Origin of the sequence: Pectinatus haikarae, assembly GCF_015732185.1 — a bacterium.
Lineage (GTDB): Bacteria > Bacillota > Negativicutes > Selenomonadales > Selenomonadaceae > Pectinatus > Pectinatus haikarae.
Genome location: NZ_WIQM01000016.1, coordinates 115,344 through 173,014 on the forward strand (window position 1 = coordinate 115,344; position 57,671 = coordinate 173,014).

The 57,671-nt window shown below is 40.4% G+C and carries 48 protein-coding genes, 1 tRNA gene and 1 riboswitch (2 of these 50 cut by a window edge); of the genes, 10 read left to right on the forward strand and 39 right to left on the reverse strand.

The genetic code is table 11. The features are described 5' to 3' along the window. Together I6758_RS11180 and I6758_RS11185 are read left to right on the forward strand one after the other, a co-directional pair. On the forward strand, positions 1-405 hold the 3' portion of the coding sequence (locus tag I6758_RS11180) for a DASS family sodium-coupled anion symporter (RefSeq protein ID WP_196605352.1). It extends 1,020 nt beyond the left edge of the window; only the last 405 of its 1,425 coding nucleotides appear in the window; its start codon lies beyond the left edge, outside the window; its stop codon occupies positions 403-405. A 158-nt stretch (positions 406-563) separates the two neighbouring features. Further along, on the forward strand, positions 564-1,952 hold the full coding sequence (locus tag I6758_RS11185) for an aspartate ammonia-lyase (RefSeq protein ID WP_196605353.1): 1,389 nt from the start codon (positions 564-566) through the stop codon (positions 1,950-1,952). A 295-nt stretch (positions 1,953-2,247) separates the two neighbouring features. Here I6758_RS11185 and rlmN read toward each other — a convergent pair whose 3' ends face one another. The 7 genes from rlmN to I6758_RS11220 form a co-directional block, all read right to left on the reverse strand. Then, positions 2,248-3,318, reverse strand: a complete 1,071-nt coding sequence (rlmN, locus tag I6758_RS11190; protein WP_196605354.1) for a 23S rRNA (adenine(2503)-C(2))-methyltransferase RlmN — start codon at positions 3,316-3,318, stop codon at positions 2,248-2,250. 19 nt (positions 3,319-3,337) lie between these two features. Continuing rightward, positions 3,338-4,669: a 16S rRNA (cytosine(967)-C(5))-methyltransferase RsmB gene (gene rsmB, locus I6758_RS11195; RefSeq protein ID WP_196605355.1), complete on the reverse strand. Its 1,332-nt coding sequence runs from the start codon at positions 4,667-4,669 to the stop codon at positions 3,338-3,340. Further along, positions 4,666-5,439: a DUF116 domain-containing protein gene (locus I6758_RS11200; protein WP_196605356.1), complete on the reverse strand. Its 774-nt coding sequence runs from the start codon at positions 5,437-5,439 to the stop codon at positions 4,666-4,668. Before I6758_RS11200 ends, rsmB begins: the two co-directional genes overlap by 4 nt. Before the next feature lie 25 nt (positions 5,440-5,464). Further along, positions 5,465-7,207, reverse strand: coding sequence for an ABC transporter ATP-binding protein (locus I6758_RS11205; protein WP_196605357.1), 1,743 nt, complete (start codon positions 7,205-7,207; stop codon positions 5,465-5,467). Positions 7,208-7,263: 56 nt separating this feature from the next. Beyond that, the gene (locus I6758_RS11210; protein ID WP_196605358.1) at positions 7,264-7,941 is read right to left on the reverse strand and encodes a 3'-5' exonuclease; all 678 of its coding nucleotides are present in this window, start codon (positions 7,939-7,941) and stop codon (positions 7,264-7,266) included. Positions 7,942-8,238: 297 nt separating this feature from the next. Then, positions 8,239-8,712, reverse strand: coding sequence for an IS200/IS605 family transposase (gene tnpA / locus I6758_RS11215; protein WP_196605359.1), 474 nt, complete (start codon positions 8,710-8,712; stop codon positions 8,239-8,241). 206 nt (positions 8,713-8,918) lie between these two features. Then, positions 8,919-10,670, reverse strand: a complete 1,752-nt coding sequence (locus I6758_RS11220) for a thiamine pyrophosphate-dependent enzyme (protein ID WP_196605360.1) — start codon at positions 10,668-10,670, stop codon at positions 8,919-8,921. A 211-nt stretch (positions 10,671-10,881) separates the two neighbouring features. Between I6758_RS11220 and I6758_RS11225 the strand changes: the two genes are divergently transcribed. Continuing rightward, positions 10,882-11,247 (forward strand): winged helix-turn-helix transcriptional regulator, encoded by a 366-nt coding sequence (locus tag I6758_RS11225; protein WP_196605361.1) that lies wholly within the window; start codon positions 10,882-10,884, stop codon positions 11,245-11,247. A gap of 124 nt (positions 11,248-11,371) precedes the next feature. Here the strand turns inward: I6758_RS11225 and I6758_RS11230 are convergent, their stop codons facing one another. From I6758_RS11230 to I6758_RS11315, 18 genes are all read right to left on the reverse strand, one after another. Beyond that, positions 11,372-12,049 (reverse strand): fructose-6-phosphate aldolase, encoded by a 678-nt coding sequence (locus I6758_RS11230; RefSeq protein ID WP_196605362.1) that lies wholly within the window; start codon positions 12,047-12,049, stop codon positions 11,372-11,374. A 102-nt stretch (positions 12,050-12,151) separates the two neighbouring features. After that, complete coding sequence (locus I6758_RS11235) at positions 12,152-13,051, reverse strand: glycyl-radical enzyme activating protein (RefSeq protein WP_196605363.1); 900 nt, start codon at positions 13,049-13,051, stop codon at positions 12,152-12,154. Beyond that, positions 13,048-15,396: a glycyl radical protein gene (locus I6758_RS11240; protein WP_196605946.1), complete on the reverse strand. Its 2,349-nt coding sequence runs from the start codon at positions 15,394-15,396 to the stop codon at positions 13,048-13,050. The genes I6758_RS11235 and I6758_RS11240 overlap by 4 nt, the downstream gene beginning before the upstream one ends. Positions 15,397-15,510: 114 nt before the next feature. After that, positions 15,511-16,272: a DeoR/GlpR family DNA-binding transcription regulator gene (locus I6758_RS11245; RefSeq protein ID WP_196605364.1), complete on the reverse strand. Its 762-nt coding sequence runs from the start codon at positions 16,270-16,272 to the stop codon at positions 15,511-15,513. Between the two features lie 165 nt (positions 16,273-16,437). Next, positions 16,438-16,998: a peptide-methionine (S)-S-oxide reductase gene (locus I6758_RS11250; RefSeq protein WP_196605365.1), complete on the reverse strand. Its 561-nt coding sequence runs from the start codon at positions 16,996-16,998 to the stop codon at positions 16,438-16,440. Between the two features lie 54 nt (positions 16,999-17,052). Then, on the reverse strand, positions 17,053-18,222 hold the full coding sequence (gene meaB / locus I6758_RS11255; RefSeq protein ID WP_196605366.1) for a methylmalonyl Co-A mutase-associated GTPase MeaB: 1,170 nt from the start codon (positions 18,220-18,222) through the stop codon (positions 17,053-17,055). A gap of 3 nt (positions 18,223-18,225) precedes the next feature. Then, positions 18,226-20,424, reverse strand: coding sequence for a methylmalonyl-CoA mutase (gene scpA / locus I6758_RS11260; RefSeq protein WP_196605367.1), 2,199 nt, complete (start codon positions 20,422-20,424; stop codon positions 18,226-18,228). Then, the gene (locus tag I6758_RS11265) at positions 20,424-22,631 is read right to left on the reverse strand and encodes a methylmalonyl-CoA mutase family protein (RefSeq protein ID WP_196605368.1); all 2,208 of its coding nucleotides are present in this window, start codon (positions 22,629-22,631) and stop codon (positions 20,424-20,426) included. Before I6758_RS11265 ends, scpA begins: the two co-directional genes overlap by 1 nt. A gap of 210 nt (positions 22,632-22,841) precedes the next feature. Then, positions 22,842-23,021, reverse strand: a riboswitch (cobalamin riboswitch). Positions 23,022-23,094: 73 nt separating this feature from the next. Further along, a complete protein-coding gene (locus I6758_RS11270) occupies positions 23,095-23,463 on the reverse strand; it encodes a MerR family transcriptional regulator (protein ID WP_196605369.1) in 369 nt (122 codons plus the stop codon). Positions 23,464-23,667: 204 nt separating this feature from the next. Beyond that, positions 23,668-24,210, reverse strand: coding sequence for a flavodoxin family protein (locus tag I6758_RS11275; protein WP_196605370.1), 543 nt, complete (start codon positions 24,208-24,210; stop codon positions 23,668-23,670). A 79-nt stretch (positions 24,211-24,289) separates the two neighbouring features. Then, complete coding sequence (locus I6758_RS11280; protein WP_196605371.1) at positions 24,290-25,459, reverse strand: MFS transporter; 1,170 nt, start codon at positions 25,457-25,459, stop codon at positions 24,290-24,292. Next, positions 25,444-26,364, reverse strand: coding sequence for a PHP domain-containing protein (locus I6758_RS11285; protein ID WP_196605372.1), 921 nt, complete (start codon positions 26,362-26,364; stop codon positions 25,444-25,446). Before I6758_RS11285 ends, I6758_RS11280 begins: the two co-directional genes overlap by 16 nt. A gap of 14 nt (positions 26,365-26,378) precedes the next feature. Then, entirely contained in the window at positions 26,379-27,401 is a 1,023-nt protein-coding gene (locus I6758_RS11290) for an ROK family protein (RefSeq protein ID WP_196605373.1), read from the reverse strand. Positions 27,402-27,495: 94 nt separating this feature from the next. Then, entirely contained in the window at positions 27,496-27,819 is a 324-nt protein-coding gene (locus tag I6758_RS11295; protein WP_196605374.1) for a hypothetical protein, read from the reverse strand. 3 nt (positions 27,820-27,822) lie between these two features. Beyond that, positions 27,823-28,317, reverse strand: coding sequence for a pyridoxamine 5'-phosphate oxidase family protein (locus I6758_RS11300; protein ID WP_196605375.1), 495 nt, complete (start codon positions 28,315-28,317; stop codon positions 27,823-27,825). 180 nt (positions 28,318-28,497) lie between these two features. Then, on the reverse strand, positions 28,498-29,787 hold the full coding sequence (locus I6758_RS11305) for an O-acetylhomoserine aminocarboxypropyltransferase/cysteine synthase family protein (protein WP_196605376.1): 1,290 nt from the start codon (positions 29,785-29,787) through the stop codon (positions 28,498-28,500). Positions 29,788-30,007: 220 nt separating this feature from the next. Next, positions 30,008-31,603, reverse strand: coding sequence for a nitrite/sulfite reductase (locus I6758_RS11310; RefSeq protein ID WP_196605377.1), 1,596 nt, complete (start codon positions 31,601-31,603; stop codon positions 30,008-30,010). A 25-nt stretch (positions 31,604-31,628) separates the two neighbouring features. Next, a complete protein-coding gene (locus I6758_RS11315; protein WP_196605378.1) occupies positions 31,629-32,834 on the reverse strand; it encodes a trans-sulfuration enzyme family protein in 1,206 nt (401 codons plus the stop codon). A 596-nt stretch (positions 32,835-33,430) separates the two neighbouring features. On the opposite strand from I6758_RS11315, the gene I6758_RS11320 reads away from it, so the two are divergent. Continuing rightward, a tRNA-Ser gene (locus I6758_RS11320) sits at positions 33,431-33,521 on the forward strand. A gap of 278 nt (positions 33,522-33,799) precedes the next feature. Here the strand turns inward: I6758_RS11320 and I6758_RS11325 are convergent. After that, positions 33,800-34,666, reverse strand: coding sequence for an NAD(P)-dependent oxidoreductase (locus I6758_RS11325; protein WP_196605379.1), 867 nt, complete (start codon positions 34,664-34,666; stop codon positions 33,800-33,802). A 180-nt stretch (positions 34,667-34,846) separates the two neighbouring features. Then, complete coding sequence (locus I6758_RS11330; protein WP_196605380.1) at positions 34,847-36,541, reverse strand: methyl-accepting chemotaxis protein; 1,695 nt, start codon at positions 36,539-36,541, stop codon at positions 34,847-34,849. A 437-nt stretch (positions 36,542-36,978) separates the two neighbouring features. On the opposite strand from I6758_RS11330, the gene I6758_RS11335 reads away from it, so the two are divergent. The 3 genes from I6758_RS11335 (at position 36,979) to I6758_RS11345 (ending at position 39,427) form a co-directional block, all read left to right on the forward strand. Then, positions 36,979-37,914, forward strand: coding sequence for an AraC family transcriptional regulator (locus tag I6758_RS11335; protein ID WP_196605381.1), 936 nt, complete (start codon positions 36,979-36,981; stop codon positions 37,912-37,914). Positions 37,915-38,161: 247 nt separating this feature from the next. Next, positions 38,162-38,536, forward strand: coding sequence for a helix-turn-helix transcriptional regulator (locus tag I6758_RS11340; RefSeq protein ID WP_196605382.1), 375 nt, complete (start codon positions 38,162-38,164; stop codon positions 38,534-38,536). A 15-nt stretch (positions 38,537-38,551) separates the two neighbouring features. Then, positions 38,552-39,427 carry a methionyl aminopeptidase gene (locus I6758_RS11345; protein WP_196605383.1) on the forward strand — a complete coding sequence of 292 codons (876 nt, stop codon included), beginning with the start codon at positions 38,552-38,554 and terminating at the stop codon, positions 39,425-39,427. A 33-nt stretch (positions 39,428-39,460) separates the two neighbouring features. Here I6758_RS11345 and I6758_RS11350 read toward each other — a convergent pair whose 3' ends face one another. From I6758_RS11350 to I6758_RS11380, 7 genes are all read right to left on the reverse strand, one after another. Further along, on the reverse strand, positions 39,461-39,805 hold the full coding sequence (locus tag I6758_RS11350) for an RNA polymerase sigma factor (protein WP_196605384.1): 345 nt from the start codon (positions 39,803-39,805) through the stop codon (positions 39,461-39,463). Between the two features lie 553 nt (positions 39,806-40,358). Beyond that, a complete protein-coding gene (locus I6758_RS11355; protein ID WP_196605385.1) occupies positions 40,359-41,576 on the reverse strand; it encodes an MFS transporter in 1,218 nt (405 codons plus the stop codon). Beyond that, positions 41,573-42,115: a GNAT family N-acetyltransferase gene (locus I6758_RS11360; RefSeq protein ID WP_330998050.1), complete on the reverse strand. Its 543-nt coding sequence runs from the start codon at positions 42,113-42,115 to the stop codon at positions 41,573-41,575. The genes I6758_RS11355 and I6758_RS11360 overlap by 4 nt, the downstream gene beginning before the upstream one ends. Before the next feature lie 584 nt (positions 42,116-42,699). Beyond that, complete coding sequence (locus tag I6758_RS11365) at positions 42,700-43,611, reverse strand: stalk domain-containing protein (protein WP_196605386.1); 912 nt, start codon at positions 43,609-43,611, stop codon at positions 42,700-42,702. A 501-nt stretch (positions 43,612-44,112) separates the two neighbouring features. Continuing rightward, positions 44,113-47,175, reverse strand: a complete 3,063-nt coding sequence (locus I6758_RS11370) for an efflux RND transporter permease subunit (RefSeq protein WP_196605387.1) — start codon at positions 47,173-47,175, stop codon at positions 44,113-44,115. Then, on the reverse strand, positions 47,172-48,281 hold the full coding sequence (locus tag I6758_RS11375) for an efflux RND transporter periplasmic adaptor subunit (RefSeq protein ID WP_196605388.1): 1,110 nt from the start codon (positions 48,279-48,281) through the stop codon (positions 47,172-47,174). The genes I6758_RS11370 and I6758_RS11375 overlap by 4 nt, the downstream gene beginning before the upstream one ends. After that, positions 48,268-49,554 carry a TolC family protein gene (locus I6758_RS11380; RefSeq protein ID WP_196605389.1) on the reverse strand — a complete coding sequence of 429 codons (1,287 nt, stop codon included), beginning with the start codon at positions 49,552-49,554 and terminating at the stop codon, positions 48,268-48,270. The genes I6758_RS11375 and I6758_RS11380 overlap by 14 nt, the downstream gene beginning before the upstream one ends. 202 nt (positions 49,555-49,756) lie before the next feature. Here I6758_RS11380 and I6758_RS11385 point away from each other — a divergent pair, with 202 nt between their 5' ends. After that, positions 49,757-50,569 (forward strand): MerR family transcriptional regulator, encoded by an 813-nt coding sequence (locus I6758_RS11385; RefSeq protein WP_091649119.1) that lies wholly within the window; start codon positions 49,757-49,759, stop codon positions 50,567-50,569. 187 nt (positions 50,570-50,756) lie between these two features. Here the strand turns inward: I6758_RS11385 and I6758_RS11390 are convergent, their stop codons facing one another. Further along, positions 50,757-50,903: a hypothetical protein gene (locus I6758_RS11390; RefSeq protein ID WP_196605390.1), complete on the reverse strand. Its 147-nt coding sequence runs from the start codon at positions 50,901-50,903 to the stop codon at positions 50,757-50,759. Between the two features lie 232 nt (positions 50,904-51,135). Here I6758_RS11390 and I6758_RS11395 point away from each other — a divergent pair, with 232 nt between their 5' ends. After that, the gene (locus tag I6758_RS11395) at positions 51,136-52,377 is read left to right on the forward strand and encodes an IS256 family transposase (protein ID WP_196605391.1); all 1,242 of its coding nucleotides are present in this window, start codon (positions 51,136-51,138) and stop codon (positions 52,375-52,377) included. Positions 52,378-52,465: 88 nt separating this feature from the next. Here the strand turns inward: I6758_RS11395 and I6758_RS11400 are convergent, their stop codons facing one another. Then, on the reverse strand, positions 52,466-52,933 hold the full coding sequence (locus I6758_RS11400; protein WP_196605392.1) for a hypothetical protein: 468 nt from the start codon (positions 52,931-52,933) through the stop codon (positions 52,466-52,468). Between the two features lie 12 nt (positions 52,934-52,945). After that, on the reverse strand, positions 52,946-55,096 hold the full coding sequence (locus I6758_RS11405; RefSeq protein ID WP_330998051.1) for a DNA topoisomerase 3: 2,151 nt from the start codon (positions 55,094-55,096) through the stop codon (positions 52,946-52,948). Between the two features lie 77 nt (positions 55,097-55,173). Between I6758_RS11405 and I6758_RS11410 the strand changes: the two genes are divergently transcribed. Then, on the forward strand, positions 55,174-55,752 hold the full coding sequence (locus I6758_RS11410) for a helix-turn-helix domain-containing protein (protein WP_091649126.1): 579 nt from the start codon (positions 55,174-55,176) through the stop codon (positions 55,750-55,752). A gap of 144 nt (positions 55,753-55,896) precedes the next feature. On the opposite strand, the gene I6758_RS11415 is transcribed toward I6758_RS11410, so the two are convergent. Both I6758_RS11415 and I6758_RS11420 read right to left on the reverse strand, forming a co-directional pair. After that, positions 55,897-57,426, reverse strand: coding sequence for a transposase (locus tag I6758_RS11415; protein WP_196603849.1), 1,530 nt, complete (start codon positions 57,424-57,426; stop codon positions 55,897-55,899). A 144-nt stretch (positions 57,427-57,570) separates the two neighbouring features. Then, positions 57,571-57,671, reverse strand: partial view of a hypothetical protein gene (locus I6758_RS11420; protein WP_196605394.1) — the end only. The gene runs 640 nt beyond the window's last position; only the last 101 of its 741 coding nucleotides appear in the window; its start codon lies off the right edge, out of view; it ends in the stop codon at positions 57,571-57,573.

Consider the following 57,671-nt stretch of genomic DNA (forward strand, 5'->3'; position numbering starts at 1 on the left):
TTAGCCAAGCTAGGACTTATGAATTATTTTGCCAAGACCGTTGGTGCCAGTCTTGACGGTATATCATGGATAATAACGCTTATTGTACTTTCTGTTGTCTATGTTTATGCTCATTATGGACTGGCAAGCAACAGTGCTCATATAATGGCTTTATTTGGAACATTCGCATCCATACTCATAGTTGCTGGCGCCCCTGCATTAGGTATACTGATAATTTTTGGTGTTTTAGCCAACAGTTGTTCTTTCCTTACACACTATGGGTGCGGTGTCACACCGATATTTTTCGGTGCGAATTATATAAGTCAGGGCAAATGGTGGAAAATAGGTTTTCTTATTTCAACAATTCATATTGTTGTATGGCTGCTTATAGGCTTACCATGGATGAAATTAGTAGGCTTTTTCTAAAATTTTATTAAAAAATATATCAATTTTTTTAAAGATGATATATAATACACGGGAAGAAGTATAATGTATACAATGTTCAATATGCATTAGTCTTTAATATAACTATACTTTTTTTAAATTAATAACTTATTTTAATTTCCAAAGAAAGGTGTACCATAATGAGAAAAGAACATGATTTTTTAGGTGAACTGGACGTACCTGACGATGTATATTACGGAGTTCAAACAATTCGTGCTAAAGAAAATTTCAATATCACAGGACAGACAATAGACTCTGATTTTATTCAGTCCTTTGCCAAGGTCAAAAAAGCTGCCGCTCTAGCCAACATGCTGACAGGACGTTTGGATAAAAAAATTGGTGATGCTTTGATCAAGGCTGCCGATGAGATAATAGCGGGTGAGCTTCTCGATCAGTTTCCCGTCGATCCTATCCAAGGCGGAGCCGGTACCTCTATAAATATGAACACCAACGAAGTTATCGTTAATCGAGCCTTGGAAATAATAGGCGAAAAAAAAGGTCGTTATGATATAATTTCACCAAACAATCATGCCAATATGGCTCAGTCAACAAATGATTCATTTCCTACCGCGATTAAAGTATGTATCAGTCATAAAAGTAAAAAGCTTATTGCCGCTCTGGAATATCTTGCCGGTGAATTGGATAAAAAAGCAGAAGAATACAAGGATATTTTAAAAATGGGACGCACGCATTTACAGGATGCCGTGCCTATTACGCTCGGTCAGGAAATGGGGTCATATGCTTCTTCTGTGCGCCGCGGTATCAGACGTATCAAGACTGCTGTTGATTCTATTCATATAGTAAATATGGGGGCAACTGCCGTAGGTACCGGCCTGAATGCCGAGCCTAAATATATAAAAGCTGTAGCACATACTCTTTCGGAAGTTACCGGAGAAACTTTCAAAACTGCCGACAATCTCATCGATACTACCAACAATACCGACGGCTTTGCTGATGTGTCAGCATCTTTGAAAGTGACTGCCCTTGTACTCATAAAAATGGCCAATGACTTTCGCCTAATGGCTTCCGGCCCGCGCTGCGGTCTTAATGAACTCAAACTGCCGCCGCGCCAGCCTGGTTCATCCATCATGCCCGGAAAAATAAATCCAGTCATAGCAGAAGTGCTTGACCAGACATGTTACCAAGTCGTGGCAAATGATTTAGCCATTTCGCTCGGCGTAGAAAATGGACAGTTTGAGCTTAATGTAATGGAACCAATAATGGCATTTAATTTATTCAACTCAATGAACTATCTGACAAACGCAGTAAATACCTTTGTGGATAAACTTCTCATCGGCCTGCAGCCAAACAGCAAGCAATGCCACAACTGGCTTGATAAAAGTGTAGGTATTGTCACAGCGCTTTTACCGCATATCGGTTATGAAAATTCGGCAATGCTTGCCAAAGAAGCTTATACAACAGGCGATTCTATCCGTGAAATAGTTTTAAAAAAAGGTCTTCTTCCAAAAGAAAAACTGGAACATATTTTATCACCTGAACAGATGACTCACCCGGGAATTGCCGAATAACACAGATATTCCATATAATCAGCGCCATAAAAAACTCCCTGCTGTAAATACCGATGACTTTAAAAACAGATGTCGTCAATAGGTATTATAGCAGGGAGTTCTTTATATTATAGATTATTTGATCAGGTCAAAATATTAATCAAGATTCCCGATACTTTTTATAAATGGAGACTTAATTCAGACGGCGTTTTGACGCCACCTGAATGGTAGTCAAAATTATCCAAGGACTTAGCCGCTCTTTACTCACCGCTTGCAGAAGCGGGAGTATTAGAGCGGGTTAGTCATCGGATAAAAATCAGCCATTTTTTTGTGTCTTCTCACTGGATGATGCATCCAGATACTCGTTTCGCAATTGACCGCATGCCGCATTTATATCAGTTCCCATTTCTTTTCTTATCGTTGCATTGATATGCTGCTTTTGTAAAATGTCCCAAAAGTTTTTTATTTTTTTTGCTGACGGACGGGTAAAACCTCTTTCCACCACCGGATTAATAGGAATAAGATTTACATTTGCCAGCTTATTTTTAAGAAGCCCGGCTAATGACTTTGCCTGCTCAGGACTATCATTGATATCATTAATAAGTATATATTCGTAGGTCACTCTGCGTTTTGTTTTCTCCGCGTAGTCGTCGGCTGCCTTTACAACATCTATCAAGGGATAACGTTTATTTACAGGCATGAGTTCAGAACGCAATTTGTCTTCTGGTGCATGCAGAGAAAGAGAAAGTGTTATCGGCAGGTTTTCCTGCGCCAATTTCTCCATCATTGGTATTATGCCAGATGTAGATACTGTAATATTACGGTAGCCTATATTCATACAATATTTTTCGTGCACCAATCGTATAAATGCCAACACATTTTCATAGTTCAGCAGAGGCTCACCACTGCCCATTATAACTATATTTCCTATGCGCTCATTATTTTTGCTGACCAGTTCCTGACTTTTCATGGCCTGAGCCAGCATTTCACCCTTAGTCATGTTACGATCCAATCCTTTTACCGTTGATGCGCAGAACGAGCAGCCTACACTGCATCCTGCCTGTGAGGAGATACAAATGCTATTGCCATATTTTTGCCGCATCAATACGGTCTCTACTGCTACTTTATCACTAAAGCGAACCAACATTTTATTTGTTCTTCCATCCTCAGACACTTTGTTATCAACGACTTCTCCACTGTCTGCCACAAGTTTTTGACTCAGCTCCTCACGCAAGGACAGTGGTAAATTAGTCATCTCGGCAAAATTGTAAATATTTTTCTGATATAGCCATTCTAAAATCTGTGCGGCCCTGAAGGAGGGCACTTTCATCGGTTTAAGTTTTTCCCTTAACTCATCCAGAGTTAAGCCAAAGATGTTTTCCTGCAATATTTTCGCCTCTTTCCTTTTAGACTATTCTTCTCATACGTGCAATAAAAAATCCATCTGTTTTATCAATATGAGGCAGTAACTGCAGCATATCGCCTCTGCCTCGCAAACGATCAGGCAGAAATTTATCTATAGATTCAAGTTTAAAATCCTTATGCTCCGCCAAAAATTTATTCACGACATCTCCATTTTCCCGTTTAAGTATCGTACAGGTACTGTAAACTATTATTCCGCCCGTTTTGACTGCCTCAGCAGCACTTTCCAATATTTTATACTGCGTCTGCGGCAATTTCTCTATTTCGTCTTTTGTCTTATTCCAGCGTGCATCAACTTTACGCCGCAATACGCCAAAACCGGAACAGGGCACGTCTGCCAGAACTTTGTCCGCCGTTTTACTGTACAGCGCCCCTATATTGCAGGCATCCTCCACATGTATTTCTATATTATCAAGACCAAGCCGTCTTGCGTTGTCTTCTATAAGCTTCAACTTATGTTCATGTATATCATTAGCGATAACTCTGCCTTTATTTTTCATGAGTGCAGCTATATGTGTTGTTTTACCTCCCGGTGCACTGCAAACATCTATAATCAGATCCGTTGGCATGGGAGCCATAACATGCGCCACAAGCATGGAACTTTCATCCTGTACAATAGCCATCCCATTTTCCAGAAAGTCCATTGATGCCAAAGAAGGGTGTTTGGTGCAGATCACAGCATCTGCACACAGGTGCGATCTTTCGCATATGGTGCCCTTCGCTGCCAAATATTCCATCAGCTGTTCGGCTGTCGTCTTCAACGTGTTGCAGCGCAGGGAAAGCGGCGCATCCTGGTTATTGAAGCTGCACAAAGCTTCCGTCTGTTTCATACCAAATTCAGCCGCAAACAAATTTACCAGCCATTCAGGATGCCAATATTTCAAAGCGGTATAGCTTGTCGAATTTCCTGCTTTAGCAAAATCACATCTGCTGCGATCACGATCAATAGAACGCATTACAGCATTGACAAATTTTACCGTTCCTGCATGTCCATATTTTTTAGCAAGCTTGACTGACTCATTGCATGCTGCCGACACCGGAACCTTATCCATATAAATGAGCTGGTATATCCCCATACGCAATATCGTACGTATAACCGGGTGCACTTTACTTACCGGCATTTTTATATATTGTCTCAATATCCATAAAAGGGTATCTCCTGACTTGACTGTTCCATATACAAGCTGTGTGATGAACCGGCGATCCGTATCTTCCAGACTATTATTCTTAAAATATTTGCTAAGAGCAATATTTGCATAAGCTTTATTCTCATATATATCCAGCAGGATCTTCAAAGCAGCTTTTCTGTCATTCATTTATCGTTATTCCTATTCTTTTTTATTATGTATCGTTCTATTGCGACACGCACTTCTTCTAAATCTACTGTAGTATTATAACATGGACCAAAAGGCCGGCTATTAAGGACACCGACAGCGGGCAGAGGATAGACATCCTGAATGCCGCTTGCCAGATCTCTTTCACAGGCTATGGCCAAAATTAATTTTGGATGGGTGCTTTTTACCAGATTTCTTGCCAATGTACCACCCGTCACCACGTGAAAATGGAATCCCATTTCTTCAGCCATCTTAAGCATAGCGCCGATTGTACAGGCACCGCATTTATGGCAGTTATTCACATCATATGTTATTTTATATTTACATGCTGCCAGCTGGAGACAATGTGGTGAAATAACAAGCAGCTCTTCGGCATGTACCTTGATATTGCTGCGCCCGATAAGCCGGTTATTGACATTGATAAATGACCGCTCTATGCTGCGGCGAGAGACACGCAAAAGTTTCCCCCACAAAAGGATCAGCGGAAACAATAGATTCACTGCTTCATATATATATTTATGTCCGAAGCTGAATCTGGACAATGGGGAAATTATAAGAATTATATTCAATAATGTCAGTAATGACAGACAAGAGATTATTATATATACGCCGAAAAAGAAAGACGGCAGATTTGCGGAAACTTCATGCAGTCCGAGATAGCTGATACGCCCTACTATTCCCACCAGCACCAAGAGTGTCGTTATACTTAAAAACATCAATAAAAGCAGCAATGTATTTTTATTTTTTTTCATAATATACTCCGCTGTGAATAAAAATTTACTTCTCCGCCTGCTTATAAAATTGCATACGATAATAACGTGCATAAAGTCCATTCATTTTTATCAATTCATCATGACTGCCACGCTCTATTATACCATGATGACGAATCACAAGAATTTCATCAGCATTTTGAATAGTACTTAACCTATGTGCTACGACAAGAGTCGTACGATTTTTCGAAAGCAGCTCCAATGATTCTTTTATATATCTTTCACTCTCGTTATCGAGCGCACTGGTTGCCTCATCCAGAATCAGGATATTGGGGTTTTTCAGAAAAACTCTGGCTATGGAAATCCGCTGCTTTTGACCGCCTGACAGACGTGTTCCCCGTTCACCGACAAGACTATCATATCTATCAGGCAGTGTCATTATAAAGTCGTGTATATTTGCCTGCTTCGCAGCAGCTGCAATTTCTTCATCAGATGCATCAGGAGCGCCATAAGCTATATTTGATTTAATTGTTCCATTAAACATATACACATCCTGTTGGACAATGCCTATGTTTCTGCGCAGCGATTCCAATGTGATCTCTCTTATATCCTTGCCATCTATGCATATACTTCCCTCCGTCACATCATAAAATCTTGGTAAAAGAGAGCATATGGTAGTTTTTCCTCCTCCGGAGGGTCCAACTAGTGCAACTGTTTTTCCTGCTTTGACATGAAAATCTATGTTTTCCAATACCTGCTGCGTTTTTTCATAATGGAAGGAAACATGATTATAAGATATATCACCTTTTGCTGTACCGATATCCTGTGCGTTTTCACTATTTTTTATAGAAACATCGGTGTCCATTATCTCTACAAAACGACAAAAACCTGTGTAGCCTTTTTGAAATTGTTCTGTAAAATTCACCAGCATATTTATAGGATTGAGGAAAATTCCTATATAAAGAGCGAAAACTGCCAGATCTGTCGGCTGCAATGTCCTCTGAGCAATAAAATACCCTCCTGCTGACAGTACCGCCATATAGCTGAGTCCGACAAATATACCGCCGCCTGCGACAAAACGTCCCATAGCCAGATAGCTTTCCGTTTTCGAATGGAGAAATTCATCATTACTGCGACTGAATTTTGCATGTTCGAGTTTTTCATTGCCGAAAGATTTTACAACTCTTATACCTGCAAGACTATCCTGCAAGGACGAATTGACATCCGCAATTTTTCTTCTGTTATCCAAGAATACAGCCTTCATTTTTCGATTCTGGCTTATACCAAAAAACAGCATCATGCACATTATAAAAAATAATATCATTGTCAGATGGATATTTATCATACCCATTAAAATAAAAGCTCCTGTTATTTCCAGTACGGCTAAAAAAATATTTTCGGGTCCATGATGGGCGAGTTCTGAGATATCAAATAGATCAGATACCAGTTTACTCATCATTATTCCTGTATTATTCTTATCATAATAGGCAAAAGACAGTTCCTGATACTTTTCAAAAAGCCTCCTCCTCATTTCGCTTTCCATCCGTGCCCCCATTATATGTCCCCATGTAGTTATATAATGCTGGCAGTAATAGCGGATGATATACATCACTATCATAATGCAGGCTATCAGCATACAGCTCCTGAATATATCTTTTTCTCCCTGAACGAAAAGAACATGCGTAGAATAATATAGAAGCTGGGGGAATGATAAATCAACGGCGGCCACCCATGTCGCGCATATTAAATCGAAAAAAAATAACCGCTTATGCGGTTTATAAAATTCAATGAAACGTTTGAAAATATCCATAGAATACTCCTAAAACCAAATTTATATAAATACATTGTTTACCTGTCAAAGAAAATTCACTCTATCTTCAGATCTTTCAATTTATCACCAAATAAATCTCCGAGCGAGTAGGTCATTGGCCGTCTTGGCTGCAAAACTTCCAACACCGGCTTCATTACTTTTTTAAAATTTGTCTTATCTCTCGACAAAATAAAGATCCTTGCCGTATTTTCAGCATCCCAGAGCGCATCATGCATACGTCCCACGAAAGCTTCACCCATGGCGCCCACAGCAGCCTGCAAAGTTATCATACGCTGCAGTCCCAGCATAGTGCAATATTCTTTCTGCAAGTCATACCACGAACAGCGCAGCACAGAATAATCGCCCAGCTTCATCTGTTTGAGCATAAATTCCTGCTCCATCTGCCGTCGATCATTTTCACTCCAGGCATATACTGCTACCTCTTCATCGGCTGAGCAGCAATCCTTCTGCCATTGGCAAAAATTATCCATAGCATGCTTAAAATGGGGTGCATCCTTCACAAGTTCATTGGTCACACCTGTCAATTCCTCATAGCGTCTGCCGATCTCATTGTACTGAGGTTTTACATACTGTCTGTATTGACTTTTCTTTTCATAGTTTTCATCTACTAGAATGGCACCTATTTCAACTATTTCATTTTTGCATATACAGCGTTCTGCTTTAAATTTGTTTATTATTGGATTCATTTCTAAATCTAGTACGATATATTTCATAGAATGACCCTTTCATCCTGTAAGTATCATATTTTTCAGAAACGGCTGACCGCAGTATAAAATATGCCATTTATAAAAATACAACTATATATTCTTTTTCTATTTTACACCAACTTATAAAATATGTACACACAATTTACGCTTACACTATCTGTAAGGGTTTTTATACCGGGAGGACAATATAACTCATAATAATTATCCACCCGCATAGCGGGTGGTTTTTCCTTTTCGGGCATAGCCCTTTTTCACTGGCTGCGCATAAATGCGCCTTTTATTGGCCTGCCAGCCATGCAACTTTTATTTGCTACCCGTAAACGGGTCTCTTGGATCAAATAAACTTAATTGGTCTGCTTCCTTATCTCGTTTTAACTGATTTGCTATATATTCTGTTATAGCTTTTGTGTCTTTTCCAACTGTATCTACATAGTACCCTTTGCACCAAAATTCGCGGTTTCTATACGCAAATTTCATATTCCCAAATTTTTGAAAGATCATTAAGCTGCTTTTCCCTTTTAGATATCCCATAAATCCTGAAACACTTATCTTTGGTGGTATACAAACTAACAAATGTATATGATCTGGACATATTTCTCCCTCAATAATTTCTACATCTTTCCATTCACATAAAGTTCTCATTATATCTCGCAGTTCTTGCCGTTTTTCCTTATAAAATACCTTTCTACGATACTTCGGGGCAAAAACTATGTGATACTTACAATTCCACTTCGTATGTGCTAAACTATGTGTGTCATTATTTTCTTGTTTCGGCATTTAGTGGCATCTCCTAATGTATAATCTGTATTTTAAGCTGGCAGGCTTATTTTCAGGTTAGCACATTAGGACTCACCGCTTAAGCTTTTTTGAACCACGCGACTATCGCGTGGTTTTCTTTTATACAACAAAAGGCGGAACATCACAGCGTTCCGCCTTTTTCCACATATATTCAGCAGTTTCCGAAAGTCTTCTCTGTTTAAAATTTAATCAACATTGTTGAAAATAACAGATAATGCCGGCTGTGTTTTTTCATCCAATTTGTATTGTTCACGATATTCATCAATGGTTTTTTTATCATACAGGACAGGATCAACCGGTACTGTATGCGTATCTATCGGATCAACATTTTTTATTTTCGCATCGAGCAGTATAGGTAGTTTATTGCCTTTTGCCTGCAATTCCTCAATTTTTTTAAGCGCATCTTGGAGTTCATGTAAATTAGCTGCCCTGAATCCTATAGCACCCATGTTTTCAGCCATAGCAGCCCATTCCGCTCCCAATAGATCTATCCCGTATAAAGCTTGTCCTGCCACTATTTTTTCATGCTGGATAAAACCCAAAGATTTATTTTCTAAAACCACATTTATTACAGGTATATTGTATTTTACCTCAGTCAGAAGGTCAGGCATCACCATCGCATAACCGCCGTCTCCGGAAATAGACCATACCTGCCGCTCAGGGAAGCTTAGTTTGCCTGCCAATCCTGCCGGTAATCCGTATCCCATAGTGCCATACCATGAGGACATAGTCATTTTCTGTTTTCCGTTCAAAGGCAGCTGACGTATTGCCCATTCTGTGTTATTTCCCACATCAAGCGCAAAAACAGCATCATCATCAGCTATCGATTTTATTCCTTTTATGACCCCTTCAGCAGATAAACCTTCACTGTCGTCATCTGCCAATTTATCCAGCCATTTATCCCAGTTCTGCTTATTGACTTGTGATGCCTTCAAAAAAACTGATTCCGTCCGCTGTTTTCCTTCTTTAAGCAATGCCGAAAGAAAAGATTTCGCATCAGCAGGAACGGTAATATCCGCGTCATACTGTTTGCCAAAATCGGCTATGTCATTATTTATTTGTATAGATTTTATATTTTTGGGAAGAAATCTGGCAAACGGGTAGTTAGTGCCGACAAATATTATAAGATCTGCCATCTCACTTGTTTCAAAAGCCGGTTTGGTGCCCAGCCGTCCGCGGCAGCCCATATAATTTGGATGATCCGCAGGCATTATTCCCGTAGCAGGCGCAGTAGATAAGACCGGCATACTAAATTTCTCTGAGACAGCTGTTACTTCTTCAGCCGCATCACGTGCTCCCTGTCCTATCCATAATATCGGACGCTCTGCCTTATCAAGGCTATCAATAACGAGCCGGACATCTTCAGGCCTTGCCTGCAAAGGTTGACCGGTTCCGCTTACTTTTCGTGTTTTGAAGGGAACAAAGTCGATGATCTTCCCGGACAGATCATCGGGAATAATGACAACCGATATTGAATTTGAAGCGTACGCTGAACGAATTGCTTCATCAACGACATTTGGTATTTGTTCAGCACTGACTACTTGTTTATGAAATTGCGCTACATCGGCAAAAATAGGATCCTGATTCATTTCCTGAAAAAAATTGGTATTCATCACGCCTGTTGCAGACTGGCCGACTATCGCCAAAACAGGGACTCTATCCTGACGGGCATCATAAAGACCGTTGAGCAAATGCACGGCACCAGGTCCGGCGGATCCAAAACATACACCTATTCTGCCTGTCAATTTTGCATCAGCTGCCGCTGCCAGAGAGCCGATCTCTTCATGGCGGACTTGAATATATTTCAGATTTTTTCTTTCCTGATAGAAACCGTCTACTGTATTGTTTATAGAATCCGCGGTTATTCCGTAAATATGGTCAATCTCCCAACTAATCAACACACGTGCTAATGCCTGACCTGCTGTCATTTTTGCCATTTTTTTAACCCCTTGCCATTAATTATTGAAAAACATATAAGTAATTTACATATATAACATTATAAAATTCAATTTTTATGAAAACAATTACTTACTTTTTTATTACTATATCATTCACGATCATGTTTATTGAGAATATAATATGTTATAATTTACATAATCTCTTTGAAGATAAATATACAATAATTTATTTTGGAGGTAATTTGCAGTAATGATAACTAAAGATGAATTACCAATCTGTCCAGTGACCACAGCAATCGGCCTTATAGGAAATAAGTGGAGGCTTCATATTTTGCGTTTATTGTTCAATGATTCTTATCGGTTCAATGTTTTACTTAAAAGCATACCAGGCATCAGTCCGAAAGTACTGACCGACAATCTTCGTTTTTTAGAAGCCAACAGCCTGGTCAATCGCAAGGTATATTCTGAAATTCCTCTGCACGTTGAATATAGTCTCAGTGACTTTGGTGAGGAATTACGTCCTATTATAGCTGCCGTGCGCAGTTTCGGTATAAAATATTGTACTCTCAAACATAAAAAAATTACTGAACTGCCTTTGCCAAATAAAAAAGCTTAACAGAATAAATCACTCAGCCATATAAACAGCGGATAAAAAAGTATTTTTTCAAAAATGACAATGACAGAAAAGGAGGCAGGGTCACGCGTTCAGCGTGATCCTGCCTCCTTTCCATCTTTTTTGTTCATAAGTCACGGATAGAAGCAGCTCCGAATATTTGTTTCCAATCTGCTGCAAAATCATCGACCGCTTTTTTTATTGATGGCACAGCAAATGCTGCCAGTAAAATATCAGGACCGACAGTAGCCGTCTGCGCTCCACATTTGAAAGCGGTGTTTACCTGTGCTATATTTTTAAAGCTTGCCGCTAAAATTTGAGTATGATAACCATATACGGCTATCATATCAGCAAAAACAGCGATCGTATCCGGTGCGTCAATATCCAGGTTCTCCATACGATTAAAATAGGGTGCTATATAATCTGCGCCGGCTTCCATAGCCATAAGTCCCTGTGTTTTTGTATAAATAGCAGTGGCTGTCACTCCGACATCCTCTTTTTTCAGCAGGCGTATTGCCTTCAAACCTTCGGGGGTCGTCGGTATCTTTATGAATACATTTTTATCCACTTTATCCAATATGGTATGCGCTTCTTTCAATATACCATCGCTGTCTTCAGCCAAAATTTGAATATGGAGTGTTTTGTCTTTGCCTATTATGCTGCGTATTTTTTGAAAATGGGGGAAAAAATTTATTTTCCCTTCTTTTTTTATAATACTGGGATTACTTGTAACACCGCTTATCGGCAGCAGGTCATTGCATTTTTCAATCATTTCAAGATTGGCTGTATCAATCAAATACTTCATAGATATATTCGCTCCTTTATATATTGTTGACTGTATATTTTTATTATAACAGATTTGCAGATGATTCCGTATACTGAAATCTTTCCTGCCATGCGGAAAATTTTAATATCCGATGATCCCTGCTTCTTTTAAGATTCCGTAAAAATAAGCCATTTGCTCTGCAGTGTACATAGGCAGTTTTTCAGAAAAACAATAATCATAATCGACGTGTTTATATTTTGCCGCTGCAAGCGGATTATAATTAAGCAATTCATATTTTACGTGCTCATACCAAGATACAATCTGTTCTGCTATTTTTTGCAAGTTCTCCGGCACAGCCGTATAAAAGGGAATAAGTGGTGTCCTGATAATTACATTATCTCTGTACAGAGATTGCAGAATAAATTTTATATTCTTTTTTATTATATCATTGTCTACTCCCGTACATTTTTTATGCAAATCATTATCATATATTTTAAAATCAGCAAACAGAGTATCTATATACGGCAACGCTTTTTCTATACTGCCGGGCCTTGTATATAAAGAAGTCTCCACTGCTGTATGAATTCCTTCTTCCCTCAGTTTTTGCAAAAGTGCTGTGCTGAATTCATTTTGAAAAAAAGGTTCTCCGCCTGAAAGAGTCACACCTCCTCCATATTTGAAAAAAACCTTATCCCGCTTAAGAATGTGTATCAGTTCATCAAGCTCATACCATCTGCTGTCCATTCTTAAAGCCCCCGCCGGACAGATCGACTCATATTCGTCAGGATTTTTTACTTTATCATTTTCAATGACAACTTGTTTTTTTTCAATGCGCACGGCGTTATCGCCTTTCTGTGCGCATTGTCCGCACAATATGCATGAGCTTGCAAAACAAACTAATTTAGCATTGACGGATATACCTTCAGGATTCTGACACCATATGCAGTGCAGCGGACAGCCTTTTAAAAATACTGTGGTTCTGATCCCTGCCCCATCATTGACAGAAAAACGCTGTATATCAAAAATCAGTCCCTTCTTCATATCGCACTGTATTCCGTTCTGGCTATTATTTCATCCTGCAATTTTCTGTCCAGTTCTGTAAAATAAGCCGTATATCCGGCTACACGGACCGTAAGGCTGCTATATTTTTCCGGTTCTTTCTGCGCTTTCAAAAGATCTTCACGATGTACTACATTAAACTGGATATGCGGTATCTTCAGATCAACAAAAGCTCTCAAAAACATAGAAAATTTTTCTATACCTTCTTCAGTGGCAAAAAATTCCGGCAGAAATTTCATATTGAGCAATCCGCCATTACTGGTCAGGACATTATCCAACCGACTGACAGACTGCAGAACGGCGGTAGGTCCGTTTTTATCGCAACCATACACTGGAGACATGCCGCCATCAGCCAACGGTTTTCCGGCAAGACGTCCGTCTGGGGAAGCTCCCACATTTTCCCCCATTGGCACATGTGCCGATACGGTATACATTCCTGTATGATATATTCCGCCCCGGCAGTTTTTATAATGAGTAAGCTTTTCTCTGAAATAATGCGCCCATTTTGCGGCAATATTATCGACCCATTCTATATCATTGCCATATTTAGGTACTTTGTTTTCCGCCATTGTCCGCACTATTTCGAAACCGTTGAAGTCATTCTGCAGAGCATTGAGCATTTCGGCGCCGCTTACGCGTTTTTCATCATACACCAGTTGTTTGAGTGCCGCCATACTATCCGCAACATTGGCTGCCTGTATTATCTGAATACCCGATAAATTGTACTTTGCTCCGCCGGCTGTGACATCAACGCCATTTGCCAGGCAATTGTCTATCACTGCTGAAAGGAAGGGAGAAGGCAGCAGAGCCATATGCCCTTTTTCTACTTCTTCGCAGGCCATTATCATTTTTTCCAAAAAATAGTCAATCTGAGCAGCAAATGCTTTTTCCAGCTCTTCATACGAGCTGAACCTTTCCAAGCCTCCCATATCCGGTCCCAGCTGTTTACCGGTCAGCAGGCATCTGCCATGATTCATGGCAAGTTCAAGGGCTTTGTTCATATTAAACATTGCCGCGTCGCTCCAGCCAAGATTATTTCCCTGCGTAGTAAGTTCAACACAGCCGACGATCGCATAATCCCATGCATCTTTTTTTTCTATCTTTAAGTCATTCATCATCGTTTCAATAATTGCTTCATCATTGAAGAACTGCGGCATGCCGCTGCCTTTTGACACCACTTTTACAGCATATTGCAGAAGCTTCTGTGCTGTATTCTTATTTAGTCTGACCGACAGATTTGGCTGCGGCAGTCCCAAATCTTCCTGTGCCTTTAAAAACAAATATGACAGGTCATTTTCTGCAGTATTGCCATACTCATCCAACCCGCCTATCGCTATATTGAATCCGATGGGAAATCCAGCAAAATATTTTGCACTGCCCGCGTTGCGCATATAGACAATCTGATTAAATTTCAGCCACAGGCATTCTATTATTTCCAATGCGTCATCCGCACTGATAATACTATTGTCAATATCATTTTTATAAAAAGAATATAGGTATCTATCCATGCGCCCCGGTGAAAAGGATGATGCGTTTGATTCCATCTGTAAAACAACAAATAAAAACCACAGAGATTGTACCGCTTCATGAAAATTTTCAGGTGGCCTTTTTGCTATATTTTCGCAATTATCCGCCATTTTCTCCAGTGAAGACGCAAATTTTCCATTGACACGAGCTGTATCTTTTAAAAGTATGCTGTATCTAAGCATAAAGGTCTGCATTCCATCCATGACTATGACTACCGACTTATAAAATTCTCTCTGTTCTCGCGTTAAAGACTGCCCGCCTGTCAATCGCTGTGCCTGCTCTTTTATTCCGGCAGGTCCTTTTTCCAGCCAGAGTAAACAATCCGGACAAATATGGCCTTGCGAATGATCTGTCTGGTTGATCTTGGCTACTTTACTGATCGCCGCAAGTTCCCTGCCATATCTTTTCTGTAATATGTCTTCCAGTGATTTATCCTGCCAATATGGTTTGATAATTTCCCTGTAGTCGTCAATATCTTTTGCATGGACTTGAAAGGGATCCTGCGGCCTGTTCGGCAGTGTCGTCAGTTCTCCATCTATCCAGGATCCTCCGCTCTCGGGTGAAACTACGCCAAATCTGACACCTCTTGTCCTGTTGCCGACAATCATTTCTTCCGGTTCGACTGCTATCTCGATCTTTTCCAGTGCTGCCTGCAAGGCTAACGCTCTTTTTATTATCACAGGTTTCTCTTCATTTTTTTTATAAACATCAGTTGTAAGAAGAGCCTGTTCAACAGACATGTATCTTTTTTGTGCCAGCATTTTTTTCTTCAGTATCTTTATTCGTTCTGACATTTTCATATTTTGCAATACGATCTCTCCTCTTTTATTATTTTATATTATTATATATTGTTTTTTATTATTTTTCAATAAAAATTATCTCCGCACAAAAACGGTACGGAGACAATAAGAGTTTCATAAATTTTTTATTCTATATTCCTTGATTTTTTTCGCAGCCTGCCGGGAAAGCGGTTTTTCCGTCACAACAGCAATAAAATCATTCAAAGAGGCATATAGAAAATTACCACTTCTCATAAACTTTTCGTTTTCCGCTAATATATACGCTTTATCTGCGGAGTCAACCGCCTTTTTCTTAGTAAGTCCGTCTTCCGGTTTATATGTATATACAGCATTTTTGTGTATATCAATGCCTACCGCCCCCATAAACGCCGCATCAAAATGCAGCTTGTCAATTAAACCATTAGCGAGTCCTCCAATAAACCCGTCTCCTGCAAAATCGAGAGTCCCGCCAATAAATGTCATTTCCGCGTATTTATGGGCTGCCAGCAGATTCATTATATCTATCATATTAGTGATAACATTTACTTTGATTTTCTTGTTCAGTAGCAGCCGGGCCAGTTCCACGTTCACCGTAGAAATATCTAAAAATATCGTATCACCGGTTTTTATAAGCTCCAAGGCTTTTTTTGCGATTATCTTTTTCTGAGCTACATTGGTATCTTTGCGCTGTTCCGCTTTGAGCTGATGTGTATTTATCCTTTCCGTTACCGCTCCGCCGTAGACTCTTTTCAGTAAACTATTTTTTTCCAATGCGGCGAGATCCTTGCGTATACAATCTTCCGTCACACTAAAGCGCATGCTTAAATCTCTTACTAAGACTCTGCCATTTTCTTCTAATAAATCTATAATTTTTTTTTGCCGTTCCTGTACAAACATTTTTGCTCCTTTGACATGGGACAGGTATCATAATTTTCCTTGTTATATATATTTTTTATTGGATTTATTATACCATAATGGCTAAAGCGGACCAAATAAATGCAGAAAACCGCCATACCAAACATTTTCTGCTCAGTACGGCGGTTTTTCATGATGTTGTTATTCTCAGACTGATGTAATTATTTCCAGTTCTCTGAGACGCATAAAATCTATAAAGGTTTTGGTTGAGGGATTCTTTCTTAAATAATATTGATGCATTTCTTCTGCCGGATAAAAGTTTACCAAGGGCAGTGCCTCCATATAACACCTGCGGGTTGCCGTCAGCATACTGTCAAAAGATTTTACGGCAGAAAATGGCGTTATAGGCAACGATCTGTGTCTGCTTTTTATAAAGTTCATGTATAGCTGAACGACTGCCTCATCTTCCCCCTCAGAATAATACACTCCGCTGCGCTGCATATTCTTCTGGCCATTCTTTATATAAGGATCAATAACAGTGCACAAGATATCCAGCAATGTGGAAAGATCTATTTTTTTAGGATCATATTCTGCTTCTATTCCCATTGCCGCTCCGGTTTTCCCTTTCAATATGTCTTTATGACAAGGATAAGCTGCAAGTGAATTTATATATCCCGTTTTTGTGGCTGTGACTCCCTTTACCCGGGAAAAAAGCTCCTGCAGTTCATAAAAGCTTCCGCCGGCAAAATAAATATTTTTAGTATACATTTTCCGTCTCCTTGGTCACCCTTCTGTTTAAATGCGCAGAATCACTGACATACTTTAGAAAATGCCGCTGTGCCTTTTGGCCGCACGTTCAATATCGAACAGATTAATCAATTCCGCAACGGCCTGAGTCGGCGATATCTTTCCCGTCAGCACGGACTGGCGAACTTCCGGCATACGTCCTGTTATTATAGGATCATCAAAAAACAAGTTATGCAAATGTTCATCAATCATGCTGTAAGTCCAGTCAAGAAGTTGATTTTCCCGGCGTTTTTGAAATGAACCTTTTTCTTTTGTCATTTTAGTAAAAATTTCTATGACTTTCCATAATTCTTTCAACCCGGTTTTTTTTATGGCTGAACAAAGATATGCATGTGTCTGCCATCCTTCTGTGGCCGGACGAATATATTCTATCATACGTTCATATTCGCCGCGGGATACTTTTGCCTTCAGCAGGTTGTCACCATCAGCTTTATTAATAACTATTGCATCGGCCAATTCCATTATCCCCTTTTTTATTCCCTGCAGTTCGTCCCCCGCACCCGTCAAAACGACCAGCATAAAAAAATCAACCATGGATCGCACCGTTATTTCTGATTGACCTACACCGACAGTTTCAATGATTATGATGTCATATCCCGCTGCCTCACACATCAGCATCGTTTCACGGCTTTTTCTTGCAACGCCGCCCAAAGTTCCGCCCGCCGGTGATGGTCTGATAAATGCATTCTGATTCCTCGACAATGTTCCCATACGTGTTTTATCGCCGAGGATGGATCCTTTTGTCACAGAGCTTGTCGGGTCGACAGTCAATACAGCGATTTTATGCCCCATATTGCACAGCATATTCCCCAAAGCCTCTATCATTGTACTTTTACCTGCCCCCGGGACTCCCGTTATACCTATCCGTAAAGCCTTTCCTGTGCGGGGCAGCAGCTGCTGCAAAACATTCTGTGCCTTGGCAAAATGGTCCGAATTGTTACTTTCTATCAACGTAATAGCGCGCGAAAGGACCATACGGTTCCCTTGTGCTACTCCATTTACATATTCTTCGACCGGTAAAACTAATTTTCTGATCGGCTTCCTGCGTCCTTTTTCCAGCTGTGGATTGATATTTCCCACTGTAGTATCGGTTATTCCCTCTATGCCGTCCATTACACTGCAGGCAAAAGCTTTATCGTTTTTTTCCGGAGCCCAGTCTGGTTTAAAACTTTTATATTCAGCCATAATTCACACCTCGGCCAGTTCTGCTTTAACCTCTTTGATCAAAAGTGTGAGCAGTTTTATACCTGCTTCAGGAATATTTGTACCCGGAGCGAATATAGCTGCCGCACCATGTTCATATAGGTAATCGTAATCCTGCACAGGTATAACGCCTCCGATAGCCACCATAATATCTTCACGCCCAAGTTTTTTCAATTCTTCCACCAACTGAGGCAATAACGTATTATGTCCTGCGGCCAACGAACTGAAGCCTACCATATGCACATCATTGTCGACTGCATCCTGCGCCGTTTCTGCAGGAGTCTGGAATAAAGGCCCTACATCCACATCCCAGCCCATATCAGCAAATGACGAGGCTATTACCTTCTGTCCTCTGTCATGGCCATCCTGCCCCATCTTGGCGACAAAAATACGCGGTCGGCGGCCTGTCAGCCTTTCAAAGTCATCGGCCATACCGCGGGCTTTTTCCAGTTCAGTCTTGTCCGTAAATTCGGATGAATAAACGCCTGATATTGTATGAATAACCGCATTAAAACGGCCCGATACTTTTTCAACTGCATCCGATATTTCACCAAGAGAAGCATGCGCTCTTGCCGCATTTACGGCAAGCTCAAGCAAATTCCCATTGTCACGGGATTCAGCAGCATTGGTCAATGCCTCAAGACAGCTGCGCACCTCATCGGCATTTCTTTCTGCACGCAGTTTTTTCAGACGTTCTATCTGAGAATTGCGCACTGCCGTATTATCTATTGCCAGAATTTGCAGAGGATCTTCTTTTTCCAGACGATATTTATTGAGGCCCACTATTGTTTCATTGCGTGAATCTATCTGTGCCTGACGGCGTGCAGCAGCTTCTTCAATGCGCATTTTAGGCAGCCCTGTGGAAATAGCTTTCGCCATACCGCCTAATGCTTCTACTTCTTGAATATGCGCCCACGCCCGTCTGATTATTTCATCTGTCAATGCTTCCACATAGTAAGAGCCGCCCCAAGGATCTATAATCTTGCATACACGCGTTTCATCCTGTATATAAAGCTGTGTATTGCGGGCAATACGCGCAGAAAAATCAGTCGGCAGCGCTATTGCTTCATCAAGGGCATTCGTATGCAGTGACTGGGTATGTCCCAGGGCCGCGCCCATAGCTTCCATACATGTACGGGCAATATTATTGAAAGGATCCTGCGCCGTGAGCGACCATCCTGAAGTCTGGCAATGTGTGCGCAATGCCATTGATTTACCGTTTTCGGCACCAAACGATTTGACTATCTTAGCCCAGAGTACGCGTGCCGCACGCATTTTGGCTACTTCCATAAAATAATTTTTTCCTATTGCCCAGAAAAATGATAATCGTTTTGCGAAAGCATCTATCGGCAGGCCGGCCTTCACTCCTGTACGTATATATTCCAATCCGTCGGCCAGCGTATAGCCGAGTTCTATATCAGCCGTGGCCCCCGCTTCCTGCATATGATAACCGGAAATGGAAATACTGTTGAACTTAGGCATATATTTCGTCGTATATTCAAAGATATCACCGATGATGCGCATGGACATTTCCGGCGGATATATATACGTATTGCGTACCATAAATTCTTTCAGTATATCATTTTGAATCGTACCGGCCATAACGCTTTTATCCACGCCCTGTTCTTCGCCGGACAAAATATAAAAGGCCATTATCGGCAGCACTGCACCATTCATTGTCATCGAGACAGACATTTGGTCCAGTGGTATCCCGTTGAACAATATGCGCATATCTAAAATGGAATCAATAGCTACGCCGGCCTTGCCTACATCTCCCAAGACACGCGGATTATCCGAATCGTAACCGCGATGTGTAGGCAGATCAAAGGCTATGGATAGGCCCTTTTGTCCTGCAGCCAAATTGCGGCGATAAAAGGCATTTGACTCTTCCGCTGTTGAAAAACCTGCATATTGACGGACAGTCCACGGCCGAAATACGTACATTGTAGAATAGGGCCCGCGCAGACATGGCGGAATACCGCTGGCAAAATCAAGATGATTCATATGAGCATATTCGTCAAAATTATAAATCGGTTTAATAGGAATATGCTCCATTGTTTTACCGGCAAGAGCATCATAATTCAAACCTATTTCGTCTTTCAGCTTTTTCATCCATGCATCTTTTGAATGGAAAGATGCATCGCCGAGGCCGATTTTACTGAAATCAGGATTCCTAAATGCCATTATCCTACCATCCCTTTCTTTTTTTGCAGGAATTGCAAAATTTTATAGCAGTTTGCTTTCACCGAGATAAAATCGTCAACCCCCGCATTACGATAAGTTTCTTCCAGATCCTTGGGAGCAGCTCCTGCCAGATACACTGTCACATGAGGCAGTGCCTGTTTTAGCTTCGGTGCAAGCTCCGGTACTATCTCCGGATAAGTTTTGTCGGTAGAACATATGACAACAGCATCCGCCCCCGATACCCTTGCTGCCTCGACCGCTTCATCGCTGGATTTAAATCCTTCATTGGCAAGAACATCGAAAGCGCCTACCTGCAGAAAACTGGTAGAAAATTCCGCTCTGGCCTTATGCTGCGGTATAGGCCCCATATTCGCTAAAAATATTTTTACATTTTTTCCTGTATCTTCTTTATAATTTTCCGTCACACTGCGCAAAGCCTCATAACGTTCACTCCAGCGGTGCGGCAATATAGGCGTGATACATTCGCCTGCCCCGCTTTTTCTCTTATCCATCATCCTGCGCAGCTCTGCAATTGAACTCCCTGCTTTAGCAGCTTCAATCGCATCATCTACCAGCCTTTTTTTATCACTTATGCCAAATGCAGCCAAACATTCCTGCTTAAATATTTCATCAACATCCGATAAATAATCACCGATATCGTTCATTCTCTGTTTCTTTAAACTGTCCGCATCTTCGGGGCGTTTATCAATAAGTTTTTCCGTCATATTGGGATACATATTATTACCCACAATACGATCTCTGCGGAACTCTGCATTCTTAAATCTTGCCTGAAGAATATCCGCTATCTGTTTTTGCGGATATTCTGTTTTGAGTGCTTCCAGCATCCCGCCTTTTTCTTCTACGAGCTGAAATTCTGCCCATATTTTCTCTTTTATTTTTTGCGTGAGGCTTTCAACTGCCCATGAACCTCCGGCAGGATCAATAGGTTTCAACAGACCAAATTCTTCCTGGAGGATAATTTGGACATTTCGGGCAATACGCCGTGAAAATTCATCCCCCTTTCTGATAGGTTCGTCAAAAGGTGCATTTTCATAAGAATCTACACCACCTACTACTCCGGAAAAAATTTCTGTCGTATTTCTGAGCATATTTACATACGGATCATAAACCGTTTTGCAAAAGAGTGCCGGGCGGGCATGAATATACATTCTTTGAGCATCCTCACCACCGCCAAACTCTTTTATTATCTTCGCCCATATCGGCCGTACTGCCCGCAGTTTTGCTATTTGCATAAAAAAATTAGCACCCATCGAAAAAGTGAAACTTATCTGTGAAGCTGCGGCATCTATTTCCATACCGCGTTCCAGCAAAGCGCGCAGATAAGAAACAGCCATAGAGAGTGTATATGCTATTTCCTGCACGTCATTTGCTCCGCCGCAGCTGAAAACATCACTGCGCACCATTATAGTTCTGACTTTTGGTGACTTTTCGTATGCCCATGAGGCGCATTCATACATTTCATCATACAGAGAATCAAGACCGGCATAATTTTTTCCATGACTTATCAGTTCGCCCAAAGGGTCTGCACCTATTATTCCGTGCATACCTTTTACAGGACAGCCTGATGCCTGCAATGCAGCTACGGATATGGAAAGGACAGGCAGAGATGATGCACCTGAATAAATATAAAGACCATATTTATTCAGATCCAATCCGCTCAGCAATTGATGCATATCTGCCAAGGTAGTTATGCTGCATCCTCCATCGCCTACTTTTTCAGCATACTGCGCATCCTTATTCTGCAACGTTGCCTGATCAAGCTTTATATTGTAAATTGTTGATCCCCTGTCCACTTCATGTTTCAACAGCTCATTATTCTCTTTTGGCATGCTTTCATCGCAGGCCTGAGCGATTCCCCACGGTTTTTCAATATAGCCATTTATCCTGCTGCCACGCATAAAATCGTCCATACCGGGAAAGGAATTTTTGGGCAGTATATCTTCCGTCATTATTTTCGTATACATAGGTTCAAACGTTATATCTTCATACGTCTTCGTATACATTTTTTTTTCAAATGGTGCACCTTTAAGCAGTGCTATACATGCTTCCTTCCATTCTTCATGCGTAGGCTTTGCAAATTCATCAAAGGGCACTTTAGGAAAGTCTGTCTGCTGGTCCGCCTTCTTCAAAATAGCCTGAAGATCAAGATTATCACTGTCATCTTGATTTTTTACTTCATCTTTCATCAGAAACCTCCTTTTATTGAGAAACAAAAAAATCTACCCGCAGAAAGCAGGTAGATTAAAATAGCAGTTTCAATAAAATCTCTCAGAAAATAAAAATCCGGCCTTAACAACAAAGCCGGAGAATATTACCATGTGATCCATATCCACAGTATCAAATCTCCCTCCCTATCTCTCGCAGGTATAAGTATCGGTAAATGAGCACCAACACTAACGGTGATGTTAAAACAGGCAGTTCTCCTGGCTCAGATTCATCATTTTTTCAAGCCTTCCCAAAGCTTCTGCTTCAGTGGCACAGTTTGAAAAATTCATCTTCACAGTGGCGGGACCGCTCCGGCTTCATACCGGATTCCCTATTAAGTCATTTCTGACACCTGTCTCCAACTATATTCAATTTTCATGTTAATATTAACTTTATTTATCAGGTTTGTCAATTAAATTTTCATATATTACGCTTTTTTGATTCTCACAATGTCTCCGCAACTCTGTTCATATTATCATAATGTGCAATTTTAGAAGCCAATCTTGCTTGTGTAGCCTGCATTTCAGCAATTCGTTTATCCAATCGCTTTTTTTCTTCAATAAGCAAATGTTTTCGTGCTGCCTTTGTTTTTGATCCTTCCTGCCAGAGCCGTACGTATTCAATTAATGTTTCAACCGGCAGTCCTGCACTGCGCATGCACCGAATAAACTCCACCCAGCCGCAGCTATGCTCATCATAATCGCGAACACCGCTTGGTTTACGCGGCACCGACGGAATCAATCCTACACGTTCATAGTAACGTAATGTATCCTGTGTCATACCATATTTTTCACTTACTTCTGATATTGTCATTTTTATTTCTCCCTACTTGAAGACAGACTCTTCCCGCGGCACATTTTTATCCTAAAACGTTTCTGATATACTTTTCAATTTAAATTTTACTACATGGTGTTCACTCAAAGTCAATATTATTTATATAATTTTTTTAATATAAACATATGCTATAGTACGATACATATTGATCAGAAATCTTTTTATTCCCTGTTATCAACAATTTTAAAATGATACCGCCAGACTTTGCAATGGTTTTTCATAATTAATATTTTTTATCGCTCCAATTTCTAGTACTCCTGGCATCATAATTTCTCCGACTGATTCCCATTTCAACAACCCTATCATTTTTTCATAAGAAAATTTTATCCCCGTGAAAGTTTCCATTTGATTCTCCTCACAGCAGGTAATAAGTGCACATTTTTTATTTCCTATTCCCTGCTCTCCTACACAAAAAGAATAAAATTTATCAATGACAGCTTTTAACTTGGCTGGAAAGGTATACCAATAAACGGGTGATACAAAAACAACTATATCAGCAGCGAGTATTGACTCTGCAATATGATTAAAATCATCCGTAAAGGAACAAGCAGTTCCTTTACTAAAACATGTATCACAAACCCGACAACCTTCGATCTTTAAAAAGGCTGTATCAAAACGTTTCACCTCATTCTCTGTTTCTTTTATAGCCGCAATAAGACAATCAGCCATTGTGTTGCTATTACCATTTCTTCGTGAGCTTCCCGTCAAAACCACAATTTTCTTCACATGAATATCTCCCTACTATTTTTTTAGTTTAGTTTCAACATCTTGCAATAATTTTTTCAGCCGCATACAAAATCGATCCTCATAATACTTTTTTATATACATAGCCCGCAATGCACATCTGCAATGCCACAAGTCCTGCCAGCAGCGCAAACGATGTATAAAGACTTGTTTGATGCGCAATAAAACCGATTACTGCCGGTCCCATCAATATTCCCAAATAGCCTAATGTACTTACTGCCGATACTGCCATATTAAGCGGCATGACCTTTTGTTTACCAAGCAATGAAAAGAATACCGGCACGATATTCGCACTGCCGATACCGATAAGGAAGAAGCCCGCATAGAGAAGCGGCTGCCATGATGCCAGAATGACAAACAGGAAACCCATGACAGACAGGAGGCTGCCGCCAAGAATGATAGGCTTGCTGCCGAGTTTTTGCACAAGCCGATCTCCTGTCAGGCGCATTATAAGCATCGCGGCTGAAAATACCGCAAATCCTGTACCAGCCATTGATATGTCAAGACCTCGTACCGATGTGAGAAACACACCGCTCCAATCCATGATAGCTCCTTCAACTAAGAAAGCAATACATGCAATTATTCCTACAAAGGCTACTATTCCGTGTGGAACAGCGAATAGCGAAGTCCCTGACTTCCCGCCCCCATAACTCAACAGGTGACGTCCAAAGAAAGACAATGAAAAAAGCATGATTATTGTCGCGCAAATAGTGGCCATAAATGGTGTGTAGCCGAAATTCAACCATATACCAAAAATACCGGCGCCCGAAAAGCCACCAACACTCCAGAGTGCATGCATTCCCGACATCAAGCGTTTTCCCGAAGCTTTCTCTACGATAACCGCATGAATATTCGCTGCTACATCCACCATACCCATGGAAGCTCCAAATACTAGAAGTGCCGGTACTGCCATCCATAAAGAAGCTACCTGGCTCAAAGTCAGAAGCAGCACTGTATAAATAAAAGCTGCACTCACAAGCACCACTCGACAGCCAAAGCGTGCAACCGCAATACCAGTGAGCGGCATTGTAAACAACGAACCGATACCGATACAAAGAAGCAGCATACCCAAAACATCTTCGCCAAGCTGCAGTCTTGCTTTTAAAAACGGGACAAGAGGCGCCCATGATGCTGCCCCGAAGCCGCCGATGAAAAAAATGGCACGTGTAGCATGCCGCTGCCAAATTCCCGGAGTTTTCAGCACAGATTTTTCTATTATATCTGAAGACATCCTACCATCTCCCCGCCGCGTTCTTTGATTTTTTGTACAAGCTGCCCATATACCTTATGAGCATACGGATGCTCCAATTCTCCTAAATATATAGAAGGCTTGGTTTTACCATGAAAATCGCTTCCCGAAGTTGCGATTTTTTTATGTTCAATGCAAATTTTCGCATAAAATCTTTTAGTTTTTTCGTCGTGATAATTACTGTAAACTTCAATGCCATCAACACCGGCTTTTATAACAGATTCTATAATTTCACGATTTTGACCAATATTGGCACCTGGATGCGCAAGCACAGCCACACCGCCGTTCTTTTGAACAGCATAAACAGCCTCAGCAAGTGAAATATAACGCATAGGCACATAGGCAGCTTTTCCCTGCGAACAAAAATCCCAAAAGAAATTTACAAATGGATTGTCACTGCGTGCGCCACCGGGCCGCAAAGGTAAAAGGAGACTATTCTCATTATTATGCGGATCATTCAGTATAACCTCTGCCAGCATCTCAGCAACAACCACACCGTTTTTCGCTTTTGCCCTTACCAATTCTTCACTAAAATAAAAACCCATTTTCCGTACAAGTTCAATCAGCTTATCTGATGCAGCAATTTCCTGTTCATGTACATCCCGCTCAATTTTTCTAAAAATCACTGCATCTGCATGTATACCATATCCCAAAAGATGAAAGTTGTGCTTCTCATGTATGCAATCAATTTCTATTGCAGGAAAATATGCCAAGCCCAGCTCCACTGCGGCCTGTTTAGCATATAAAACACCACGTGTAGAATTATGATCAGCTAATGCCACCGCTTTTAATCCTGCTGCGGCGCATTTTTTCATCAAATTCTCCGGTGTAAATTCCCCATCAGCACTGTAGCTCGAATGCATATGCAAGTCAAACCATTTTTCCATAAAATCTCCTTAATTTATTTTTTATTGTTTAAATACTCTGCAGCCAAACATCGTATGCCTTTTTTATAGTCTTCATATATTTCTGATTTAATCGTAATTTTCGGCAAAAATTCTTCTGAAATTTCATGCACGCAGCATTTTCTGATAAATTCTGTCTGCGCAGGCTGAATTACTTCGCTGTAAATGACTATACGATGCGGATTCCATGTTGATACAAAAAGCAATATCGCTTGTACTGCATTTCGTATAGCTTCACAATTGACTGTCGAGGCCTTGTCTGCAAATTCGATTTTATACTTTGGCTTAAATGTCCTAAAACAGTGTCCCATCTCTCCCGCAATCCCATCGCGTCCCCTGTAGAGATTTCCCTTTACAAAAATTCCTGCCCCCGGCAGATAATTCTGAGGAAAGTAAATACCCACAACGGTTTCTTGACGGTATTTTTCCTCCAATGAGTAAATATAGCCTGCTACTGTGACGTTGATATCGTTTTCAAAAATCACCGGGCACTGCAGCTGCGTCGAAAGACTTTGGCAAAACATCGTATCCTGCAATCCGGGATAATCGCTTATAACCAATTTCCCTTTTACTTCAACTCCCGGAAGTCCAACTACAATTACTGAAATTTGCGGATATTTATTAAAATAAGGACGAAGAACTTCAGTAAAATATTCCAGATTTATCTTTTTTGGCTGCAGCTCAGAAATTTCTAATGTATTTCCCAGCAAATCATCCACTGAAATAAACATAGTATCGCGGCCTGTTTTTTCATGCATATAAATAATCAATGCCAGGCGATGTTCCGCATTAAAACTATAAGTTTGTGCCCGCCGTCCTCCCGAGGATTCTGCTTCTTCAGCCGCAGCAGCTTCGCCGTTCAACAAAAGATCCTGTAAAAGAGAATTAACTGTAACTACACTCAACCCTGTATACTTTGCCATTTGAGGTTTAGTAGCCTGTCGAACTCGTCTGAGGCACAAACGTAAAAGCTCCAAATTTTCACTGCGCAAATCTTTTTTATGCAAAATATTCACCATCTTTATAAGTTTCCTTTATAAAGTTAGTTTATCATTCCCCTGCTACATTGTAAAGTCTTTTATAAATTGTTCCAAATACGTTTCAATCGCTATCCTAATTTTTTGGTGCAATAAATTTTCTTTTTGCCCACCTATCTATTCGCCTCGTATGAACGCGCCCTAAAGTAAAACCATATAACAATAGCATCAGCAATACAGCAGTAAAGACATCAAATTGTCCAGCGTTTATAAAATTCACGATTCCCAACAACGTTTGAGGAATTACACCTGTCACGAAAAACATTACAGCCGAAATTCGGAACCAGCCTGAAGAATTCATCTTGTATCGCACATACAGCATAAAGAATGTAATCAACCATGCCAAAATTTCTAAACAGAACAAAATAAGCCATTTTTGATCTAAAATTAAATTTATCATACTTTAGACCTGCTCTCTGCTTTGTACTAATTCTATAGCTTCCTTGCCCGTCATATGTTCTATGGTAATTTCTATCACACACGTATTATTCAATTGAGTTTGAATTTCTTTTTGGCATTCCGCTATTCTTCCCGGTGCGTATTTTTCTCCTAATCTGGACAATATTTCTATTCTTTCTGCTTCATTTTTAATAATTTTTGCTCTTCCAAAAATAATTACACTGCGAAAATAGGTCGTAAAAGTTTCCGGTACAATCTGATCTTTATCCACCACACAAAAAGACACTCTTGCATCATTTTTTAAACTGTCTATTTTATGCCCGCTGCGTGCAGAATGCAGATATATTTTCCCTTTACCATACGCATAACTCACAGGCACTGCATAAGGATAACCGTTATCACCATGAACAGCAAGTATTCCTACAGTCCTGTATTTTAAAATTTCATCAATTTCTTTTTTCAACAAAAGCTGCCGCTTGCGCCGCATTTCCCTAAACATATTATTCACTCCTCAATTTCTAATAAATAAAAAACAAAAACGTCCTGCAATTATTCCTTCAAAGGCCTAACGGAATAATTACAGGACGTTACCCGGCGGTAATTTTATCTGTAAACAGTATAAATCACGCTCTAGTCAAATGTCAATACTATGCTACTCAAATTATTATCTTATGTTCTCTCAGACAGCATCAAAAGCTTGTTTCAAATCCCAAATGATATCGTCAATATGCTCAGTACCTATTGACAAACGAACGGTAGAAGGTGTAATACCGCTCTGTGCCAGTTCATCAGCACTCATCTGTGAATGAGTCGTGCTTGCTGGATGAATAACAAGCGACTTCACATCGGCTACATTAGCAAGCAATGAAAATATCTTTAAATGGTCTATGAAATTACGCGCTTCTTTTTCTCCGCCTTTTATTTCAAAAGTAAAGATGGATATACCGCCATTAGGAAAATATTTTTTATAAAGTTCATGGTCAGGATTATCAGACACCGCCGGATGATTGACCTTGGCAACCTTCGGATGAGTGCTCAAAAACTCTACTACTTTAAGTGAATTTTCTACATGGCGTTCAACACGCAGCGATAAAGTTTCTGTTCCCTGCAGTAATAAGAACGCATTAAATGGGGAAAGAGTTGCCCCCGTATCACGCAGCAGCAATGCACGCAGATATATTGCAAAAGCAGGTGCACCGATATCCTTTGCGAAACTTATACCATGGTAACTAATATTTGGTTTCACCAAATGGGGGAATTTCCCTGAAGCCACCCAGTCAAATTTGCCGCTGTCAACAATAACACCACCTAATGTAGTGCCATGTCCACCAATAAATTTCGTAGCAGAATGGACAACTATATCAGCACCGTAATCGAACGGTTTTACCTGATAAGGTGTAGCAAAAGTGCTGTCAACTACAAGTGGAATTTTATGCTTATGCGCTACAGCAGCTATCTTTTCTATGTCAATGAGATTGGCATTGGGGTTGCCTATAGTTTCGATGAATATCAAACGGGTATTTTCTTTAACCGCGGCATCAAATGCATCTATGCCTTCCGCAGGGTCAACAAATGTTGTAGTTATTCCGCGATCCGGTAATGTATGTTCGAGAAAGTTATATGTACCGCCATAAATAGTTGTAGCTGAAACAATATGGTGACCTGCATGCGCCAATCCCTGAAATGCATATGCTACGGCTGCCGCACCGGATGCCACCGCAAGACCGGCCACCCCGCCTTCCAATGCAGTGATGCGTCTTTCAAATATATCTTGTGTGGTATTGGTGAGGCGGCCGTATATATTTCCCGCATCTTTGAGTCCAAAACGATCACTTGCATGCTGGCTGTTTTTAAAAACATACGATGTTGTCTGATATATAGGAACAGCTCGTGAATCTGTTGCGGAATCGGCCTGTTCCTGTCCGACATGAAGCTGTAAAGTTTCAAATTTATACTGATGTTCACTCATGTTTATTACCTCTTTTTATTTTATATTTTATTAACCGCCTACCAGTTTCAGGGAAGCGGCTGCTACCTACAATAAGAAAAAGATCAAAGCATGCCCTCCGCACACTTCGACCTTTAGTTTTCTAATTAGCCAAATGTAATAATGTAATGATATGATTTATATATTAGCATGTGTTTATTAGGATGTCAATAAGAAATAACCATTATATTAAAGCCATATCCTAAACTATGGCTGCATTTTTCAGCCTGTCGATCCCTTCTCTATTTACAAAAGATGTAAAATTTTCTCCGGGCAGAGAATTTTTTTTATAAAAAAGAAGCATTTTTTCCAATATAAATTGTACTTCATCCGCATCAGTAAGATCTTTTATCTTTTCAGCGAAATGTCCGCACCCTTCCAATGTTCCTCCTGCCCATAAAGTAAAGGCATCTTTGATTCCGTCTTCTGTCTTTATCCGTCCGCCCTGCAGGCTTATATCTGCAATGTGTTTCTGCCCGCACGAATTTGGACATCCCGTAAAATGAATGCGCACAGGTATTTCCATAGCAATTTTTTTATCAAGATAGCTCGTCACTTGTCTGGCTCTGTTTTTAGTCTCGACAATAGCCAGATTGCAGAATTCATTTCCAGTACAGGCTACAGTATAGCCAAGAAAATTTTTGGGCATTATGGGCAGACGTGTGAAAATGTTCTTTTTGATCAGCTGCGGAACAGCGTTATCATCAATACCGGAAATTATTATATTCTGTGACAGTGTTGTACGAAGCTTTTGATCTCCGCAGGCATCCGCTATTGAGGCAAGTTCAGCCAAATCCCTGGCAGTTATTTCACCAAAAGGAATATTAAGCCCTACAAAACTTTTTCCTTTTTGCTTTTGCGGATGAATACCATAATAATAGGATGCATTCCATGAAACTGTTTTATCAATACCCGATTTTAGCAGCGGACCGGTGAGCTCTTTTATTTTTGACTCGAATTTTTCCACGCCCCAATCATCAAGCAGAAACTTTAGTCGTGCACGGATGCGCTTTTCTCGGTATCCATTATCACGAAAAATAATACATACTGCCTCGGCTATTTTCAAAACATCCGACTGTCTGGCAAAAATATTCAGTTTTTTTGCCAGATGAGGTGTACTGGAAAGACCGCCGCCCAGCCAAACATGAAATCCCAGAACATCTTCTCCATCAACAGTTTTGATTGCCGGAGTAAACGATATATCATTTATTTGCGCATGTGCAGTATTATAAATGCTGCCAGATATCGATATTTTATATTTTCTGGGCAGATTTGAAAAATCTCTGTTTAAAAGGAAAAAATCGTTTACTTCCTTTACTATGGAGCTGGTATCTATCAGTTCTTCTCTATCAATACCTGTCAGAGGGTTTCCTACAATAGAACGGGTACAGTCACCGCAGGCTTCAAAGGAACTCATTCCGCAGGACTTTAGTTTGTAAAATATATCAGGGATATTTTCTATTTTTATCCAGTGAAACTGCACTGATCCACGTGTAGTTATATTGGCTATGCCTCGTCCGTATTTTTCTGCTATATCAGCCAGCGTTTTTGCCTGTGCTGCATTCATAATGCCAGATGTCATACGCACCCTGAGCATAAAATATCCATTTTTAGGTTTTTGCTCATAAACACCGGCCCATTTAAAAAGACCAATATCTTCGGGATCTATGCTCTCATAGCCTGTTTTTGAATATTTATCGATTATTTCATTGATAATATCAAGACCATCTTTTTTCAGTTTAGTTTTTTCAACTGCATTCAGATTTTTATTTTCTGACCATATTGCACTATAAGACATATAAACACACCTTCAAATTATTTTATTATATATCGGCATTCAAAAGCTTGACCTTCGTTAATGCCTGCCGCAGATCATCGATAATATCCTCAGTATCTTCTATTCCCACGCTAAATCGGAAAAAACCTTTGTGAAATTCTTCGGGATAAAGATACTGCCGCTCATCATTTTCTCCCAAAAATACTATCAGACTTTCATCATGTCCAAGGGACACAGCGGATGTAATAACTTTTAACTGGCTGATAAACTTATTGTGTGTATCATGATCAGCATTTAATCCAAAGGACAGCACTCCGCCAAATCCCGGCGCCATCTGCGCTCTTGCAATAATATGTCCTTTATGTGATTTCAATCCAGGATATGCCACAAAACGCACACAAGAGAGGCTTTCTAAATATTCGGCAACCTTTTGGGCATTTTCGTTATGCTGTCTCATTCGTAATGGAAGTGTGACAGCTCCGCGCATAATCAACCATGCATTAAAAGGACTGATGACGCCGCCAAGATTTATTTGTGCCTGCGCCCTTACAGTATCCAAATAACTTTTTTTGCCGATGATTGCCCCACCCAATGCATCTCCATGTCCATTTATATATTTTGTAAGGCTTTCTATGACAAAATCAGCTCCCAACTCTATCGGGCGTTGATTAAACGGAGAAGCAAACGTATTATCAACAGAAAGCAGCACATTATTAGCATGCGCTACATCAGCAATTTTTTTTATGTCTGAAACCATCAGCGTGGGATTCCCCGGAGTTTCTATATGTATCAGTCTTGTATTTGATTTCAATACTTTTTTTATATTTTCCGGATCTGTGGTATCAATGATCGATGTTTCTATATTAAATTTATTATTTAGAAGCTCGTTAAACAAGCGATATACAGCTATATAGGTGACACTGGAAAAAATTACATGATCCCCGCTTTTAAGAAGAGAAAAAAATAAACCAGAAAGAGCTGCAACACCACTGGCCAATACTACACAGTCTTCCCCACCTTCCAGTGACGCTAATTTTTCCTGCAGGTATTTCTGATTATTGCCCCCATTGCGCGTGTAAATGCTTTTGTCGGCACTGCTCCAATTCATATCAGAAGGATCATACGGCAGCTCATAACTATTTGCCATCGTTATAGGCCGCTTAATAGCACCGGTTTCACTATCTACGTCATTGCCGGTATGCACAGCTCTTGTTTGAAAACCATATTTTTTCCCGTATGCTTTTTTTGCCATATTGATCATCCTCATTCTTTAAAAATATTTGCAGAAAAACAAAAGAGGTCAGAGCACATGCCTGCTGCACATACCCTGACCTTTAGTTTTTCTAATCAGCCAATGTAATCATTATTGGTATGATAGCATGCACAATCCGTTATGTCAATTGGAATACTCATGCCGTAATAACTCAATTATTACCCGCATTTTATCTTGGTAAACAAATAATGCGGTCAGTTCTCCAGAAAATTTTGATGAACGATAAAAAAATTATACTAAAAAAGATCTTCATTTCAGATTATCTTATTTAGTTATCAAACCCAGCTGATTAAATAAAAAAAATCGCCTGCCGTTACGGCAGACGTTGTGTAGTGGATAATACAATACATATATTATTGGAGAGTTAGAAAGGAATGATATTCATTATCAAATAGATAATAACATATCATTTCGTTTTAGTCAAATTTTTTATTAATGCAATATATAAAATCAGCAGGCAAAATAAAAAAATCATTGACAATTAAAAATTTATTTGATAATATATTAGATGTTCTTAAGGAGTTGTTTAACAGGCAGCCATTTACGGATTGTTTCTGTTGACAATTTAATATTATGGAGTGATACTCAAGAGGCTGAAGAGGACGGTTTGCTAAATCGTTAGACCGGGTAACCGGTGCGAGAGTTCGAATCTCTCTCACTCCGCCATTTTTGTAAGGTCAGCGGCATTGGAAAGAAATTTCTGATGCCGCTTTTTTCTGTTTATGAGCACTATTAGAGTTTCTTTAAGCAAATGCTACGTCTGATCTGCTTTGAATATATCCAACGGTATAATTCTAAATGGCCATATTGTTTGCTCGGATATCCAACTCCTAGCGAAGTAGAAGATGCTTACCATCAAATACAGGGGCGCTGCATTTTTATAGATTATACTTTTAAAATTTGTCTACTTGCCTGACCGTGTTCCATCAATTCATTGTTAAAGGTTATTTTATTCCAGCATCTTCGGCAATAATTTTTGCGATCACATTCCAGTCCAATTCAGCATAGTTACGTGAATATCCTACTAAAAGACGATCCTGTACCAATGCAGCAACAGGCATTGGTATACCAGATTTAACTGCAATATCACGTATAAAACTAATATCCTTCAATCCTATCTGTAAACCACCTTTACTAAAATCTTCTTCGATGATTGATTTACCATAATTTTCATATACTGGAGATCGTAAAACAGTGCCATTCACTACATTTAAAAATCGTACCGGATCAACTCCGGATTTGCGTATTAATGCAAATGCCTCTCCCAATACTTCGAGCATTGCTCCAATCATAAAGTTGCCAGTAAGCTTAATAAGATTTGCCTTCCACGCGTCTTTCCCTGTTATAAATACTGTCCCCATAAGATTCAATAACTCAGCTGCGCGCTTAATCGCCGCATCTTGCCCTGCGACAACAATGCCGAGTTGTGCGGTCTCTGCTGCCAATGGTCTCCCGAATACCGGCGCCGAAATATAATCTTGTCCATGTTCAGCGTGAGCATTCGCAAGACGTTTGGCAAATTGCGGGCTAACAGTACTCATACCTACATGCAGCTTATATCCAGATGCGCTGAGAATCCCATTTTCACCAAAGGTGATGGCTTCAACTGCCTGATCATCCCAAAGCATAGTAAAAATAATATCTGCATCGCACACTTCTGCCGGATTATTGGCAATTTTGCAACCATAACATTGTAATGCGGCAGCACGGGATTTCGTTCGATTGTAAATTATTATTTCGTGCCCCCCACATGCCAAATGACGAACCATTGGCATCCCCATTGCACCTAGTCCTATCCATCCAATTTTCATACTAATTCTCCTCTTCAGATTTCATTGTTTTCTTATACAATAAATTCATTTTTTTCCGGCTTATCTGCATACACTTATTGCACACAGAATGGAATTCAGTGCTGGAAAAATCATGCTGTTTTATGCGGCACATTGAAATATTCACTAATTTGATGCAGAGGAATTAAGTAAATTATAAAATCATATTTTGAATTTCCGGACAGCTTGCTGCAGGTCATCCGCCATTTTTGCCAAATGCTGGCTTGATGAAGCAATCTCTTCAATAGACGCTGATTGTTCCTGTGCAGCAGCTGAAATAGATTGAGTCTGCTCAGAGTTTTTTTGGCTTTCATTGTCTATTTCCTGTACAGCACTGACAATATTTTGGGTACTGCCTATCACTGCTTCAACGGCTTCTGATATTTCATATATCCGCCCGGTCATGTCGCGCACCATTGCCAATATTTTCTCAAAACTTTCTCCTGCCGTCGCTACAATTTTTGTGCCTGCATCAACTTCACCTTTACTGTCATTCATAAAAGTCACAGCACTGTCAGTTTTTGTCTGCACATCATTGACAAGCTCTGTTATTTGCTTTGCCGCTTCTTGGGATTCTTCCGCTAATTTACGAATTTCTTCTGCTACTACAGCAAATCCCCTGCCGGCTTCACCTGCTCTTGCCGCTTCTATTGCCGCATTTAAAGCCAATAAGTTCGTTTGCCCGGAAATCTTGGAAATGGCATCAACGATCTGTCCGATTTGTTCCGATTTTTCCTCCAATTCATTGACTACATTGGAGGTATCATTGGTTTTTTGTTCAATAATATTCATCTGACTTATCGCCTGCTTAACGGCATCTTCTCCGCTATTAGCAACGGATGCTGCTTTTTCAGCAGAACTGGAAACCGTTTCAGTGCTGGAAGCGACCTGGTTGATTGCATTGGAAATTTGTTGGACTGTTGTATTTGCATTGGTAGTTAATAGCAACTGCCTATCTGTACTCTGAGCAACTCCGGCAACAGCCCCTGCTACCTGATTTGAAGCTTGTGCAGACTGTTCAGTGCTTGCTGTCAGCTCTTCTGACGATGCTGCCAATGTTTCAGAAGAGTTTAGAATTTTTCTCAAAATATTGCCGATACTTTTTACCATAGTATTGACAGCACGGTAAATATCACCGATTTCGCTATTATCTCTTAAATTTTTTTCATCAATTTTGAAACTGAAATCACCGTCGGCAACCATTTCCAATTTCTCTACAAGGCTTTTTAGCGGTTTAGCTATGCTTCGAGTGATAAAAAAACCAACTGATATTCCCAAACCAGTGACGATCAAGCTGGATATTATTAAGGAAATTATCACAGCTTCCCCATTCGTATATGCCTGATCAAAACTATTTCCCAGTTGTGTTTCACGAAACTTCCTGTAAGCATCGGAACTTTCCTGAATACTTATATCAATTGGTTCCAGCTCATTTTGGATTATTGAGGAAACTTCGGCTTCGTTATTGGTGCGTTTAGCAGGAACAAGTCTGGTGTCGACGATTTTTTTATAATTGTCTTCCAGCGTCCGTAAATCTATAGCAAGCTGTTTTCCCTGCGAAGATATTGCCCGTTGTTCAAGATAGGTGAGTAAAGTATTGTTTTCTTTATAAATATTGTTATATTGCTCAAGATATGAATCCTGTCCGGTCAAAACAAATTTATATAACATACTGGATTCATTTATGCTGTTCTGTCCGGCCTGATTAGTTTTTTCAAATAAAACAAGTTGATTGGACTGCATATATTTAGTGATGGAATTCATGCCGTTTACAAGATAAATGCCTAAAATATTGGCTATGATCGTAATAATCACAATTGCAAAGTATCCCAGAAAAATTTTCTTCCAAAGCTTCATGGTTTTTCCTCCTTAAATAGCACAAATAATAAGGTGTTTCTGTTTATCAACATATTGGATGCAAAGGTCGAGCACAATACAAATTTGATGTGCAGCTTACGCTGAGATTACTCAACATCGTGAGATATTTCTTCAACTATATACCTTGTCGGTCAAAATCTTCTGGTGAGTGCAACTAACATCGATCCTTCATATTCCTATACATTTATTTTTCTTATTTTTTTCCATAGCACTACTCCTTTTTCTGTTTATTATTGCATGTTAATATCATTTTTTAGGCATTAACATGCCGCTCGATATTATTATATCCTTAAAATAGTAATTCATGGTATAATATTTACATCAACTTATTGCATAATACTATCATTTTTATTACATATTATCTGAGTATACTATTAAGATATGACAAAAATAAAATCTGATGGAGGAGCTCGTCAATGCCTGGTTTTATAACTTTACCATCCACAAAGGATATAATTACGAAGCAACAAGAACTAGCCAGACTTATTAAGTATTTTTCTGGCAGTGACGGAGATCATGAAACTAAAATTTCATCTCTGCATCTTATTTGTGATTCAAATATTGCAGTGCCTATATGTCATATTCAAAAACCTTCTCTCTGTATAGTCGCTCAAGGAGAAAAAATAGTAATGCTGGGCTCAGAAAGTTACCGATATGGCATTTCTGACTATCTTGCGGTATCTGTTGGGGTACCAATTACCGGAAGAGTGATCATGGCTTCACGTGAATGTCCCTATTTGGCAATCCGCCTGGACCTGGATCCCAATCTTATCTTGGATATTATAAAAGGATCCGATCTTCTGCCAAATAAAATAAAAAGATCCGGCCGCAGTTTGTTTTTGAGAAAGATGCCGTTCAGCCTTCTCGATGCAGTAGTGAGACTTGTTCAGCTTCTGGACAGCCCCAAAGACATCTCTATACTTGCTCCGTTAATAATCCGTGAGATTCTCTATAGGATTCTCTGTGATGAACAAGAAGATGCTTTGAAATTAATTGCTCTGGCAGACAGCAATTTCTCTCGTATTGCGGCAGTAACCGAATATATTAAAAATAATTATGACAAGAACTTACGCATCGATGATATGGCTGTAATTGCAAATATGAGTTCTGCATCGTTGCATCGTCATTTTAAGGATGTAACTGCTATGACTCCATTACAGTATCAAAAACAAATCAGATTACAGGAGGCACGACGTTTATTGTTATCGGAATCATCTGAAGCCGCAACTGTCGCATATCAGGTTGGTTATGACAGTCCTTCACAATTCAGCAGAGAATATCTACGAATGTTTGGATTACCCCCAATTGGCGATATTAAACGGCTTCGGCTAAACTTAGCACAGAACACATAAAAGATTTCTTTATACTTTTATGTACTGCCGAAAACAGTTTCTACATCTTATTTTGAATATATTATTATTTGCTTAGTATAAATTATAATATATGGTTTTGATAACCTATGTGGCAATTAACATCGTTTGTAAACTCTTGTTTCAGTCAAATTGCAAAGATTGCTTACGATAATTTTATTTCATCTGTGCAACTTATATCAGGTAATTGTTTGCGAGAATTGTTATACTGGAAAAAGGAGTGAGGCAAATGTCTGTGCAAACAATAGAGTTAATGGTAAAGTGGATAGAAAATAACATAACGGAAAAACCAAGTCTGCAAAGCATGTCATCATATATTGGTTATTCACCATATTATTGCTCAACAAACTTTCGAAGGCACATGGGTATGACATATAAACAGTTTCTAGTCCAATGTAAATTAAAAGCTGCCGCTTATGATCTCTGTGTGACCAATGATAGAATAACTGATATTGCTTTTCGATATGGATACTTGTCATCTGAAGCGTTTGCAAGAGCTTTTTCACAGGCTTTTCAATGTTCACCACGACAATATCGGAAAGCCTGCGGTAATTTTTCTGAGCTCACCCCAGCCATAAGGTATACTGCCTCCTCAAATTTATAAATGCGGAGAGATAAAATGTCTGATAAGTTTGGAAGAAATAATTTATGTTGGTGTGGCAGCGGGCGAAAATATAAAAAATGCCACGCTTTTATTAATGAACAAATGGAAATTTATCGCTTAAAAGGATTTGAAGTACCAGACCAAAAATTACTAAAAACCAAGCAGCAAATAGAAGGTATCAGGGAAAGCGGCAGACGGAATATTGCTATACTTGATTTTATTGAAAATTTTGTGGTCGATGGAGCAGCCACCGAAGAGCTTGATCGACTCATTTATGAAAAAACTAAAGAGCTCAGAGGAATTCCTGCAGATCTTCATTACGAGGGATACCCCAAAAGCGTATGTATTTCAATTAATGATGTTGTATGTCATGGCATTCCTGCGAAACATATTCTCTTGAAAAATGGAGATATTGTGAATATTGATGTATCTACAATTTACAATGGTTTTTTTTCAGATTCTTCACGTATGTTTTGCGTTGGTTCTGTTTCTCCCCAAAAACAAAAATTGGTTGATATCGCCAAAGAGTGCTTGGATATGGGTCTTGCACAAGTAAAACCTTGGGGCTTTCTCGGCGATGTTGGACAGGCAGTAAATAATCATGCTGAGAAAAATGGCTATACTGTGGTTCGGGAAATTGGAGGTCATGGCATTGGTCTAGAATTTCACGAAGAGCCTTGGGTTAGCCATGTGACAAAACAAGGTACAGGAATGCTCCTGGTTCCAGGACTGGTTTTTACCGTAGAACCTATGATAAATATGGGAATTTCTAAAATAGTAACAGATGCAAATGACAATTGGACTATTCGTACTGCCGACGGAAAGCCCTCTGCTCAATGGGAAAAAACAGTTTTAGTAACCGAAGCGGGTTATGAGGTGCTGGCATATTAAGCAGCAAATAGATTTTCAAATTTTCTCCAGCAATCAGAGAACTATTGCCCGAATCAAATTGAGGTACTCAGCAATTTCCTTATCTGTCATTTCAAAAAAATAAGATAATAAGACAATGTCTCGTTGATCATCATCTAATTTTTCCAAAGCTGCTCCTAAAAAAAAATCATTTACCATGACCTCCATATTCATTACTTTAAAAATATAAGCTTCTTCATGCGGCGTAACAGAAAAATACTGACGTAATCTATAATCTTTATAAACATCTTCATAAAAACATTCCCTACTCTGATTTCTGCGCAATTTTTTCTCATAATTACGAACGTGATTCTTTAAGATTTTTTTGCAAAAACTATCAAATTGCTCTTGGCAGCCCAATACAGTAGCCCCCTTTTTTCAAAAGAGACTCTGCTCACGCTGCCCATATTAAATTTTTCCTTGCAAAGACTCCTTATAAATCCCTTTCATATAACTAAAACAATTCGAATTTCTTTTTTGGCAAACTTGATTAAATTTTTCAAAAAAAACACCACACTAAATTCGTCACTCAATCCAACGAATTCAATGTGGGCAAATAATACTAAAGCATACTTTTAATAATTGTTAAATTTTTCCTAACAGCATTCTACTTAAATCGCCATCGCCTAAAATAAACTATCTAACAGAATTACTCATACTTATTGCGCCATTAGAAAATGAGTCAAATTAAAACTTTCTCCATCACCTATCCTTGAAAATAAGTCATCTAACTCATTACATCATATTTTGCGATATAGCAATCGCATCAGCCCATTATGATGATGAGTCCAAGCAGTAAGTGATAGTGCAGTCCTGTACTCTATCCCACAGCAACCTTTTTGGTTATGCTCCCTGTCAAAGAATCAGTCCGCGGATAGACCGTTACGACAAATGTTTTCATACAATTTTCTACCTATTTATTGTTTAGTTCCAGTTTCCTGCAATATATTCCGGCAGCGAAGACAATGCCAGACGCCAAGCAGTATACAAATAGCAGAGAAGTATGCTTCATCAATACTCCGGCCATCGAAGAGCCCAGCAAGGTTCCCGTAACTACAAGCGTTGAAATGGTACCATTGATAATACCAATGTAACGTTCAGCGGTAAATCGTATCAAGAATGCTTCGATCACGACTTGTAAGAAAGCGGCGACGATTCCGGCCATAAAACGTATGCTGCCTGTGAATAAAAACCAAATTGACAATGCCTCGCTAATGATGAGCAGCGCCAGTACACAAAATCCTGCACTTGTCGAGTTGGTTGCTTGAATTTTATGAATCATTCTGGCGGAAAGCACACCGCCGGCAAACATACCGATTCCATACAGTCCGTAAAGCCATTGGATGGCTTCTTTTTCTAAACCCAGCCGGTCCATAACAATATAGACTTCTAATGGCTGGATTAGTCCCAGACCAAGCTCTAACAAGGTTAACCCCACCACCAAAGCCCGAAGGTTTTTATTGTTTAGTAGATAGGAATAGCTTTTTTTGAACTGGTGGCTCAGAGTAACTGCAGCGTAGGAGGTTCGTTGGCTGACCTTAGGTAAAGCTGTTTGCATGGCGGCCGAGCAAAGAAATAGGATGACTAATACAGTCAGTGAAGCATAAATGCCCAACCATGTAAAAATAAGTGTGCCGATAATCGGACCGATAATCACAAACAAAGAGGCTAAGGCTGCTGATATGCTGATCGCGGTAGTGACTTGTTGTTCGGGGATGTGCCGCTTAAACATAACGCTGGAAGAAGGCCAAGAAAATTGGGTAATCACAGCGGAGATAAATACGGCAGCAAATATTGTTTTTCCATAACCTGCCTGCATCGATAAAACAATGCCGGCAATTGAGACGGCGCTTAACAGATCGCCCATGATCATTGTCCGTTTTGGTTCCCATCGGTCGGCCAAGGCGCCGCCAATCAACGAAAATAAGAGTATCGGCAGATATTCTAATACGGTCAATAACGAAACGGCAACAGGATCATTCTCAGTGAGATCCATGACATAAAACAACAGGGCCATGTTGCGTATCCAAATACCTAGTTGCTGAATCAAGTCGGCGATAGTGACAATAATAAATACTTTATTGCGTAATAATGCGTGCAGCATATCACTACTTCTTTCTATGTTTCTCATGCTCCCGGTTCGGCAGGATTCTTATTTGATGTAGATGTGATTGTCCTTACCATTACTTTTTCATTGTTAATATCCAATTCCCCATTAAAAACGAAGCCGAATTTTTGAAACAGATACAAGGCGTGTTGATTATCTTCGTAGACACTCAAAAATATCTTGTTGCAATGATATAAAGCGGTAAGATGCCGGATTAAGGCCTCTAACAATATGTTTCCCAACCTGTGCCCCTGATATTTTTCATCAATAAAGAACCGGTCTAACCATACTCGGCCGTCGGTTCCCTCTCTGGGGAAATATCCATACATGGCAAAACCCATTAAAATGCCATCCATATAGAGTCCAGCAGGTTTATAGTGGCTGCACGCCAATGCGTTTGTCAGACATTGCCGGGTTGATTCAATATAAACTTTTTGCTTTGTGCTTACCTGTAATTGTAAAATACTGTTGGCAGTTTCTTTAGTTACTTCTTTAATTTCTATATTCATATTGGTTTCTTGCCTTTGTTTTAACCCATAGCTATTCACTTGCGTAAGACGCATGGCGTCTCGCCTCCACTTCCAAGGCGCTATTTTATAAATCATGCTGCATAACACTCCATTGCTTTATATTGACATCATTCAGTGTAAACTATATTGTTAGAATATAGTCAATACATTGCTAATTAAGTAGTGGCAATTACGTAGTTACTCAAAATGATCTTGACAACGTTTATTTGAATCTAAATTTATAGAGCTACAAAATAAAGAGCATTTTCCCCAATGATGAATCACTGTAGAAAATGCTCTTTCCTATTGGACGGGATTTGCGTATAAAACCCTGGTGAATACCAATAAAGCCATTTCCCTTAGCGTACGGTAGTGTATCAATAACTGTGTAAATGGAATAACCATCCATGATTCTTGGGACACTAATATTGCTTTTACTCATGTGCAGGATAGGGCAACACAGAGGTGCAACCCGATCGACATATGGGTTTGGCGAGGCGGCGATGCTCGTGTGAGAGTGTCGCTTTTCCTTATCTTTGCCTTGGAAAACAGAAGTGATAAACCTCGGGGTTGGGGGCAGAGCCCCAAGGTCATATATTTTGACAATACCCAATTCTTCCTCATTAAAGCCAAACTTATTATTTGATACTTTTAATGATTGTTGACAATGCTTTCTCATTGACGGCTTCGTCAAAGGATAAGGAGAAGCTTGCTCCGCCCTTTGTCCATGTAGCAAGATTGATACTGTCACTTTTACCTTTTACGGTAATTTCGGTATTTCCAACAGTAACAGTCTTGACTTTATCATAAACATTATAATCACCACTGATATCAGCATTTCCCTTGGCAGTACGATATATAATCTGGCTGTCACCTTTCAAGTAGAATATTTCAGCCAGGTTGTTATTTATCACAATAATATCTTTCATTTGATAACCATCCGGCAGGATTGTAGGTACTGCAAATGTAAATCCTATTGCTTTTCTCGCTTCATCCAAGGTACTGTAATTTACCAAAGGGTTAGGTATTTCGTCCCGTTTAGTCGAACCAGTTGATATGCTTATAATACTATCTTTTATACTGACACAATTCGGATCAGTTACTAATATTTTAAAGAAATCAAGCGGTACATAGCTGGAACCTTTAATGATTGTCGGAGCCACTCCCAGTCTTTGCGGTGCTGTCATTCCGATAGCTTTACTGCTGTATGCAAAATAGTTCTCTTCCCCCAGGGTTAAGTCGGTTTGCATGATGCCATTATCCATGTGGATGGTTCGCTTTGTTCCATCCCACGTCACGGTAAATCCAAGTGCTTCCGCTGTGATTCTGAGCGGAACCATGATTTGTTCTTTCATTTCAACAATTTTTAGTGTTCCAAGGTCAACATTCTTGCCATTGATTTTAAGAGTATACTGCATTGCGGGAGATTTCAGCGTCATAGCAGTGTTATTCAGAGAAATAAGCGCCTTGGATGTCTCAGAAGCAAATGCAGGCACTGCTGCAAACATCATAGTTATAGTACATAAGAAACCAACAAGTATTTTTTTCATTGTTAAACCAATCCTCTCTTTGTATATATTATTTTGAAATTGAGCTTCTAACCTATATAACGGATATTTATTATATAAGTAATGTTTTTTTATTAGCGACTATTTTTTAGACAATCTTTTGCAGCTCCTGAGTTTGACATTTGAAGTCTGGAGTACAGGAAAATGCTATTCTTCTAGGAAAATTTGCTTAGCGTATAAAATCTGCATTTTGTTGGCGGGCCCCATATTATAGTAAGACCAATGACGATATCCTTCAGATGCATTCTTTTTCGATAAGTCGCATATACCCAACTCCAACAGGAAGATTTTGCTTAGCCGCTACACCGAAAAACAGATTGTTATCACTAGCTGCATTATCCGGTTTCATACGGCATTGACAACCATAAATGTTATATTGGCAACAGTAAAGAACAGTTAATACCATAATCAATATAAGATGTTTTACTCGACTGGGCGTGGTCGTACTTTCTGAAATCCTGATATATTATTTGAACCCATTAACTAAGAGGCATCTGCAGGTGGATGGGAACGGGGGGCTTTCCAGTCATGAATGAGTGAATAGACGACAGGTATGACTATTAGTGTAAGCAGCGTCGAAGTAAGCAGTCCGCCGATAATTGCATGCGCCATGGGTGCGCGTGTTTCAGCACCAGGACCGATAGATAAGGCGATGGGGAGCATACCGAAAATCATGGCTATACTGGTCATTAAAATAGGGCGTAACCGAGTGCGGGCTGCATCTACCAGAGCTTCGTTGCAAGAAACCGATTCTTGCATGCGCTGTTTAGCAAAGTCAATCAAGAGAATCGCGTTTTTGGTGACAAGTCCCATTAGCATCATGATGCCGATGAGCGAAATCACACTGAGTTCGCTGCCGGCTAAAAACAGCCCAAACAGTGCGCCGATAATAGCCAATGGCAAAGAGAGCATAATGGCAAACGGTTCGGTATAGCTTTCAAACTGTGCTGCCAGTATCATGAAGATGAAGGCAACTGCTAGCCCCAAGGCAACGCCCATACTGGAGAAGGATTCATCCATGTCTTCTGACTGGCCGGCAGCATCGGTCCGGTAGCCAACCGGCATGTGGATATCCTTAATACCCGGGTAAAACTGGTTGTTAAAGTCGCCCAGGGTCGTTTTCTCCAGATTTGCGGTCAGGCGAATTTCTTTTTGCCGGTCATAGCGGTTGATTTCCGCCGGGCTTGTTGTATATTGCCACTCTGTTACCTGGGACAGCGGGAGCAGCATCTTTTGCCCATCAGATTTTGTTTTTTCACTGGGTACATAGATAGTATTCAAGCTTTCGGGGCGGCTGCGGTCTAGCACGGTCAGACGCGTACGGATATCGACGCGCTCGTCGCTGTCGCTGTATTTGCCGATGACTGTTCCGTTTAGCAGGGTTTGGAGGGTGTTGCCGATGGTGGCGGTGGAAACGGCCAAATCGTTGGCCCGCTCTTGTTTAATCGTAATATCCAGATTCGGTGCACCGGGACGGTAACTGGAAACGATGTCTTGCACACCGGGAATAGCCTCCATTTTTAGCTGCAGTTGTCCGGCGATTTCTCCCAATTTTTCTACAGAATCACCTGTTATTGAGACGGCAACAGGTTTACCGTCCCCTTGTTCAATATCAATTCGGACGCCAGGAAGACAGTTGAGTTTATTGCGCACTTCAATGATTACATCGTTTTGACTGCGCTGTCGTTCTTTTTTGGGCACCAGTGTTACAAATAGGGTTTGTTCCTTAGCAGACGAGGTGCTGTAGACATGTTTAATTTCAGGAAGTGACTCGAGTTCCTTGATCATTTTTTGGGTAGTATTGTTCAATGCTTCTACCGTCGGACCGGCCTGCGTTGTTACTTTAACGGTGAATTGTGCCTGGTCGGTAATGGGAATAAAGGATGTGCCCAGGTACGGGAACAGCATCATGCTGAAAACAAATAGGATGATTGAGGCACCCAATACCTTTTTGCGATGCTGGACGAGCAATTTTTTCAATATAACAGCGTAGGCATCAGCCATCTGGTCAAACCAACTATTCCACTTGAACCACCACTGTCCTATGCGTCCTGATACCCCGTGGTGCTGTCCAACCGGCAGATACAAGGCTGCCATCATCGGCGTCAAGGTAAAAGCAATGAAGAGCGAGACCAATACGGCAAAAGCGATGGTCAATCCAAATTCTTTAAAATATTGGCCGACTACACCGGACATAAAGCCGACCGGAATAAATACGGCGACGACGGTAAAGGTAGTGGCCATAACCGCCAGGGCAATTTCTTTGGTTCCATCCGCAGCGGCTTCCATGGCTGGTTTTCCCATTTGTCGGTGGCGGATAATATTTTCAATGACAACGATAGCATCATCAATGAGGAGGCCGACCGACAGCGAAAGGCCCAAGAGCGACATGGTGTTGATGGAAAAATTGGCCAATTTCATAAAGAAAAAAGTGGCTACTATTGAGGCGGGAATGGCTATTGCACTGATAAGCGTACTACGCCAGTCACCAAGAAACCATAGCACGATAATTACGGCAAACAAACCGCCGATTATGAGGTCGAACCAAACTTCATGCATGGAGTCCTCAATTCGCTGAGCATCATCGCGGACCATATGCAGAGTAACGCCCGGTGGCAGATCCTGTTGGATATTTTTCAGTTCGGTCTTCACTTGTTTAGCTACGTTTACGGCATTGGCACCAGACTGTTTACCGACTTCAATGCCGATGGCCTGCTGATTGTCGTAACGGGCAAGTGTCTCAACATCTTTGATTGTGTCCTTCACAGTGCCAATCTGCCGGTAATAGACCGGTGCGCCATTTTTGGTACCTATGATGACAGAGAGAAAATCCTGGGGAGTTTTAAAATTACCGGCCGTACGTACCGATAATTCCTGACTGGCTTCTGTCAGTTTACCGGCGGGAATATCCATGTTTTCCTGCTGCAGACGCTGGGTGATTTCCGGTATAGAAAAACCGAAGGCAGGAATTTTGTCCCGGTCCAGCAGCAGTTGGACTTCACGTTTCTGCAAACCGGATATTTTCAGCTGGCCAACGCCGCCAATTTTCTGCAGGCGAGGTTTAATCACATCTTCCACCAGGATGCTTAGTTCGCGGAGATTTGCTGTTTCACTGGTAAGGGCAACAGCGACAACGGGGGCTGCTTTCATGTCATAGCGGGCGATGACGGGCTCTTTGATGTTATCAGGCAGTTCGCTGCGGATAGCGCTGATTTTATCCCGAACATCCTGTGCAGCCACGGACGGATCGATATCCAGATTAAACTGAACGCCGATTTCTGCTTCACCTTCGCGGGATGTGGACTGAATATGTTTAACTCCTTTGGCCTCGCCGACCGCTTCTTCTACTTTTTTTGTGACTTGCGTGTCAATTTGTTCCGGCAGCGCGCCTTCGTAGGTAATGCTGACTGTTACGTACGGGAAGGATACATCCGGCATTTCGTCCACATTCATGCGCAAGTAACTGACAATCCCCAGTAATATAAGGGCCAGCAGGGTAACGGTGGCAAAAACCGGGCGTTTGATGCTAATTTCTGGCAAACTCATCGGCTTATGCCTCCTTCGGTCAGTAAAGCATCACCGTCTTTGATTTTATCAAGATTGTCGACGACCACGAACATGCCTGGCTGAAGCCCTGTTTTGACTTCCATCAAGTCACCGATTAAATCACCGGTTTCCACCAAAGTTTTTTTCGCTTGGTGGTTAGTTGCGACATAGACATAGTGCAAACCCTTTTGGGTCATTATCGCTGACCGCGGTATCGCCAAAGTAGTCACAGGTTCGCCCGATGTTAAGGTTGTTTGCGCAAACATGCCTGGCTTTAACAATTGATTAGAATTATCCACTTTGATTTTTACCCGGAACATACGGCTTTCATTGCCTGCCACTGGATTTATGACCGCTACTGTTCCTGTAAAAGTTTGATCAGGATAGGCGTCCACGGTAACGGTTACAGCGGCTCCCATCTTGGCTAGGGCAATATCCTTTTGCTCGACATTTACCACAACGTACACCTGGTCAATTTGTTCTACGGTAAGGAGCGTAGTGCCGGGTGAAACGACTTGTCCAATGGTGGCAGCTTTATTGGCGATTACGCCGGTTACTGGGCTTATGATGCTGCCGTCTTCAATTTGTTTCTGGGCATTGTTCAAATTAGCATAAGCGTTATCAACCTCGGTACGGCTGGTAATCAAACGGGTTTCTGCACTTTCGAGTTGTTGTTTGGTCACGGCGTTTTTGGCATACAGATTATTATAGCGCTGGTAATCGGCCTGGGCGGTATTCAAATTGGCCTCAGTTTGCCGAACGTTGTTTTGAGCAATGCGAACAGCATTTGCCATCTCTATGGTATCCAGTGTCAGTAGTGTTGCTCCCTTTTGGACAGCTTGCCCGTCTTCAACAAGTATTTGATCGATTTTACCGGCAAAACGACTGCTAATAATAGCCGAGGTCAGTCCTTCGACCGTACCGGTTAATTTGAGTGTATTTGGCTTTTTCGTTTGTCTTGCTTCTGCGGTAGTAACGGCCAGAGGCTGGATACTTAAAACGGCCTGTTGCTGAGCTTTATATATCCGCCAAGCGGCAGTGCCGACAAGCAGCACCACAATCAGTATAATCATTAAAGTTCTAGTGCGAGGTTTATTCTTTATCATGGGTATCCTCCTCCGTAATAGTTCCCATTGCCTGTGCCAATTGTACGCTGTATTTGTTATAGTCATAGCGGGCATTGGTGTAGTTGAGCTTGGCGGAAGTAAGTGCTCCCTGGGAATCGATGACATCCAGGTTGGTGCCGAGACCAGACTGGTAGCGCACTTGGGCAATTGCATAATCTTCTTCCGCTTTGTCAACCACCTGAGAGGCGATATCTAGAGCCGTGCGGGCATTTTGTAAATTGAAATAGGCTTCTTTGGTTTCTAATGTAATTTGCTCCATCTTTTGCTGCAGAAGTTCATGAGTTTTCGTAATTTCCCACTCAGCTTGTTTGATTTTGGATTTGGTTTTGCTGCCGTCAAATAGATTGAAGCCGACTGTCAATTGAGTGCTCCATGGATTAGGGGCACTATCTTGATTCTGACACTCTTTCTTGAGTGACAGGCTCACAGTTGGTAAATAGCCGCTTTTCGCGATCTGCGTGCCATACTGAGCGGCTTTTTCTTCCTGACAGATTTGTTTGAAATCTGACCGCTGTGTTAGTGCGGTTTGAATGGCCTGAGCTATCGAGCCATCATAGGCTACTGTTTCGCTGATGTCGGCTAAAGCAATATCCTGATCAGCGGGAAGTCCGAGCAACGTAGCAAACTGGCTGCTGGCGAATCTGCAGGTGTTTTTAGTTTTGCTTTGGTTTTGCTTGGCCTGAGCCAGTTCGACTTCGGTTCGCAGCACATCGCTTTTAATCACTGTCCCCTCGGAATATTGCGCCTGGACGATGGACAAATGCTGTGTCAGACGTTGAACAGCTTCGTCAGCAAGGGCCACATTTTTTTCCGCTTGCAGGACGTTGTAATAGGCCAAATAAGTATTGGTAATAACTTGCTGTTTGGTATATGTAAAGTTATGCTGTGCACCAGTGTAAAGTTCCTTGGCTTGGCCCACCAGGCCTTCAGTGAGTCCGCCGCTGTATAATATTGTTTTTGCTTCTATAGAAGAAGAGCGATAATTAGATGGATAAGTGGTTGTGTCCGGATTATTATATGCTTGTAAATGATTTGCACTGAGAGTGGGCAGATAAGCTGAATGATTTTCCTTCACTAACCAGGATGCTTTTTCTGTTTCCGCTTTAGCAGCCTTTAACGCCGGGCTATGCGTAATTGCCAGCCGGACACTGTCGGCTATCGTCAGTTGAGCAGGCTGGGATGCGTACACTGGCCCGAGCATGCAAACCATTAGAGCTATGCCACATAAAAGTAAAGTTTTTTTTAGGTTCATGATTCTCTCCCTTTTTAAGATTTCAATTAATTCTTACTGATTTTGGCCTATAATTAAGCAGAAAACTAAAATGAAAAAGTAAATTCTTGATTTGAGTAAGGCAATTGGATTACGACCTTCACATTATATTGACAAAATCCAGCATAAACTATATTCTTAGAATATAGTCAAGCACACTAGTATAACTTTAGGAGAAACAATTATGGATTTACAATTTACTTCAGGACAGGTATGCAAAATATTCGGCATTACCAAACAGACGCTGCTTTTTTACGATAAGACCGGCATTCTGAAGCCCAAATATAAAGACCCTAACAACGGATACCGTTACTATACGTTAGCTCAATTTGACCTGTTGTATTTAATTCTCTCGCTTCGGGAAACGGGGATACCCTTAAGTAAAATTAAAAGCCTTCTGGCGCAGAGGACGGTAAATGAAACCAGTACTATACTGAAAAATCAAATTTCTGAAATTCAAAACAAAATTGAGAATCTCCAAACAGCCAAAAGCAGGTTATATAAAAATCTCATTCAAATCAAGCAGATTGAAGAAATGAAAGACTATGAGTTTAGGGTAAAGGCTGTAGCCGAACAGCACCTTTTGGCAATGCCTGTACAGTATGTCAATGGATTTCCTGATTATTACTTGACCCTATTGAAAATCACAGAGCGTATGACCAGCTATTCTATTCCGTTTTATTGGAATGTAGGATGTATCACAACACTTGAACCTTTAGAAGATGTTAAGGAGTCAATGTTTGTTGCATTAGACAACGCTATAGTGGATCAATATGTTAGGTTGAAACCGGCCGGCAACTACCTGTGTACTTATCATAATGGGCCTTATGACACGCTTGACGATACCTACGATAAACTACTAACATATATAAAATCAAACCAGTTAATGATGTTAGGAGATCTCTATGAAAATTATATTATCAACAACCTCGCCACAGAGGATGAGACTAGCTATATTACAGAAATTTCAGTAGCAATCAGTAATGGAGTGAAGTAACCGCTTGCCTTATGCAGAAATACTAAGCAAAACCGGGACAAATATTTGCAAAATATACCGGAAGTCGAATAAACAAAAAACCGTTCCTTTGCTGTAATAATATGCAACACATTATTACAGCAAAGGAACGGTTTTTCTATAAGTTCTCTATTTTTCAGCCAAATTACAAACGCAACACTCCACGTGCTTAGATCGTCCCAAAAAAGTCGTATGATTTTCTATTGGAATATCTGAAAATTGCAGAAGAACGAAAGTAATAGGCCTCGGCAATAGTATTTACTGCTATATCAAGCAGTGCACCAGAATGAGCCAAAGCTATGGATGGATTAGCCATCAAAGCTACAAACATCCGAAAACAAAAATGTTCTTTATCTAAAGCCTCCGCTAATTTTAGAGAATATGTAATACAGTATCATTCTTAGTAGGTTTCACTACATTTTATGATAAGCAATTTAAAAAGTTACAAGTATATTTCTGAGCCTAAGAAAAAATCTCTGTAAACAAACTTCCACTCGAAGTCATAAGGTCTTCTATGGTACAATCTAATCATAGGAGGCCTTTTTATCATGGCAAAACAGCGGAAAGAGATTCACAAGGTTGAAATGACCGATGGGAAGCGGGCTATTATCCAGCAGCTCTTCCAAGAGTATAACATTGAGAAACCAAATGACATCCAAGATGCCCTGAAGGATCTGCTTGGCGGCACCATCAAAGAGATGATGGAGTCTGAAATGGATGAACACCTGGGCTATAGCAAATCGGAACGCTCCGACAGCGAGAACGCCCGCAACGGTTATAAACCAAAGCAAATGAACAGCAGTTATGGCAGCTTTCAGATTGACGTTCCTCAGGATCGGCAATCCTCATTCAAACCACAGGTTGTCAAGAAGCGTCAGAAGGACATCTCTGCCATTGACCAGAAAATAATTTCCATGTATGCCAAAGGAATGACGACCAAACAAATTTCTGAAACCATCGAGGATATCTATGGGTTTGAGGCATCAGAAGGCTTCATATCGGATGTCACTGACAAAATCCTGCCCCAGATTGAAGAGTGGCAGTGTCGGCCACTTGCCAGCGTCTATCCTATTATCTTTATTGACGCCATTCATTTTTCGGTACGTCATGACAGTATTGTCAGCAAGTTGGCTGCATATGTTGTGCTCGGCATCAATGAGGATGGCTACAAAGAAGTACTCGCCCTTGAAGTCGGTGAAAATGAAAACAGTAAATACTGGCTGAGTGTTCTGAACGGTCTTAAGAATCGCGGCGTCCAGGATATTCTTATCCTCTGCTCGGACGGACTCACAGCGCTTAAGGAAGCTATTGCTGCAGCCTTTCCAAAAACAGAACACCAGCGCTGTATTGTGCATATGGTACGTAATACCCTTAAATATGTAGCCAATAAGGACATGAAGAATTTTGCCAGAGATCTTCGGACGATCTATACCGCTCCTGACGAAAAAACTGCTGTCAAACGGTTAGAGGAAGTAGATAAGAAATGGACGTCCCAGTATCCAGCAGCCATGAAACGGTGGCATGATCACTGGGATGTCATAACACCAATCTTTAAGTTTTCGATAGATGTTCGTGCAGCTTTCTATACAACGAACACCATTGAGAGTTTAAATTCTTCCTACCGCCGTTTAAACCGTCAGCGAAGTGTTTTCCCAAGTTCACAGGCTCTGCTCAAGGCTTTGTACCTGTCCACTTTCGAGGCTGCCAAGAAATGGACTATGCCACTTCGGAATTGGGGAAAGGTAAGAGGTGAACTGGTCATCATGTACTCTGACAGATTACTGGCATGATAGCTCTAACGAAATGACGATTTATTAATTATTTATTAACTATCATAGAAGACCTTATTTACAGACTTTTATTCATAGCCCCATATTTCTATTTAAGGCTTATTAACAAAATCAGTAATACAGGCGTCACTATTGCTGAAATAGTAATTATTTCAAATCGCTTCTCTTGCTTTTTATCTAAAGATTTTTGCCACCTATCAGATGCTTTTTGCATCTGATTATAATTCTTCACCGCATTTGCAAAGATTTTCTTATATTCTTCTAAACACTGTTCACGAACCATAGCTGGCAACTCATTAGAAATACACTCGACTGTCTCTGTTGTTGTTCTTAAAGCAGCTACTGTTTCCGGTAAGATTTTTGTTACCTCATTTAAGCGTATTATCTGTTCACTTAAAAGCCGCAGGGTTTCACTAATATCTACTAATAAAGCAGAGATTTCCATCTCTGCTTTATTCTCATTTTCACTATTTACTTCTGAGGAATGAACATGTTGTGCTTCCATCTGTTGCGCAGCATATTCGTCTTCTAATAATTCATCTATTTCCGTATCCATAAAATCCTCCTGCTATTTTTTCTTTGGCAATAAATCCGGCTTACCAGCCTTGTCATTAAAAGTTTTATTACATTTGCTGCAAAGCCAAAACGTTCCATTTTTCAAAATACGAACAAGAATTGTTCCACAACCTGGGCATTTTACAACGAGAGGTTTTCCATGGTCATCTTCATAAAAAAGTTTTCTACCCGTTACTGGGGAAACACAATCCGAATTACTGCAGATGTGAAAGTACTTTTTCACCTTTGGCGAATAATGCCGGAGAAGTTCCCCTTTGCTGCAGACTGGGCACTCTTGAAGCGCTTTGCCTTTTGGCAGAGGAAACTTCCTATTTTCAGCAAACTGGATATTTTGATGAACCATAGTGATCATCTCGTCCATATATTCAGACAAACTTTTATTTCCTGCCGCAATTTCAGACAAGACATATTCCATTTCTGCTGTTGCATCTGGTAGTGTAAGAGATTGATCCACATTTTCTATCAGCCTGGTACCGAATTCTGTAGGTATCAGTTCTTTTTTTATTTTTGTCATACACGGCTCTAATGGTTTTCCATTCATTATATCTGCCTGCAGTTCCGCAATAATCGTATCCCGTGTTGCCGGAGTGCCGATCCCCTTAACCTCTTTTAGTTTTTCTCGGTTAGGATTTTTCGTATCTACGAAGCGCCAAATATTTGCCATGGCCGCCAACAATGTACCTTCTGTAAATCGCTTTGGTGGCGTTGTCACCTTATCAGTAATGGAATAATTGGCTTTTTCTATTTTGTCACCTATTTTAAGCGCCGGAAGCTTTATGTTAGATTCCGCTATTTCCAGCTCTGGATCTTCAGCTTCATACGCCTTATACCCTTGCTTTAATATAATTTTCCCACTGCCCGTAAAAATTTCATCAGCAACCTCCACAGTAAATGTGATCTTTTTATATTCATGGGCTGGCAAAAATTGCAGTACGTATCGTTTCGCTATAAGTACATAAATTTTCTGCTCAGGTTCCATTAGCTTTTCCGGCTGAATGCCTGTGGGAATAATGGCATGATGGGCCGTTATTTTCTGATCGTTGAAAGCCTTGCTCGTAATTTCTATATCAGCGGTATCAGCTCCAGCAATTCCAATTGCCGCAAGCACAGGCAAAATTCTTGCAGCATCCGCTTTTTGCGATACCGGAATGTAGTTACAATCACTACGCGGATAGGAAACATATTTCTTTTCATACATATCCTGTACCGCAACCAATACTTCTTTTGGCGAAAAGCCATATTTCTTATTTGCTTCTACCTGTAATGTATCCAATGAATGCGGCAATGGCGGATGTTGCACCATATCTTTTCCCTGCACATCCCGGATGATAACCTCTGCTTTTTCAAGCTTCAACTTAATGGCCTGCAGAATATTTTTGTCTTTGACACGGTTTTCTTCATCCAGCAGCAAATTTTCTGCTGGTTTCAAAGTTGCCTTAAACGGAATACCATCTTTTTCAAAGATTCCTTTTAGTTCATAGTATTTTGTTGACTTGAAGCCCTTGATTTCTTTTTCCCGATTTACAACCAATGCTAATGTTGGCACTTTCACCCGGCCAATGCGAAAGGTATTTTCATAGCCATATTTTCTTGCATTTACGGTATAGGCGCGAGTAAGATTCATCCCAATCAGCCAATCTGCTTGTTCTCTCCCCAATCCGGCATAATACAAATTTTCATATCTTTTATTATCCGTAATCTGCGCAAAAGCCCGTTTCAAGCTTTCATCGTCTTTTGCATTAATAAGAATACGCTGCACTTTCCCCTTAAACTGTAAATAATGAAGGATTTCATCAATGAGCAATTGGCCCTCACGATCAGGGTCACCCGCATGAACAACAATATCAGCTTCCATTAAAAGCTTTTTTATCACGGCTAGTTGTGCAACGGCAGCAGCTGCCGGTTTCAGTTTCCATACTTTCGGAAGTATCGGATAATTGGCCCAAGCCTTATATTCTTCGCCATACTCTTCCGGTGAAGCAAGCCCTAGAATATGTCCAAACGCCCATGTCACGGTCGTATCTCCCTGCTGGATAAAGCCTTTTTCCTTATGACAATTTCCATCCGGCCATAAATAGGTCGCCAAGGCCTTTCCTATATCCGGCTTTTCTGCTATATACGTAACTTTACTCAAAAGAAACACTTCCTTTTTATTTTTATTGTGATAAAATATAATATATATTATTTGTTTTATGGTAAATATATAAGTAGGTGATTGGGTTGAGTGAATTTGCAAAACGACTGAAAGAAATACGAAAAGGTAAAATGACGCAAGGCGAACTGGCGGATCTTTTAAATACCTCCCAAGTACAAATTTCTTTGTATGAGACTGGAAAAGATGAGCCAACACCAGAGCTTCTTGAAAAAGTCGCGGAAATTTTTGATGTGACAACGGATTATCTTTCTGGAAAAACCCCTGCCAAGGATGCTACTGTAGATACAGAAGCAGATACCTTAGCGCAGCGCATCAAAGTTATTCGTGTGTATTACGACAAGTCACAAGAAGAATTCGCTAAAGATTTATCTATCAGTCAATCAGCCCTTTCCTCGATTGAACACGGCACAATCCCTTCTGCAGAAGTCATACAAAAGCTTGGTAAAATGGGGTTTTCCCTTGAATGGTTACTCTATGGAGAAAACAATCAGCCAACTTCGCCAAAACAAGTCTTGGAAGATACTGCAACAGATTGGGAACGGACACGCATCAACAAGCTCTTAAATGCCCTTTCCCATGATAAGCTCAAACTTTGCCGTCAATGTTTAGAGCTCTTTGTCTCATCATTTACCAAAGAAAAATAGAATGTATACCTTTAGGGGCTGTGACAAAATGAGAAATCATTTTGTCCACAGTCTCTTTTTCTATACAATTTGAGGCAACAAGCGGGCAATTACTGAAAAAAGGGCATACAACCCCTTTCCCCATAAAAACTGCTTTTCTACAGTTTATGCGGCTTTCTTCAAACGTAGTCTTTTATTGTGGTATTTATAAAGATTGTGCCCGATGGAAACCAGGAAAATCTCTAAACGTACTTGTTTCATACCTTTTCGAACGATTCTTTTATACCAGCGGTTATTTTTCATGATGCCAAAAGTACCTTCAGATTGAATCGAGCGATTCATACGAAGAAGCGCTCCTTGAATGCTTTCTAGGTTATTCACAACTTCTTGGTGTATAGAAGTTAGTTCCTGGTTAAGATGAATCGTCCTGTTTTTATCCGTCTTTTTACACTCGGAGGCATAAGGACAATCTGTACAATTTTCGCACTGGTAGACCTCTTCCTGACGTCCGTATTGATTCCCTTTTACATTTCGTCTATATTGAAGATAAAATGCCTGTCCGGCCGGACAACGCAGTGTGCCTTCTTCGTCAATCTTGAAATTCACTGCCCGAAACGGATTATCTCGATACTTTGCGTCAGTAGTTTCTTTCTTGTACATAGTGAATTTCATATACTTTTCCATACCGTGCTGCTCACAGTAAATATAATTGTTGTATGAACCATATCCTGCGTCAGCAACGGGATACTTTGGATAAAATCCGTAGGTATTATGAAATTTCTCCAGTAAGGGAACAAAACAATCCATGTCTGCACGGTATTGATTTACATCAGCTACAGCTATGTATTCATCTGCAATACCAAATTGAACATTGTAGGCTGGCAGGAGCTGGTCGTTGCCCATATAATCTGTCTTGATCCGCATGAATGTCGCACAGTGATCTGTTTTGGAATAACTGTTCCGGTCTGGACCACAAATGGTTATCTTTTCAACATATTCTTTGAGTTTGGCTGTATATTCCTGAAGCCGTTCGTAATAGCTCTGCCGGGGTGTTTTTCGATGGCCTTTTCCATGGACAAATTTTGTTTCATCTATTTCATAGATTTTGGCATACCGATCTGTTACTTCATTCAGGTATTCAGGAACGTATTCGGAATTCGTATCAATTTTGATACCAAAGCCGGAAAGATCGTCGTTGATTTCATCAAGTAATCCCGTGACTTTTTCAAAAAGTCTATATCTAGACTTTTCAGTCGCTTTCTTCCATACCCAGCTATATTTATTAGCATTTGCCTCAAATTTCGAACCGTCAATATACAGATGGCTCAAATCCACATGATCTTTAGCAAAGATTTTCTTGTTGATCTCGCTGAACAATTCCTCGACGGATGGGTTGAGGATATTTTCGATAAAATAGCCGAACGTGCGATAAGATGGAGTCTCGTGTTCCATGAGATAGATAAAGCGAAGATTGACTTTACAGCAATCTTCGAGTTCGCGGAGCGAGATATATCCATTTGTCATAAATCCAAATAAGATTGTTTTCAACATGCTGGTCGGGTTGTACCTGATGCGTCCGGTAACGTGCTCCGGAACATTTTTCAGGTACTTCTCCAAGTCGATTCCCTCCATGAATCTGTCGAAAACCAGCACAGGATCACAAATATCCAGAAAATCCGAAATAAATAGTGGCAAAACTGCCTGTTTTGTTTTAGAATAATGTATGTTTGAATTTTTCATGTGGTATGTAAAATTTTAACACAAAAAGAGGATCACCGGCTCGTTCGAGCAAGCGATCCTCTTTTGTTTTTATAGGAGTGTTATTTCACAGCCCCTTTTTCATTCTCCATACTGCATAAAACCAAGGCTTTTCGTCTGCACTACCCGTTTTTGCATATCATATTCGTTTGGATGATAGGGATCATAACCATAAAACTCCC

Coding starts and splice junctions, on each gene's coding strand:
- I6758_RS11210 (WP_196605358.1), bottom strand. CDS start 7,941: ATGAAATATATCGTACTAGATTTAGAAATGAATCCAATAATAAACAAA.
- I6758_RS11370 (WP_196605387.1), bottom strand. CDS start 47,175: ATGAGTTTGCCAGAAATTAGCATCAAACGCCCGGTTTTTGCCACCGTT.
- I6758_RS11305 (WP_196605376.1), bottom strand. CDS start 29,787: ATGAGTGAACATCAGTATAAATTTGAAACTTTACAGCTTCATGTCGGA.
- I6758_RS11250 (WP_196605365.1), bottom strand. CDS start 16,998: ATGTATACTAAAAATATTTATTTTGCCGGCGGAAGCTTTTATGAACTG.
- I6758_RS11400 (WP_196605392.1), bottom strand. CDS start 52,933: ATGGATACGGAAATAGATGAATTATTAGAAGACGAATATGCTGCGCAA.
- I6758_RS11360 (WP_330998050.1), bottom strand. CDS start 42,115: ATGCGTCTTACGCAAGTGAATAGCTATGGGTTAAAACAAAGGCAAGAA.
- meaB (WP_196605366.1), bottom strand. CDS start 18,222: ATGGCTGAATATAAAAGTTTTAAACCAGACTGGGCTCCGGAAAAAAAC.
- I6758_RS11205 (WP_196605357.1), bottom strand. CDS start 7,207: ATGGATATTTTCAAACGTTTCATTGAATTTTATAAACCGCATAAGCGG.
- I6758_RS11315 (WP_196605378.1), bottom strand. CDS start 32,834: ATGGCAAAAAAAGCATACGGGAAAAAATATGGTTTTCAAACAAGAGCT.
- I6758_RS11380 (WP_196605389.1), bottom strand. CDS start 49,554: ATGAACCTAAAAAAAACTTTACTTTTATGTGGCATAGCTCTAATGGTT.
- I6758_RS11270 (WP_196605369.1), bottom strand. CDS start 23,463: ATGACAATATCAGAAGTAAGTGAAAAATATGGTATGACACAGGATACA.
- I6758_RS11245 (WP_196605364.1), bottom strand. CDS start 16,272: ATGTTTGTACAGGAACGGCAAAAAAAAATTATAGATTTATTAGAAGAA.
- I6758_RS11265 (WP_196605368.1), bottom strand. CDS start 22,631: ATGAAAGATGAAGTAAAAAATCAAGATGACAGTGATAATCTTGATCTT.
- I6758_RS11290 (WP_196605373.1), bottom strand. CDS start 27,401: ATGGTGAATATTTTGCATAAAAAAGATTTGCGCAGTGAAAATTTGGAG.
- I6758_RS11300 (WP_196605375.1), bottom strand. CDS start 28,317: ATGTTTAGGGAAATGCGGCGCAAGCGGCAGCTTTTGTTGAAAAAAGAA.
- I6758_RS11310 (WP_196605377.1), bottom strand. CDS start 31,603: ATGTCTTATAGTGCAATATGGTCAGAAAATAAAAATCTGAATGCAGTT.
- I6758_RS11285 (WP_196605372.1), bottom strand. CDS start 26,364: ATGGAAAAATGGTTTGACTTGCATATGCATTCGAGCTACAGTGCTGAT.
- I6758_RS11225 (WP_196605361.1), top strand. CDS start 10,882: ATGATAACTAAAGATGAATTACCAATCTGTCCAGTGACCACAGCAATC.
- tnpA (WP_196605359.1), bottom strand. CDS start 8,712: ATGCCGAAACAAGAAAATAATGACACACATAGTTTAGCACATACGAAG.
- I6758_RS11230 (WP_196605362.1), bottom strand. CDS start 12,049: ATGAAGTATTTGATTGATACAGCCAATCTTGAAATGATTGAAAAATGC.
- I6758_RS11390 (WP_196605390.1), bottom strand. CDS start 50,903: ATGGCTAATCCATCCATAGCTTTGGCTCATTCTGGTGCACTGCTTGAT.
- I6758_RS11330 (WP_196605380.1), bottom strand. CDS start 36,541: ATGAAGCTTTGGAAGAAAATTTTTCTGGGATACTTTGCAATTGTGATT.
- I6758_RS11365 (WP_196605386.1), bottom strand. CDS start 43,611: ATGAAAAAAATACTTGTTGGTTTCTTATGTACTATAACTATGATGTTT.
- I6758_RS11345 (WP_196605383.1), top strand. CDS start 38,552: ATGTCTGATAAGTTTGGAAGAAATAATTTATGTTGGTGTGGCAGCGGG.
- I6758_RS11340 (WP_196605382.1), top strand. CDS start 38,162: ATGTCTGTGCAAACAATAGAGTTAATGGTAAAGTGGATAGAAAATAAC.
- I6758_RS11295 (WP_196605374.1), bottom strand. CDS start 27,819: ATGATAAATTTAATTTTAGATCAAAAATGGCTTATTTTGTTCTGTTTA.
- I6758_RS11395 (WP_196605391.1), top strand. CDS start 51,136: ATGGCAAAACAGCGGAAAGAGATTCACAAGGTTGAAATGACCGATGGG.
- scpA (WP_196605367.1), bottom strand. CDS start 20,424: ATGGCATTTAGGAATCCTGATTTCAGTAAAATCGGCCTCGGCGATGCA.
- I6758_RS11220 (WP_196605360.1), bottom strand. CDS start 10,670: ATGGCAAAAATGACAGCAGGTCAGGCATTAGCACGTGTGTTGATTAGT.
- I6758_RS11280 (WP_196605371.1), bottom strand. CDS start 25,459: ATGTCTTCAGATATAATAGAAAAATCTGTGCTGAAAACTCCGGGAATT.
- rsmB (WP_196605355.1), bottom strand. CDS start 4,669: ATGAATGACAGAAAAGCTGCTTTGAAGATCCTGCTGGATATATATGAG.
- I6758_RS11325 (WP_196605379.1), bottom strand. CDS start 34,666: ATGAAAATTGGATGGATAGGACTAGGTGCAATGGGGATGCCAATGGTT.
- I6758_RS11240 (WP_196605946.1), bottom strand. CDS start 15,396: ATGAAAATGTCAGAACGAATAAAGATACTGAAGAAAAAAATGCTGGCA.
- I6758_RS11335 (WP_196605381.1), top strand. CDS start 36,979: ATGCCTGGTTTTATAACTTTACCATCCACAAAGGATATAATTACGAAG.
- I6758_RS11200 (WP_196605356.1), bottom strand. CDS start 5,439: ATGAAAAAAAATAAAAATACATTGCTGCTTTTATTGATGTTTTTAAGT.
- I6758_RS11355 (WP_196605385.1), bottom strand. CDS start 41,576: ATGAGAAACATAGAAAGAAGTAGTGATATGCTGCACGCATTATTACGC.
- I6758_RS11185 (WP_196605353.1), top strand. CDS start 564: ATGAGAAAAGAACATGATTTTTTAGGTGAACTGGACGTACCTGACGAT.
- I6758_RS11385 (WP_091649119.1), top strand. CDS start 49,757: ATGGATTTACAATTTACTTCAGGACAGGTATGCAAAATATTCGGCATT.
- I6758_RS11235 (WP_196605363.1), bottom strand. CDS start 13,051: ATGAAGAAGGGACTGATTTTTGATATACAGCGTTTTTCTGTCAATGAT.
- I6758_RS11375 (WP_196605388.1), bottom strand. CDS start 48,281: ATGATAAAGAATAAACCTCGCACTAGAACTTTAATGATTATACTGATT.